This window comes from Brevibacillus sp. AY1 (assembly GCF_029870785.1).
GTDB classification, from domain to species: Bacteria; Bacillota; Bacilli; order Brevibacillales; family Brevibacillaceae; genus Brevibacillus; species Brevibacillus invocatus.
On sequence record NZ_JAFLPN010000015.1, the window covers coordinates 1 to 56,863 of the forward strand.

Genomic DNA, 56,863 nt, shown 5'->3' on the forward strand with positions numbered 1-56,863 from the left:
GGGGAGGTACTCCTTTTTCTATGCTCAAAAAACCTTGAGCCCGTAGGGCTCTAATTTATGAAATTGATTCAATTTTATAAATAATCCACTTTGCCATTTGCTTGTCATGATAATCCACGTCAAAGGTAATAAACTTGGTCTTGAATACACCGCCGAATGTTCCTACAGTAAACTCACCATTTAGATGATTTTCCAAATGCCAATCAGTCAACGGCTTTGTTTTCTTGCCATTCCTGGCATCTCCTGCTTGGCATGTTATGTATTGTTTTGGATATTGAATCAAGTATTTCTTGCGTTGGATTATGTATAAATCGTTTAACTGTTTAATTGTATCCGTCAATGTCTCATCTCCCAATCGTTTTATTGAAACGTGAAAAACGCAGCTAACTGCTACGCTTGTTTTTGCTGCTGTTTAAGTTGTCTATACTCGGTTAATGCCTTGGATAATTCTTCTGTTTGTTCAAATAGCCAAAAACGCGAACCATTTCTCGGCTGAATGGCTTCTGTAATGAAGGAAATCCCTTTGATGTGTTTCAAATAGCTTGCTACTGAACCGTTGTAGCAGAAAAAGTAATCTTTCATTTTTGAATCCTCCTGTAAAATAATGAAGGGACGTACCGTAGCACATCCCCATTGAAAAAACTATTAAATTAACTTCTCAGTAAATGACACATGATCTTGTGATGTCAAAGCAAATGAAAATATCTTATCCATGTCATACGTCTTTTTACCAACGATATCTTCACCTTTGCGCTTATATGCTCTAACATGTTGAAATTCATCCTTAGGCAAAGATATATCGAAGTCAAAAAAACCTTGCAGCTCGGCAAGGTTAATGTTGGTTTGAAGCTTTCCATTTCCATTGATTCTAATTTTCCCATGCAGATTATACGCATAGATGACTTTATACATCTCATCCATAGTATGACGATTAAGTACGTCAATTAATTCTTCAAAACCTAGTTCTCTCAGATAATGATTATGTATGTAATTGAATCGTTTACTATAATGGCCTTTAAAAGCAACATCCACCGCAAGTAATATTGCTTTACCACGGTCTGATTGTGGAAGCGGTATGTCATAGTAAGACCAAATTTGAAGTAATGTTGAACCAGCATATTTATTACCATACTGTCCCCGATGATTCTTTTTAATGTTATTGATGTTTGCTGATTGCGGATTAAAGTAGTCGCTTGCGTGCATCATTGTTAAATGATTATCCCAACATTTGTGTTTGACCAATGCCATATCTACGCCAATTGGCTCTTTGCAATTGGTTAAATTAATGCCGTACATATCGTTAAAATCATAAAACCAGTTGATGTTGTATCCTTTGATAGCTTTAAGCAGGGAACAACCAAGCAAAGTATCAATATCATCACCAAGAACGGTATCAAACTTCCCAAACTCTTGATCAGCGCACCAAATTGGATACTTTTGTTTCAATTCTTGTTTCATCTACATGGTTGTGAAAGAAAACCTTCACTTCCATATGTGTACCTGACTATCAATTATGTACTCTTAAAATTGCTTTTTGACAATTTTCTACAACGGACTATCTATGTAAATCTTTATTTCCTCCCATAATAAAAACCCTAGTGTCCTGATATATCCAGTACACTAGGGAAGCGTCATGTTTTATCTTCCACAACATTCACCTCCGATTTATTTTTGTATGACTCAATGAAATACTTATATTTCTCTAATTTATATGGCGATAGTTCACATGTGTTACATTCCCATCTGGACAATAAACTCTGTGAGCAGCCAATGTAATTAGCAATTTGGATTAAACGAATACGTTTTTGTTTACGTTTAAGCATCCAATACTCTCTCTCTGTCATTATCGTTTTCCTCCCGATAAATATGTTTAAATGAAAAGAGGATAGAGCCAATAAGCCCTATCCCCACGTATGTATGAAATTATGCTTTAAGCGTGTACACGGCAACGGCCTTCTTAGAAGCAACTTTCAAAGTGCTTTCTGCAACAACATGGCCTCTAGTTGAATCGCCTACCTTACTCAATGGCTCGAATTGGGCTTCACGCAAGAAAGCAAGGGACAAGTAATTAGGATCAAATACTGTAAGTTTGTCAGCACTCGCATGACGGGAAAGAATCAGATTCAAATTACCGTAGTTAGTTCGAATAGTATCAACAATTAGACCAAAAACATTTTGTTGTGCTACATAAGAGTAAGAATCTTTATACAAAGCATCAATCTGTTCTTTCATATCAGCATTGACCAATCCAAAATATTCACCCGTTGGCAGACCTTGATCCCAGAGTTTCTTTACTGTTGCTTTTACTTCTGCTTCTGTAATTTTACCAATAGTCGCACCAGTAATCAGGTTAGCAGGATCAGCCCAACCTTCAAGACCTTGCATTTTCCGAACGAATGGAGTAGCGGAACCGTCATTTTTCACACCTTTTGTAACGGCTTTCTCCATGTTGACTTTAAGTTCAATCAGACGGTCAGCAACTTCGGCAGAGAAAATATTACCTTGACCAGTTACGGAAATAGCATTAGCAGTACCAGAAATGCTAACACCTTTTTCAAAAATCTCCAAAACGTTAGATAGTTCTGCCCGACCGGATTGATAAAAGGTTACGTTCTCGTTACCTTCTGGAACGCTAATGTCAGCAGTTTGGTCAAGTGTGCGCTCTCTCCAAGTTTGTACAGTCCCATTGGCTTTTTCTGTACGTCCTTTAGACATAAGCAGAGATACCAAAGGCGTATCCTGTACACCGATTTTAGTAATTTCTTTCGCCAAACTAATAGATTCAGTTGCAGTAAGATTGTTGGATTTAAACATTTAAAACCATCTCCTATGTTATATTTTTGAAATAATAAAAATAGCCACTTAATGAATGACTACTTGAATAAACTTGCTAATTTAGTTTCAATCATACCGACAACATTATTGCTTTTCTCATGTTGGCTGTATTTATCAGTAGATTTATGATCGCTCGGTTTATATGAGTTATCAATATTCATGTCGTTGATGATTGACTTGAATTTATTGACCTTTGCAGTTAGTTCATCGGAATCATTGGCATTAAAAAACTCGGCAAATGCGTCAAGTCCCTCTGATTTAAGTGTCAGTGTGACTTCCTTTTGCCAGAGATCGGCTTGCTTGGCTTCAAGTGCCTTTTCAGCATCGGACTTCTCCGCTGGCTTATACTTTGTCAATTCTGTTTGAATCGGATTTAGTTCATTTTCAATCCATTCATTCTTAGCAGTAGCCAACATCTCATTAACCTGTTCTTGCGTAAAAATCTGATTCTCTTCCATTGAAACATCTCCTTATGTTTTCGTTAATGCGGTTACTTGTTTTTCTAAACCTTCAATTGCCTGAACAATTCTGTCCTGTGCCTGGTTTTGCTTGTCGATTTGTTCGAGCAATCTTGTTTCCCTATGCTTGGACTCTTTACGAGTATCTAGGAAGAGCCAGACGAACAGAACGGCAAAGATGCCCTGAGAAACAATCATTTCAATAGGTAAGCCGTTCCCATCCAAAATTAGATCACCTCCTTTACAGGGTTAAAAAATTTTAATATCAAGGCAAAATAAAAAGAGAAAGATCGGAAATGACCTTTCTCTCGATAAAACTAGAATTTGATTAGGTTTATGATCCGTATACTTAAATGACCATGTATATACCCTTCTACTTATATATACTGATCACTGTCCGGGAAATGCTGCAACATTTTATTATACTCAAATAACTGCTTTTTGCAAATCATACTTCATATATTTATAAACCGATTTTTTGGATCGAGTAATATATTTAACGAGAGATTTATATATGTTATTCGCCAACTTTTCTTTATGTGCGATTGAATTGTGATCAAGTTGATTAGTCATTATTTTATGTATGAGTGCAAATTCTTTTTTCATAAAATCAGATAAAACTGTAAAAATAGATTCCTTTGTTTCCAATTGATTCATATGTAATTGTCGGAAATTATCTTTTTCATCTTTATATGCTTGCTGTAATTCGTCAATAGCAAATTGCCAAATATCAGAGTTTATACCACCATACCTTTGAATTACGTACCACTTTTCCAAGAAATCAATTATCTTTCTCTCAAGAGCAGTAAAACGAATCTCTTGATATTGAAATAAGTTATCCATTTCTCTTTGGATAATTGCTTTGAGTTGATTAAAACGATCCGCATATGTTGATTTCGGTATTCCTAACACTTTTGCAATATCTCTGTATGAGTTCGCATCCATTGGTCGATCTTTTTCATATTCCGCAATCAAACTCAGGTACATATTTAGTAATTTAGGTTTATCCCTTAGAAGATCTTTAATATTTACCACTTCAAGGAATTCACGAATATGGTTCTTTCCAAAACCCTCTGACCAGTCGATAACAGATTTTAGATCGAAATACCAATATTCCTCATCTTCTTTATAATGCTCGTGGTCTTCATGTATGAAACCGTCAAGTAAAACGAATTCTCTTTGGCCCTGATTATCAAATGTTAATTCCTCATCTGGAATGTTTAAATCTATTTTATACTGTCCCTCCAGTTTAAACCAAAGATCATACAGATCATATTGAACACTATTTTTCACGAATTGGAGTAATGCACCATTACTATATTCGCTTCCATCTTCTTTAAGTAATTTTACTTCGTTAAGTGCCTTGATAAAAAACTCAATATAATATTGTTCGCAATCAGTTCTACTCCATTCATCATGACAATAATACTCTCTTTTGAAATTCTTATAGCGATTCATCATTGTTCTAAAATGATGGTTGATGACAGCATCCCTAAACCCTTTGACTGCTCTATATTGATGAATTTGGCGGCTTTTTCGCCATTCATACTTAATTAATTGATCCAAAACATTCGCATCGCCATTTTTGTACGCAACCACATAATCTTTGAAAATTGTCAAACAACATACCTCCGATTAGTTTTATACTTCTCATCTTTGATTTAAACTTCTTCATTCTTCATCACCCTGTTTAAATTATTGTACTAATGACCTGATTAACAATGCTGCTTCTTAACGAGGGTTAACTTTTGAAATAAAAATTGACTTTACTCGAGAAACAAGGTATAATTTATTTATACTCAGTTTGATATAATGGCATCAATATGACCACCTCCGTTTTTGTGATTCAATATGAATATATCATCCCTTCCTCTTCTTTGTAAAGAGTTTTTTTGTTGTTTTTTAAAAATAATACTTATTGTTAGTGATTTCGTACAACGCCTGATTAGGCGTTTTTATTTTGACTATGAAATTGAAGATGGAGCGATAGTTAATGATCAAAACTTTTTTCTTTGAAGTAGAATGGAACGATGCCCTTGAAATAAAAAAAGAACTCAATAAACTGTGGATTCCCTACACTGTTGAGCAAAACGGTAGTAAAGTTATCTTTGCTCTCCCCGACCTTCCAGTTAGGCAATACGGAAAAGTTAGAGAATTTTTTGGTTCAAGCGTATTGGAACATAACCAAAAAGAAGCGGATTGACCGCCCCTTAATAGTAATTATATAAGTTGTGTGCTGTCTACTTCCCATTCGATTTCAAAACTTTGAATCAATGAAGAGTATTCATTTCCACCTAAAGATTCAAGGGTTAAAGTAGTACCCAAGTCCATGTATGCTTCGTTCAGCAGTATATTTGCTGCTTCAAGTGGGCAATATTCGCCAGATTCTATTTTGATTGAAACTTTAATTTCAAATTTAACTGCATCAGGTTTAGAATAATCAAGATCATAGTCATGTACTGTTAATTGATGCATATTGTCAGATGTGTCTTTGATGCTGATTACACTGGGCATGTTTAGGTGCATGGTATCAAGTTCATTTTGCATTTGTTGATTCAATGGATTAAGGATAATTGTCAATCTCCCATAAACGTCCACATTTTGAATGTTATTAAGCATAGTTTTATCCTCCCTAGTTTTTATTCAGCAAGCAGTGATTGTCGTTGGTGTCTTAGTTTCTCGATCTCTCCAATTATTTCCTGTTTACGTTCAATAGAAGCTGTTGAAAATTCTTTGACTAAAGTGATGTGTTTAAACATGATCAACTCCAACTGAGCGTGTAAAGTATCATCTTGCCAAAGGAGTAACAGATTCATGGGCTTGTCCACTCCTTTAAATCTCCAAGGAGTTTAACGGATTGAATTTTTCATTTTGTGAAGCCAAGGCAACGCCCCAAATGGCTAAGTACCGTTGTGTCATGGCGATATTTGAATGTCTAAGCATTTTTTGGAGTGTAAACACGTCACACCCATTCATTAGCATCCTGTGGGCAAATGTGTGCCGAAAAGTATGGGCTGACAGTCGGCAATCAGAAAAGTTCATGATCTCCTTCAATCGTTTAAATACACATTTAACTGCGTTGTCAGTAAGTTTTTTGCCCTCAACGTCAGTAAAAACATACTGTGGAATTTCTCCAAATGTTTGTTCACAGTAAACCCTGTACTCACATAGTTCTTTGATTAATTTTTCAGTAATCGGAATTGAACTTTGTTGACGTTTCTTACCGAAGACGATGATAGTACCGTTCTTTAAATCAACCTCATTCCATGACAGATTGACCATTTCACCTAACCGAACTCCCGTTCCAAGCAGAAATACAATCATGGTGTAGTCCCTATAAGCAAAGAATGATTTTTCACGCTGCTTAAGCCGTCTGTAGTAACCTAGCATTTGTTGGATATGCCGATCCTGAAATACTTCAATCTTTATATCCTCTTTGCCATAACCTATTTTTTTGGCTGGATTTTGCTTTTGTGTAATCACTTCAATTTCTTCAAGATAGTTAAAGAATATCTTTAGGACATGCAACTTACTGTTACGAGTGGTGATATTGTTGTTTCGTTCCTTTTGGCAATACATTAGATAATTCTTAACTGCGTTCGGAGTTACGTGACTTACATCCACGATTTCTTGTTTACCGGAATAATCCTGAAACTCATTAAGGGCTGACATATAGGATTCGATGGTTTTAGGGGATAAATTTTTATACTCCCTATCGTCCTTAAAATCCTTAATCGCAAACTTTAACAACATAAAAAGCACACTCCTTTTCAGATTTTGATTCTGAAAGAAAGTGTGCTTCCTTATAGAAAACGTGTCTAAGTGCGACCACTTAACTTAGAAAGTGTTGTAATCACGCTCAAACCCTTGATATATCAATATATGGTGATCCGGACTGGGTTCGAACCAGCGACCCCCACCCTGTCAAGATGGTGCTCTCCCAACTGAGCTACCGGATCATGTCAATATGTATCTTACTTACCAAACGCCCTCATTACGTTTAATGGTGGGCCCTGTAGGACTCGAACCTACGACCAATCGGTTATGAGCCGACCGCTCTGACCAACTGAGCTAAGGGCCCGAATCGCACCGGACGTCGATCACAAATATTACTATACATGATCGTAAATTCATTTTCAAGAGGAAAAATCGATTTTCTGTAAAATTTTTCACTCCCACCAAAAGCGCAACCCAAAAACCTCCCTCACCCCAACTATCTGCACGCAAGTGCAGCCACCTTCCCTGCCCACCCCCAGCGAAAAAGAGCCATCTTGCAGTTCTCCCATCCAAGCCCCCCGCGAAACTCCCCACGAACGCCTGCATGAAGCCCACTGCAAAATGACTCCCTCACCCTACCATTCAGCACGCAAGTGCTGCCACCATCCTATCTATCCTATCCTACCCTACAACTACCCAACCTGCTCCCCACTATCTTCCTTCTCCTCGACCTTCAACTCCGCCAAAGCCTCTACCCTCGCCGCTTCCGCTTCCTGCTCATCCCGCATCCGATGGGCCATCCGACTGGACGCATTAGCCGCCACGCTAGCCACCAAATCATCCAGGAACGTATGCACCTTCCCATCCTCAGCCAGCTTCGTATCCAGCTTCTTGATAACCCCAATCTTATGCTTATCCAAATGACCGAAGGTCGTCACCGCGATACTCCCGTAAGCAAATACTGACCCAATAGCCAAGGTCTCATCGCAGCCAAACAAGCCTTCGTCCTGCGCGATAATCGTCTGGAGCGGCTCGGACAGCAAGCCTTTCTCCGCCAGTGTATCCAATTCGACGCCAACCAGGATGGCGTGCTGCATTTCCCGCTTTTCCAACACGGCCTTCACGCTGTCAATGCAATGATCCAGCGTAAGCTGTGGATGATAAGGAGCTTGCATCTCGTAGACGATCTCGGCAATATCCTTTAGCGATACGCCCCGCTCCTCTAGGCGCGCGAGCGCAGCGTTGCGAACATCTATACTGTGTACCTGCTTTTTCATGGTTGAGACAACCCCTTCCAAACCATTCTTGTGAAGTCGTTCATTACCATAGTATCATACGGTAGTAAAATTGCGACAAATTTGAACAAAAGGAAAAGAAGCGCATGTGCTGCTAAGCATCCTGACTTCCCCCAAACAACCAGCCCGAAAGGGCAAACGCACATCCAAAAGTATGGAAACGCCCTCTTCTCCTGTATAATATGGACCAGAATACCCCTAAGGAGGGACATCGTTGTGGCTCTTGAGGAAATCGTCGTGCACAGCCGGCATCTGGGAACGCCGGAAACATTGATCGTCTACACACCGGAACGCTACTCTCCGCTCTACTCCTATCCTGTTCTCTATGTGCAGGATGGCGCGGACTATTTGTCCCTAGGCAAATTTGCAACCATATTGGACGAAATGATTCAGCAAAAAGAACTGCCTGATCTCATCGCGGTTTTTCTGCCTGTAGATAAAGAAAAACGTACTTCCCGCTACCATCCGGACGGTGCCGAGCATCTCGCGTACCGCCGCTTCCTGGCAGAAGAGGTCGTCCGCTACATGGACACGCACTACTCGACGCATCCGCTTGGAAATGGACGCACATTGGTAGGCGTATCCCTTGGCGCAGTCGTTTCCTTGTTTACCGCCTTGGCCTACCCGAATACGTTTGGACAGGTAGCCAGCCAGTCCATTGCGATGGATGCTGAGCTGAACAGACGGATTGCCGAGACCCCGATCTCCGTACCGCTCTCCCTCTATATGCAGATTGGTACAGAAGAGACTGCTGTGAAAAGCACGCGTGGCTCGCTTGATCTGGTCACGGCCAACGAAGAGCTGCGTGACATCCTGCAAACAAAAATGGTCACCCTGGCCTTTGAGACCTTTGAGGGTGACCATACTTGGGGCCACTGGCAAACTCATTTACCTCGTATGCTGCGAGCACTTCTGGGGTAAACTTACCGTGGCTGCTGTTCCTCTTGCGGACCTTTTTCCTTTACCGGCGTTACGAGCATCTCTTCGAACTCTACCTTGCGGATGACCGACAAAATCGTGAAGGTAAGCACGGACAGTAGGAGCAAGACTAGAAATATGAATGTGATCATCATGGCTACATGCAACTGCTACGCCACCTCCTTACATTCACAGTCTCCCCTGCTGCCACAGGAATATACGGACCCACGCATAACATTACACAAATGAAGAATTTTCTGTTAAAATTATTTCTTAGTTAGTCTCAATAGAGAGTGAAGGAGGAGTGGTTCTCGATGTTGTACAGTATCGTCGTTTTTCCATCCAGCAAGGTGCAGGAAGTAGCCAATTCATACCGGAAGCGATATGACCCCGCGTATGCGTTGATTCCACCCTATATTCGTTTGAAAGAAGCATTTGATCTCGACGAATCCAGTCTACCCAAGCTGGTTGAGCATCTGGAGCAGGTTGCCTCCTCCACTGATCCTTTTACCGCTAACTTTCACCGGGTATCCAGCTTCCATCCGACCAATAACGTGATTTATTTGGCTCTGCAAAACAAAGAGCCATTTGCCGAGCTGCACCAAAAGATCGTGAAGCAATGTGTCTCCGACAAGGAAACCTACGCATTCGTTCCGCATCTGACCATCGGGCGCGACCTGTCCGACGATGAGCTGCGTGACGTGACCGGACAACTGAGCATGGTGAAGTTCGACCTCACCTCCGAAGTGGATCGCTTCCACCTGATCTATCAGCTGGAGGACGGGATCTGGAGTGTTTACCAGACGTTCCTTCTGAAAAAAAAGTAATCTCCTCATCCATTCACACAAAACGACCCTCCCTGCAAGTGATGCGGGGAGGGATCTTTTGCACGAAAAAAAGGACGTGTCTGCTATGAATCAAACCTACCGCATCCAAACCGTTCAATCCGAACAGGAAATGGCCGATGCCATGTCTGTGCGAAAACTCGTATTTATCGAAGAACAAGAGGTTCCTGCTGATCTCGAAATCGATGAGCATGACCAGGCTGGGAGCGAAACCATCCATTTTGTTGCCTACAAAGATGACGCACCCGTGGGAGCGAGTCGCCTTCGCCCCTATGCGCCAGGTGTTGGCAAAATCGAACGCGTCGCTGTCAACAAGACGGAGCGTGGGACAGGCCTGGGTCGTCAAATCATGCTGGTCATGGAAGAAACAGCCCAGAAGAAAGGCTTCCAAGCCCTGAAGCTAAACGCCCAGACACATGCCCAGCGCTTCTATGAAAAACTGGGATACGAGCCTCATGGCGATGTGTTCGACGAAGCCGGTATTGAGCATATCGCGATGGTAAAAAAACTGGACCCGAGGTAATAGAAAAAGGCACTCTTTTTGCTCTTTCCGAGCGTTAGAGTGCCTTTCATCATTCTCCTATCCCAACCTGCGCTTGTCCGCAAGCTCCCGCATCCGCTCCACTGACTCGACAGCCACTGTATGGGAGCCGAGCATGGCATGAAAGGGCTCCTCGCCACGCCAGCCGTGAAAGTCAGATCCGCCTGTCACGATCAGGTCAAACTCTTCCGCCCACTTGCTGTACGTCTCCCGTTGCGCTGCATCATTATCCGGATGGAACACCTCGATGCCATCCAATCCAAATTCTATCAACTCACGGACAAGCTCATCATCCTCGTAAAGACCGGGGTGTGCGAGTACAGCTACTCCTCCTGCACCCTTGATCATTGTGATGGCTTCCTGCGGAGTGATGCGCGGTGGATTCACATAGGCCGCTCCTCCTTTTCCCAAATACTTCTCGAAGGCTTCCTCGATCGAGCTGACCACTCCCAGCTCCATCATCTCCTCTGCGATGTGCGGCCGTCCGATGTTTTTATCTTTATCTGTGCCTGGCTTTCTGCTGTAAACTTTTTCGAGTGTGATCGGTATACCCAGCTCCTGCAATCGTGCGATTAACAGCTTGTGTCGCTCATGCCGAGTTTCGCGCAGCCCCACTAGCCTTGCCTGAAAAGCCGCGTCTTCATACGGAACAAAATAGCCGAGTACGTGAATATCCTGTCCACGTGCTGACGAACTGACCTCTACCCCGGGAATGACTTCCACCCCCAGCTCGACGGCCGCTTCGAGTGCCGCTGGAATTCCCGCGACCGTATCGTGATCCGTGATCGCCAGCCCAGCAAGTCCTGCTTCCTTGGCCAGACGTACGTTTTCCGCAGGCTCACAAGTGCCGTCTGATGCTTTCGTATGGGTATGTAAATCCATGCGCTTATTCATCGTGATATCCACTCCTTCTTTTCTTTTTCTCAAGTCTGAATACGGATACTGCTACATAGGATGGTAGCAAACCCGATTTACAAAGGTAAAGCCAAGGAGGATGACCATGCGGTTAAAAAACAAAACCCTGACCGGCGTCGTGCAGCCACTCTCCTATGTTGACCAGATGTTGAGGCAGCAGGGCTTTCAACGATCAGGGGGCGACAGTATGCCCACGTATGATGTCGTCATTTATGACTCCGCAAGCAGCAGCAGCTACTTCCTCAGAATCCCCACCAATTTTTCCAGCACCAATACAGGTAAAGGAGAGCTAACTGTCAAATTGGGTCATCCCTATCTCGAAGCAAAGTTCAGCATGAGCATCGACACAGAGGAATTTTTCTTTATCCCGAAGTCCGTCCGCGAAGCAGCCGAACACAAGCTTGCGGAAATTGCCGATTACCTCTCTTCGCCTTCTCCACCATCCTGAAGCATGCCCGTCCTGCTCCACAGCCATTTGTTTGAGACAAATCGATAGGTCACTCTCTGCTCCTTGCTCAGTCCGATCAGGTACCCCATCAAGGCCGTTCGAAACAAAACATAATTGGAAGCGTTTTCGATGTGAATCTCCAACCGATCGCACACCCGTGCCAATGCATCTTCCAGGGTGCATTCCACATCCAGAATTTCTTCAACCAAACGGTAGATGCGCTCATGCCACTCTTTGTTTTTGTTCAGTACATCCTGGACGGAGGTGGTGAAAGCTCCGTGACCCGGCAGGTATCCCCTGTAGCTGGTCTCCATCAGTTTGGCGATGCTGAGTAAAGTCTCATACGCGTCCACCAAAAATGGCAGCTTATGCTTTTCCAATACACCTTCACCCAAATAACTGTCGGCGGCAAAGCAAATCTCGTCACATACCACACCAACCTGCTGCCAGCTATGCCCCGGCAGAGAAAGGATGGAAAGGCTCACACCGTCAATCTCCATTTCACCCTCGACGGGAAGGAGGTGGTCCACCCGAGAAGCTTGGGCAAGGAGAAATTTGTTGCGCAGGGCATCAAGCGGTTCTGCACCCATATTCAGGTAGATTGGCTCCAGAATCGGGTAACGAATGATCGCCTCTTCCAGGGGCGGTGCATACACCTGTGCCGTTGGCCAGCAACCGAGCAAGTAGGCGTTGCCACCAAAATGATCGGCATGGGCGTGTGTTTGAATGACAGCACACAAGGGCTGGGCGATGGCGTCCAGCCCTTTCTTGATTTTTTTCGCGGTTTGCGTATCCAGCCCTGAATCAATCAGGATCGCGCCACTGTGCCCAAGAACAAGTCCGATATTCACATGACCGGGAAAGTATCCGACTCGCTCCGAAATCATAACTGGGGTATTGGTAGACACCTTACGTTCCTCATTTCCTTGTTTTCCTATTTATGTTCTCCATTTTTTCCGTCATCCCTTTCCCATACAAGACTCATCGTGTTTTTTCCTTCGATGCCATGAGGACAACACGCTTCGGCAACCCTGAACCCAATGGTCCAATGACCGTATACGGGGGCAGAGGGCGTCCGAGTCCACTGAACATATGCGTGGTAGCCGCCACCGCTATGATCGTGAACAAGGAAAAAAACGTTCGTTCGAGTCCGATCACCTGTAAAGAAAAGCCGACGATAATCCCGTCAATGGCCAGAATCAGCAGGGCTACAGGCAGCTTGAATCGCCTAGCGAGAAATTGCGCCATCAGATCCGTACCACCGGTATTGGTATTGTAGGCCAGCATTAGTCCGATCCCTGTACCGATCAGACTTCCGCCGATGATCGCCGAACTCGCAGTGGACCAGATATTGTACGGTCTGAGCATCGAAAAAATATCTATAAAAAAGGAAGAGATCAGCATACCGTGGAAGCTGTGAAAAAAAAGACGCCGATCATAGAGGAAGACAATCAAAAAAACCGGGATGCTAACGCCAATCATGACCAGCCCGGCAGGCAGTTGCAGGTAGTACGTCGTTAATAGACCGATACCGATCATGCCCCCGTCCATCAACCGATGAGGGACCAAAAACAGATTGACGCCGATCGCCACTAACAGGCTTCCTGTCAGGATTGCAATCGTCTTTTGCAGCCAGTACATTTCCCCCCACTCCTTGCGACTGACACTCGTACATGTGTATGTAAGGAAAAGTTCGGGTATGTCCAGCTGATTTTTCTGAACTTGAAAACACGTCGGAGTGCTTTGACGCATCGTTTCAGCTGTTGGTATACTGATCTAGGAGTGCTTTGTCAGGAAGAATGTTTTACTCATGTTGCTCGTAGAATGTAAGTACATTCTTGCTTACGGAGGTGAGTTCTCCACGCTTCCCAAGATGGAAGGCTGGAGCTGTGCTTGGAGAGTCCGATAGGGGAAATAACCCTGAATCTGCTGCTTGTCGTGTTCCTTGTTCTGTTGAACGCTTTTTTCGTCGCAGCAGAGTTCTCATTGGTCAAAGTTCGCCAAACACGTCTCACACAACTCGCAAATGAAGGGAACAACATCAGAGCTGAGTATGCGCAAAAAGTGACTCGACAGCTGGATACCTATCTTTCCGCCTGCCAGCTTGGCATTACGATCGCTTCGCTGGGTCTCGGCTGGATTGGTGAACCTGCGATTGCCCACTTCGTGCAGCCCTTGCTCTCATTCCTGCACCTCCCTGCTAATTTAACAGGACCCATCTCTTTGGTCCTCGCTTTTGCCCTGATTACGTTCTTGCACATCGTCTTCGGAGAGCTTGCCCCCAAGTCCATGGCCATTCAAAAGGCTGAAAGCACATCCTTGTGGGTCGCTGCTCCGTTGATGCTTTTCTATACAATCAGTTACCCTGTGATTCGACTACTGAACGGAACAGCCAATCTCCTGTTGCGAAGACTGGGAATCGAACCCGCTGCCGATCACGAACACGGTCATACGGAAGAAGAAATCCGCCTGCTCGTCAACCAGAGCCACAAGAGCGGGCACATCGACCAGACTGAGCTCGCCTTGGTCGACAAGGTCTTTGTCTTTTCCGAGCGCCTTGCCCGGGAAATCATGATTCCGCGCATCGAAATGGTCTGCCTGTACGACGATTTCACCTACGAGGAAAGTCTGCAAGTCATTCGCTCCTATCGCCACTCCCGCTATCCAGTGGCCCATGAAGACAAGGATCGCCTGATTGGCTTCATCCACGCGTCAGACTTTTATCTCGCTGGACTAACTGCAGGTCATGCTAATCTGAAAAGTCTGCTTCGACCATTGCTTGCCATACCAGAATCGATGGAGATCAGCCATGTTCTGCGTCTGATGCAAAGACAACGCACGCAATTGGCCATCGTCATCGACGAATACGGCGGCACCGCAGGCCTCTTGACGATGGAAGACATTCTCGAGGAGCTGGTCGGCGAGATCCGCGATGAATTTGACGAGCATGAACGGCCAGAAATCGAGGTCTGCTCGCCCAATAAACTCTCTGTCTCCGGCAAAACACTTTTGACTCTGTTGAACGAATACATAGACATTGAAGTCATATCCAACGAAGTAGACACCATTGCCGGATGGCTATACAATCAATTGAATGGAGCCGTCGGCGATGGCAGATCGGTCATGTATCATCGCTATTTGTTTACGATAAGTGAATGGCAGCAGCACCGCATCACCCGGGTGCTGATCACGTACGTCGGCGAAGACGAAACAGCGCTCATTCCGGAAAACACGGTGCTGCTGCAAGCCCAGTCCTGACAACAACACATCGTTGGCAAGTGTCTCCTGCCACCAGGAGGCACTTCTTCTTTGATTACTCAACATAAGGAGGTGCACATGGACCTGTCATGATGAAACATGCCCTACTCGACAACCAACCTATCCTGTTGCTGCCCGAGACCTACAACCGCATACCGCACTGGCGCTTTGTCGCCCGACAGGGGAAGGTGACATGTCCTGCCTGTGCCTCACCGCTGACCTTGATCGCAGGGATCAGCTTTGAGCCTTATTTTACACACCGATCGGGGATCGATTGCCCCGCAGAGGACGAGCTGACGGCAGTCGAATGGATGCCTGCCCTGGCTGAGACAGCAGCAACTCTAGCCTTTGATGAACCTGCAGCCGAAGCAGCTGTTCCCTCCCCGTCCAATGATTCTTCGGCAGGAACAGAACAGCCAGAAGATGAAGACACGATGATCGGTTCTTTTCGTATACCCAAAAAACGTACGATAGGAGGAAGCGTCACATCTCCTCCCCCTGCACCCAAGCCCGCGATCTTTCGAAAAAAGCTAACGCCGAAAAAAACGATTCAGCACATCGTGGAGGAGCGTCAAAATACGCCCTTGCATCCCAATCAGGAACGTGCTGTACATACGACGGACGGACCGCTTTTGATTCTAGCCGGAGCTGGCAGTGGAAAGACACGCGTCATGACATCCCGCACCGTCCATTTAATCCAGCAAACAGGGGTAGAACCGCGGCAGATCATGGTCGTTACCTTCACGACGAAAGCGGCAGAGGAGATCCGCCAACGCATCGCCAGAGAACTGCCCGCCAGACAAGCCCGAGAGCTCGTCGCCGGTACTTTTCACAGCATCTTTTACCGAATGCTGCTGCATCATCAGCCTGAGCGCTGGGACCAGCAGCGCCTGTTGAAAAAAGAGTGGCACAAGTGGCGCATGCTCCGGGAAAGCGGCGTTCTGATCGGACATGACGAACTGCTTGCGCTGAAAGAAAATGACATGCTCGAAGCACTCGGAATCATCAGCCGCTGGAAAAACGAGTACATCCTTCCGCAAGAAGCTCTCTATCGGGAAGCGGCCAACGATACGGAGCGGAAAGCGCAGCAGCTTTACCCGCTCTACGAGTCAGCGAAGCAAAAGCTGGGCTGGTTTGACTTTGACGACATGCTGATCGGCTGCTACGAAATGGTCAAGGAAAATCCCGCTCTTTTGCAACGCTACCAGGAACGGATTACGCACATCATGATCGATGAGTTTCAGGATATCAACCGCATCCAGTACGAGATGGTCAAGCTCCTCGCCACACCACATAACAATCTCTGTGTGATCGGCGACGACGATCAGTCCATTTACGGCTTTCGCGGCAGCGACCCGCATTATATTCTCGGCTTCACCAAGGATTATCCACAGGCAAAAACGATTACGCTGGAAGTGAATTACCGCTCCCATACGTCCATCGTCAGCCTCAGCTATTCCCTGATCGGCAACAATCGGTCTCGCTGGGAAAAGGAATGCCGCTCCTTCCATCACGAGGAAGGAGAAACCTATCTTTTTGAAGCAGACGACGAGGAAGAACAGGCTTCGCGCATCGTCGACGAGATTGCCCATCGCCATAAGCAGGGCGTATCGCACGGAGATTGCGCCATCCTGTTTCGTACCAATGAGTCTGCCCGCCCGATCCTGGAGCGGTTGAGTGAGGCTGGCATCGCTTTTCATTACGCCCAGGAGGAGGATTCCTTCTATCAAAGGCAGACTGTCAGGTGGACCATCCATTACCTGCGGCTTGCGATCAACCCGGATGATACGGATGCACTAAAAGAAATCCTGCCCACCCTCTACCTTTCTTCTGAGCTGTGGAATGTAGTGCGCAGTCAGGCAATATTGGAAGACGTACCGATCCTGCATGTCCTCCCACAACTGCCACAGCTGAAGCCTTTCCAACGCAAGCATCTTCAGTTGATTAAGGAAATTCTGGAGGCGTGTCGGCACTCTCCACCTGCACAGGCACTGGAGCTGATCTATGAGGACGGCAAGCTGCGCGATTATTTGAAGAAACGTGCCAAGGAGCGGGAAAATGGCCGGGAACGCTGGAGTGACGAGCTTCAGCAGATCGTCAGCGCTGCCAAACGACATGCGACGATCCCAGACTTTTTACGCTATATCGACCAGATGAGCCAACAGGAAAAAGAGTGGCGTACACAACGGCCACTCCCGGATGAGGCGGTTCACGTTCTCAGTATTCATCGGGCAAAAGGTCTGGAGTACGACCACGTGTTTTTACCCGATCTGGTAGAAGGCGCCCTCCCCCATGAATTTACGTTGGACGAGCTGCGAAAAGGGGGACACGCCGCACTTGAAGAAGAACGCAGACTTCTATACGTGGCGATTACCCGTGCTCGTCTCAGTCTGAGCGTCGGTATCCCCCGCGAGCGCTTCGGGCGCAAGACCCGCCCCTCCCGCTTCATCGCTGAAATGGGACGGTAGGTAATGAAAACCGCTTCCCATGTAGATCATGAACTCTTCCATATTGGAAATAAACGGCAGATACATGAACAAAGGCTCCCTTCCACACACATTTATTTCCTAGTGTGCGTGTGAAGGGAGCCTTTTATACTAGCCGCCGATAATGCTGTAGCCTGCGTCTACATGCAATATCTCACCGGTAATGCCTCTGGACAGATGGCTCATCAGGAACAGGGCTGTATCGCCTACCTCGGATTGATCAATGGTACGGCGCAAAGGTGCTTTTTCTTCGATCTCTTTCAATACCGCATTGAAGTTGCGAATGCCTTTGGCAGCCAGGGTGCGGATCGGACCTGCGGAAATCGCATTGACACGGATATTTTCCTTGCCCAGATCGTTTGCCAGATAGCGTACAGAAGCATCCAGTGCGGCTTTTGCCACACCCATGACATTGTAGTTCTGCACGACACGCTCGCCACCCAGGTAGGTCATGGTCACGATGCTGCCGCCTTCCGTCATCAGTGGACGTGCAGCACGTGCGACCGCTACCAGCGAGAACGCACTGATATCCTGTGCCAGCGCATAGCCGTCACGAGAAGTGTTGACGAATTCGCCTTCCAGCTCTTCCGTTTTGGCGAAAGCAATGCAATGTGCGAGACCGTGGATTACGCCCACCTTTTCCTTGATCACGCCGAATGCTGCTTCCACGTCTTCATCCTTGGTTACATCGCAGTTAACCAGGAGAGATTCTCCGCCCAGCTTCGCTGCCAGCTCAGCTACATTTTCACGTAAACGATCACCTTGATAGGTAAAAATCAGATTAGCTCCTGCATGATGCAAGGACTGAGCGATACCCCAGGCAATGCTGCGGTGGTTGGCTACGCCCATGACGACAATATTTTTTCCCTGTAGCAAATTATTCATTATGTATACGCCCCTTTCCACATACTCCCGCCATTATACCCGATCTCGTCCACAGTTTCGAGAGAGAATGCAGGATCAGGGGCTCACACTCGCTATGATTCGCTATCTCCAGGCTCCAACGAAAGCTCGACGACGTTAAAACCCCAGACGTCGCCAACCGGATTCAGCGATGTCCCAGCAGCGGGAAACTCCTCCGGTATTGGGGCAGCTTCCTGCGTACCCCTCGTCTCTTGATCGTGCTTCATCGCTGCTACAGCTCCTTTTCTATAGAAGACACCTGCTTTTTCCTATAGATTGGCAAGCAAAGAACAAGATTATGCATGCGGATGACTCCCATGCAAATAGAGCGACAGCATCATGTAGGCGATGATCGCGCCAAAAAAATAGAGGCCTAGCTGGTATTTTCGCGCCTGTTGTATATACGGAACCAGATGACTGGCGGAAAGATAGAGGAAGATCCCTGTCGTAATCGCCAGCATGATCGGTGAGAGATTGGCGGGAAAAATATTGACGACCGCCTCCATGCTTAATGCTCCAACCACCGTGGCTACCCCTAGAGAGGTCGCACTCCAAAACGCCTTGCTTCGCGAATGGGTGACAGCCAGCACGAGTGATGCCACGGCAACCCCGTCAGGAATCTTGTGCAAAAGCATGGCAAGCACCACAGAAGCTCCGATATCGGAGTCGAAGCGAAAACTCGTGATTAAGGAAACGCCCTCTACCAAGGCATGAATCAAAAAGCCGGTCATGATTCCTACCATACCGAACGAGCCGCGTTCCTTCCCCGTGTTGGAGAACATCTCCAGTACGTAAACCAATGCGAACCCTACCAGCACAAAGGGCATCAGCTGCCCACCGTTGGCAGCCAGCACATGCGGCATCAAATCCAGAAAAGTGATCGCCAACAACAAGCCCGCCCCTGTACTGATCATCGCAAGCATGGCTTGTTTGGACCAGTTTTTCAGACATAATACCAGTCCGCCGATACTGCTGGCCGCAGCCGCGCTCAGCAAGACCATCCAGATGACAGGTTGCATCGCCAATCCTCTCCTCATCTGCTCCAGACGTTTCAGCATTCCTTCCATTCTACGCGCCTGTCCCGGTCAATATGAGTTTGACCTCCTCTTCTGACAAAAACTGCGCAGCTGTCCAAAAGCCGCGAAAAGACACTACTTTTTAGAACCTTTGTCGATTCTCTCTTTCCCGGAAAAAAATGGTGCTATAATGAGCCCACCGGGAATACGAGAGGAAAAAAAGGAGTGATTCGGGATGGATGTACAAGTTTGGATGGCTTCAAAAGAGGTGGCTGATCGCCTTGATGTTCATGTACGTACGCTGCGTAACTGGCTGGACTTGTTTGTACCGGCAAAGGAACGTTTGAAAAATCCGCAGGGTCACTACCTGATCAGCGAAACAGGCTTTGCCCTGCTAAAAGAAGTAAAGGAACGAAAAGATAAAGGAAACAGCTCTCTGCGCGATATCCAACGCCAGATGTTTGAAGAAGGTCACATTCCAGAAGAGCTGCTTATGGCGGAAGAACCTACTGCAGCAGAAGAAACGGCCGTGGCGATGACTTCCCACCAACTCGACTCGCAGAGCAAGCTAAGAGACGCGGAGTATGCCGTACATGAAGCGTTGGTTGCGTTTCAGCACGAATTGACGCAGCTGCGATCACTGAATCAGTCGCAGACCACGATCCTGGAGAAGATGGCGGACATCGAAGAAAAGCAGGAATTCCTCCGCCTGGAGATGCGCCGCGTCACCTTCGAAATGGATTTGATGCAGCAGCGGCTGACCCGCCGCAAGGAGCGCTTCGCCAAACACCAGCCACGTTGGTCTCTCAATCCATTCCGCTGGTTCTCCCGATCGAATCAGGCAGCGGAACAGTAATTTGTTCGGCGTACGATCTTATTTCCACAACTTTCCCATTTCTATGCTATATTAGTACTATATTTCTACTAAAAACAGTTCATATAGCATGAAAATTCGGAAAAGAACTGAGGCTTTCATCGTGAGAAAAGTGCATATTACCTCGGTCAAGCCTGGAGAAGTTGTAGCCAAAAGCATTTTTCTTGAGAATGGAAACGTGCTTTTGGGACAGGGAGTGGAATTGACCGACCGCTATATTCAACGACTCGTCCATTTGGGAATCGATACGCTATTTATCCAGGACAAGCATACCGAAGACATCATTCCGGAAGACGTGATTCGCGATGAAACCCGGAAGGAAGCTGTCGATACGGTCTTTAAAACGATGACAACACTGGTAGATCAGCCACAGGTAAAACGGCGGACATCCATGACTGACTTTGGTCATACCTTTCAAAATGTATTTCGCGAAATCATGAATGACTTAAGTGGTCGACGCGATGTCTTGGTGAATCTGACCAATCTCCATGTCCTCGATGGCTACCTCTTCCATCACTCTGTGAATGTTGCCGTACTGGCAGGGGTCGTAGGCCTGGCCAAGGGATACAATCAGCAGCAGATGATGGATTTGGGTGTTGGTGCTTTGCTGTTTGATATTGGAATGACACAGGTGCCCAAGGAACTGTGGAGCCGCCAGACGACACTCAGTGATGAAGAACGTCAAAGGGTTCGCTATCACACCGAGGAAGGTTTCAACATCCTGCGCAGCCAGCACAATATCGCGCTGGTGTCCGCGCACTGTGCGCTGCAGCACCACGAGCGCTTTGACGGCTCCGGATATCCACGGGAGTTGGCTGGAGAGCAAATCCATGAGTACGCACGTATCGTTGCCATCGCGGATGTATACGATGCACTCGTCTCCCCCCGCCCCTTCCGCAAAAGCTTTTCACCGAGTGATGCGACGGAATTTTTGTTTGCTGCCGGCAATTCCTATTTCGACCTGGAATTGCTCAAGATCTTTTTGCAGCATGTAGCGATCTATCCAGTCGCTTCAACTGTCCAGCTCAATACGGGACAAATCGGGGTCGTCTCTCAGGTTAATCCGTTGGCCGTCAATCGCCCGACGATCCGTATCCTGCAGGAGATGGATGGCTCTCCCGTCACCACTCCCTATGAAATCGACCTGTACGAAAAGGAATGGATGAGCTTGACGATTGTCCGAACGCTGTAATCCAATAGAGGGGTACCTGTTTAGCTGAGACTGGCATGTCTCGGCTTTTTTCATTCCTTCCTGTCTATTCTTTGCACGCCGGGTGCCTGTATAGGCTTGTTGTCCTATCAGAATTTCAGTATGATGAGTAGGAGGAGGGTTGTCGAATGTCGAAACAATTCGTTATCGAAGCGATTATGCTCGCCATCTATGGAGAACTGATGGCACCGTCGCAACCGGTAGAATATCTGATACCCGCATCGACAATCTATGAATTGGACGAATTTCTGCTAAGCCAGGAACCGATCATGCCGCTCGCTTCTGACGATCAATACGTTCGCCAGGTCATGCAGGAAATGAGCCAGTTTTTTTCCGACCCCTTCAATCGCAAGCGGTTGGAAAAAGGACTGATCGCTCCTTGGTCGCAAGTTCCCTTTACATTTCCTAACGGAGTGACCCTGACGATTGTCAATGGTGAAGACAACGCCATGTGGGGAGAAATATTTGATCCTGTCGAGACACAGCTATTGCTAACGTCAATTCGTTTTGAAGTCCCCTTGATCACAGATCAGCCGGACTATCAGGATCGGATTCTGGAATATGTGGTACCCGTTCAATTTTATGATGTGGAAGATTTTGAGTTCGCTCTGGAGCAAGGCATATCGCTAAAAGAGCTTCAGGAACCATAGAGCCAGCATCGTTACCCAGCTGAATCTGACAACAGACTGACGTACAATCATCGTCAGTCTGTTTTTTATCTTTCGTCGCACAGTGGCTCTTTTTCGTTGGTGAATTGGCTCTTTTATTTTTCAGATAATATCCGTATAGTGAGACAAAGGGAAAAATGGATAAAGGAGCCGTACGATGGGGAGAAATCCGGTCTATACACATGTCTACAATCAGCTTCGGTACAAAATCCTGAGCGGCGAACTGCCGATTGGCTCCCTTTTACCCCCTGAACGAAAGCTGGCCGTCCAGCTGGGAGTCAGTCGCAACACGATCGTCCGGGCATTTTCTGAGCTGGAAGCGGAAGGATTGATCGCGGGAAAGATGGGCAGCGGCAGGTACGTGGAAGCCTTGCCTCCCACTCCCTCCTTGACGAGAGTGGATTGGAAGAGCCAGAGCACACGCAGCCTTCTCCACCCCTCTCCTTCCCATATGGAAGAAATCTTGTCCATCACCGACAAGTATCCGCATACGATCAATTTTGCGCATGGCGATGGAGGAAAATATACGCTCGTCCAATCCCGTTTGACGGAATACGTGGAAGCTGCAGCGAAACGATCTTCATCATACTTCTTTACCTCTGTGCAAGGCTTGCCCGAATTGCGCGAGCGACTGGTCGAGTGGATGGGTATCCCCCAGATCTCTTCTCCTGATCAGATATGCGTCACCAGTGGGTCGCAGGAAGGGCTTTATCTGATCGCGACCCTGCTCGCTCGGCAGGGTGATTGCATAGTCACGGAAATGCCTACGTATTTCGGCTCGCTACAGCTCTTTCAATCCCTTGGCATGCAAATCATCGCGGTGCCGCTCGATCAGGATGGCATGCGCGTCGATTTGCTGGAGGGGATCCTCGCCCGCTCGCGCCCACGCTTTATCTATACGGTGCCTACTTTTCACAATCCGACTGGCCGTACCCTGACTTTGGCACGGCGCAGGCAGCTGCTCGCAATCAGTGAAAAATACGGCATTCCGATCGTCGAGGACGATGCTTACCGGCATTTGCATTTGGAGCATGAACCGCCCCCGAGCCTGAAGCAATTAGATCAATGGGGCAATGTGATTTACCTGAATACTTTTTCAAAGTTGCTTTTTCCCGGTCTGCGTATAGGATGGATTGCCGGAAGCAGCCCGATCATCCAGTACATTACCCGATTGCGCGAGCTGACAATCAGCACGTCAACCCTTAGTCAGTTTGCCTTGGCCAAATATATGCGTGACGGAGCACTTCGCCCGCATCTCGATACGGTCACCCGCCTGTATGCGGAACAGGCCCGTCTCATGGAATCTCAGCTGCGTCCGCTGCGCAGCATGGGGCTCGATTACGAAGTGCCAGCTGGCGGCTTCTACTTCTGGATTTCCTTGCCGGAAGGAATGAAAGCACGGAAATTAATGGAGCGGTGCATGGAGGCAGGCGTTTCCTTTACCTGTGGGGATATGTTTTTGCTCCGTGAGGCTGAACAGCCGTACATCCGCCTGTGCTTTACGCACGAAGGAGCTGAGCGGACCCTGCACGGCATGTCTATACTTACACGTGTTCTTTATCAACAAAAGGAGGATTCCCGATGAATCAGTCCAAACCGTCTCGCTCTCCTTTTCGAATCGGCTTGTGGGATGCGCTCCCGATCACAGCCAGCTATATCATGTTTGGTGCGATCTTTGGCATGATGTCCTTGCAGGCTGGTCTATCCACCTGGGAGAGCATCTCCATGTCCTTATTCGTCTATTCGGGGGCAGCTCAATTCAGCGTCATCTCCATGCTTGCCGATCAAGCCAGCATGTGGGCCATTATTCTCACGACCTTTCTCTTAAACACGCGCCATTTTTTGATGGGCCTTTCCATGTCGCCATACTATCAGCGTTATACGGCTGCTCAGGTGAATGGTCTTGCCTTTTACCTGACCGATGAACAATACGCGGTCACCCTGAACCGATTTCGCCATCATCCAAGCCAGATCTCCTACATTTTAGCCGTGAGTGTCTCCTTGCACCTCGGTTGGGCTCTCGGAACGTGGTTGGGCACCGTGGCTGGCAAGTGGATTCCAGATCCTGCCTCGCTCGGGCTAGGCTTTAGCTTTACCGCGATGTTTTTGGCCCTTGCCTTCTATCAATTGACGTCAGTCATCCGGATTGTGACTTTCCTGCTCTGCGGGGCTTTAGCTACTTACTTTGCCATGCTGCTGCCCAATGGTCTGCATTTGCTGATCGCGGGCATCGTCGCTTTCGGGATCGGCTATTTCATGCCAACGAAAAGCACGGAAGAAGAAAATCAGGCAGAGGAATCCGGTAAGGCGGTGGAAACAGCATGAATTTGGTCTTGCTCTACGTCATCTTGAGCATCATCACCTATTTGTCCCGACGCGTCTTTTTGCGCCTTCCCGGTCATTGGCTTTCACCGCGCATGAAAAACGGCTTGACTTACATTCCTGTAGGCATTTTTTCAGCTCTCATTTTCCCTTCGCTATTCGTGCAGGACTCACAGTTTGTAATACAGCCTGTGCTGCTGGTCGCGAGTCTGGTTTGTCTCGGTGTCATGGCCTTGAGTAAAAACGTCTTCCTCAGCTTTGGGGTCAGTCTGGGACTGGTCGTGCTCGTTTCCCTCGGCATCATTCCCTGGCAGTAGCGACAGCAAAAAATAACCCTCTTTTCGATTGGTTTGTACATGGTACAATGTGGGTATAGATTGTATAGTGCTTTCGGGGAGGGACTTAAGTAATGGAAATGACAAGACAGACGAACGGAATCGATTGGGCTGCGGAGCGGGAGACCGTCCAGAGCATCCTGTTCAAAATGGGAGATGAATTCTACGGCCTTCCCATTTCACTGGTACGCGAAATCATCAAGCCCCTGCCTGTGACTCGTTTTCCGAAATCTCCTGTTCATGTAGAAGGCGTCATTGATTTGCGCGGACGGATTTTGCCGATTATCAACCTGCGAAAAATGTTCGGACTAGCCCCATTGGATATTACCGAGGATACCCGCTTCGTCGATCTGCAATTGGACGGACTGGATTTGGGGATTGTCGTAGATGCGGTATCTGAAGTCATGAACATTCCAAAGCATGTGATCGAGCCGGCTCCACCGATCATCGCGGGTGTCGAAGGTAAGTACCTGCAGGGAATTGCCCGTCTAAACGACAAGCTGATCATGCTTCTCGATGTGGATGAAATCTTCGGACAATGGAAAAAGCAATAAATCAAAAACGGACGGATTGATTCCGCCCGTTTTTTGCTTTCTCCTGCCTTATTCTCTTCCTCCACTCGCCAGATAGGCGAAATTGACCCACACCATTTCTTCAATTCCTAGAATTTCTTTAAACAGGTCCACAGAGTCGTATAAGAGGGAGGCACCCGTCTCTTCGTCCACATCCGTCAGCAGCTGCAAATCGAACAATGACCGCAGCTGCTGGACTTGCTTAGGCCCCACAATCCGGTTGAAGGACTGTGGCTTGATTCGAGTAATTCCTTTGCCCACCTCGCGCCGATACAACTCCGAACGCACCACCCGATCCAATATTTCTTCATACTTTTGCCGCACGTCGTCGCTGTCTGAAATCCCTTCCTGCAAGTCCACATGGGGATAGAGTCGGGCAAATTCCAGCTCCGCCATCTCCACGTCCAAAGAATAGCTGATCGTCCCCGAGGACACCTCATATCCGGCATCGAATAAGCGGAAGCCCCAGCCGTTGTCCTCTGCATCGTGAAACCAGAGCAACGGTATGGGCTGCTTCGAGAGCTTGAGCAAAAACGATACGGTATTCGAGGTTTCCAGCCATTCATCCTGCAGGAAAAACGCATTCCAGTCGCCATTGACGTTTCTGTGGAAGTGAGGCTGATCTGTCTTGGATAAGGCGTTTCGTACTTTCGGTTCGTATTTGCGTGGATAAAGAATGCCGGTTGTAAACTCACCCATCCGTTTTCCACCGCCTTTTGGAACGCTATCCATAATCCCTACTTTTCAGTGTATTCAACAACCGCTTGTTTTTTTCTGAAAAAAGTCCCTTCTTCGCGAGGCAGGTTACTCATTTTTTCATCAGGGCTCCATCTGGTCTATGCTGTAATCCTTGTCGAAGGTACTGGTGTGAAGGATGGTATGGACGGCACCTTCCGGCTTCAGCTCCGATTGGTAGAGATGCACCTGATTGACCTGCCAATGGGGAGGATCTTCAGCGAGTACCTGCTCATTCAAACGATCGAGCGGCAATCCTTCTGCTGTAGTCTTCGGCCCTCTGGCCAACGTGATGTGCGGCTTATAGGCCTTTCGATCATGATCGAGACCGGCATGAAGCTCAAATCGCCTGCCAAGCAGCAGATGGACCTGTTTCAGCGCTTGCGTGTTCCCTCTCAAGCCAAGCCAGAGAACGCGTGGACGGGAGGCATTCGGGAACGCATCCAGTTCTGCCAATCGCAGTCGAAACGGCTTCGTAATCGCGCTTACGATGTCCAAATCCTCGCAGATCGCTGGAATCAGCCTCTCCTCCACATCACCCAGGAAATGAAGAGTCAAGTGGAGATTTTGCAGGGACTGCCATCGATCCGCATGTATTTCCTGACGAAGCTGTTGTTGTACATCAGTGAGGTACGCGGCGGCATCTTCCGGTATGTCCAAAGCTACGAATAAGCGCATGTTATCCTTCTCCCTTCCTTCCCAAAACTGGCTGTACACGAGGAGACGCAAAAGAGCCCCCCATTGATGGAGAGCCCTCCTCATCCTCATCGTCGCCGCTTTAGGCAGCCATCATCTTCCCGGTTAAGATTCCCAGAACGTGACGCACGTATACCCCCATCCTGCCCGATCCCAGCTGTTCTTGGAAGCGAAGGGTCAGCTCGACATGCCCGATGTGTCCGACAGGCGGAATATTCCAGAACAGCTCTGCCTCGCCCCGCAAAATCTCTTCTACACGTAACTTTTTCCCTTCCATGTCCATCGCAGGATCGTGGGAGAGAGAAAATTTCATCATCATCGAGATCTCCTGTGGTTGTGAGAGGGCTTCCTCTCTGAGGTTCAGCTTGCCTCTTATGGCAATCACCCCGGCTTCGCCCCACAGGTTATACTCCAGCTTAGCCTGCACTTGCGGATGAACATGGAGCTCCAGCGCAGGCAAGCCTCCTTCAATAGTCAGGGCATGGGCGACAGCCAGCTGTTCCACTTCTTCCTGAAAACGACGGGCGCATCCAGAAAGGGTCTGAATGAAATAGGGTTGAACCGAGTACATGTACGTCACCTCTCCCCAGTTGTTTGTTCCATATGTACTTACTTCAAAACCCGCCTTGTCGTTTCCTTTGTTGAAACATGACTGATTAACCCTTATTTTCTCGAATGAAAAAATACCTGAGCCAATCACCTATTCATGATCCAAAAAGTATGGATTTTGTCCTGCACGCGCACTCTTCTCAAACAGACGAGCGAGATGCTCTTGCGTATGCGCATCGATCTCCAGATGATACAGCCTGCCGCTTTCATAGCGAAGGATCGGAAAAGCCCCCAGCTGCAATGGATGTACCTCTTCGCTTTGCGCAAACTCCGGCAGCATCATCATAAAGCGCGCAAATGGATTCAGCTCTTCATCAGACTGGTGAACCACCTCAAACAAATCGTCAAGCGTTGGTGTCACCACCAGATAAATCATGTCCATGCGTTCAGCGGCCCATACCGTAAACGCTGCTTCGCGCACTTCACTGCGAGAGTGACGCCTGATCACCCAGACCGCTTGCTGTACCGTACTCATCAAAAGATGGTGGGCGGCCTCTTCTCCCCGTTCCACTCCGAGCTGATGTTGATCAATGACGTAGGCGATCCCGGTTTCTTGCAGCACAGAATCAGGTAAGCAAATCGCAGGAATGGTTTTGGACTCTTCCTCTTCCACCGCCGCATCATCGGGAAGAGAATCTGCCTTACCCTCGTACAACGCGCGAATCATCTGCTGCACCCGTGTCACTTCTCCTGCAGACAGATAGATCTCCTCCGTGTAAATATGGGTGAGCGCCCCCTCCTCGTACGCCAGATAATGCAGCGAGGTGTGCGGCTGCTCCAGCATTTGCAGCGCCATATAGCGATCCTCTGTCTTCTGAATGTCAAAGGACAGTGGGAAGCCCAACGGCTGCAAAGGGTCTGACAAGGTCCAAATGACAGCAAGCAGCTTTTGTTGATACGTTTTGTATTCCAGGGATACCGCATCCTTGGTCTGTTCGCTGAACGCATCTACGCTCTCAAAGACGAGGAACAGCTCGACGTGGCCTTCAGCATCCAGCCTTGCAAAATAGGGTAGCCCCTGCGCTTCCGACAGCTCGTACAAATCGCGAAACCGCTGTCGATCCAGGACCTCCCCTTGTGTGCTCCCATCTGGAGATGCGATCGTCGCATCGGGATTGATTTTTGGGTAAAACTCATCCTGCATGGCTTACCCCCGCTTTCCCCACTCTTTCACCAGCGGCCATTCATCCATCGCCTTTAGCAGTCCCTTGTCCGTCGCATCGATATGGATCGGCGTGACAGCAATGTATCCATGCTTGAGCAAATGATAATCCTGCGGCTCAGCCAACGGAATGCCGTCTGGATAGGTCCTGGTCAAAAAGTATCCTTCTGCTTCCTGATGGTATCGGTCTTCGTAGTGATTGAGGGACAACGAAGCTGGCAGAATGCCCTTTACATCATTTAGCGGCAGGTGCGGAATATTCACGTTCCAGAAAACCTCAGGTGGAAGCTCGTTATTCATCGCCTTTTCACCAAACGATTGGACGAGTGGTCGAATCATCTCCACGACATCGCCATAATTATCCTGGTCTTCCCAGTTGTCATAGGAAAGAGCTACGCCCGGAATGCCCAAAATAACCGCTTCCCGCGCCCCGCTGCACGTTCCCGAATAGTAAATGTCACGTCCCAAATTGGTTCCTACATTGATGCCGGAAAACACGATGTCCGGCTTTTGGTCGTCTTCAAAAAGCAAATGATACGCCGCTTTTACACAATCTGCCGGGTTTCCGTTCACTGCCCAGGCCTTCACAGGCAGGCCATAAAAATCACGTTCTTCCGGCGACAAGGCACTGCGATACGTGACACCGTGCCCCACGCCGCTTTTCTCCTCCACCGGTGCCACTACGTAAAGTTCTGCGCCTTCCAGAGTCAGCAATGCTTCAGTCAGCCTTTTGATTCCCAATGCATCGATGCCATCGTCGTTCGTAATTAAGATCCGCAAATCAGGATTCCTCCTCTGTGTATAGCCAACAGCCAACTTTCCCCTATTGTACCATATCCATCCGCTGCCTCAGACAGTTCAAGCATGGCTACTGTGCACGGATGAAAAAAAGGACCCCAAGGTTGTATGGGGCCCTTGCTACTCTTCCACGATATCCTTCCAGCTTTCGCGCCATTTGATGCCGACCCTGACCCACTCTTCCACCTGATGCTGCTTTTCCTCAGGAATCCCCATCATGCTGGCAATCCGCCGAATCGCTTCCGATTCCTGTAAGGAAAGCCTTTGGTCAATCAAGGCCATATGGTAAAGCTTGCGCATCATGACCAGCTTCTCGGTCGGAGTCAGATCCACCATGTCCTCTAATATGACTTCTGGACGTTTCGGGTAATCCATGTCATCCATCAGTATTTGCCGTTCTTTCAGCGTGAAATGCTCTGAATTCACCAGCTCGTGAATTCTGCTCATTTCTCTATTCCCAATGTATCCGTCAGCATGCCCCACACAAATCATCAAGCGAATGGATGCAAACGATATATGTTTTTCTTTTTCTGTTTTGGTATACAATATACTCTTCCTCCCCGGACACCTGCTCATCAATAGAACTTCTCTTTCATCTTCAGAAAACCTTCTTACTACTATTATACGCACAAACAAGAAAGCGGTTTCATATTATTGTATGACATTTTTTTGCTAATGGCGGAAAATCAGTCTCGAGAAATCAATCCAGCCGTACGCGTCCAGGTGAACATGGGCAAGACGCGGGTGCGCCAGCATATCGACTCGATTGTGATAAAGCGGAACAAACACCTGGTGCTCGATCAATTCCTGGATAATCCCCTTCACTTTCTGCTTGCGCTCTTGCACGGATGTTTCTTGCTGAAGCTGGGCAATCAGATGCGTCACATGCGCTTTGTCTGACGGCTTGATGTGGTGCGTGATACTCAGAGTATTCGCAAAGCAAAGCTCCAGCAAAGAAGCTTCCTCTCGCTCGTCAACATTGGCACTGTCAAGCACCATATCTGCTTGCTGCATGACCTCGGGTCTGGCCAGCTCCTCCGGTACAGCATAGACGATCTCCACCGCAATCCCGTAGCTTGCACAACGCTCCTTGATCCATTCCGCATCCTCGATGTGATCGATATCTGGATACGTGTACAGCTTTAAAACTTCACTCTCGTACGAGCTGTCCCGCCATTGAGCGGCTATTGCCACGTCTTTCGAATCCTCAGGCTGGTGTTCAAACGCGAAGCCAAAGCCCCAGCTCCCCAATCCCTCTCGTGAACCTTGCAAATCCTCGCAAAGCTTCTGTGGATCGATCAGTGACGCGATTTTCCGGCGGAAAGCATCGTTGCGCAATGGACCTTCTTTGGCAGCATTGAAGCTGATGTATTGAAAGCATTTTTCCAATCGCACGACACTCTTCCAGGCCGAATCCCTTTCCATGAGACGGGAATCTTCTTCGGTCACGGGCATGACCATCTGCTTCTCCTCAGCCTGCATAACTGGTACGCACCAAAATTCAATCCGATCGATAAACGGTCTCCCTCTGAAATACGGCTCAAATGCTTCCAGGGCCAGCATCGAGTCGTCGTTTCGCACCAGTCGAAAAGCTCCTGTTCCCACTGGCATCTGGACAAGCGAACCGCTCGCCTGCTCCATAAAGTCGCGCGACACAATCGACATGTACTCTTTACTGAGCAAATCCAGAAACAATTCGTTCGGTCGATTCAGTCTGATTCGGACGACATGCTCCCCGAGTGCTTCCACGGTTTCAACCGTCTGCATCATCCAGCGATGCGATGACGCCTCCTTTTTCAATCGATTCAGCGTGTAACAGACATCCTCCGCACGCAGCTTGCTGCCGTTGTGGAAAAGCACCCCTTTACGCAAATAAAAGGTCCATTCACATCGTGACGAATTTGTTTCCCAGTCATATACAAGATGCGGCTCGATTCTCTTTGTGAGCGGGTCAAAGCGAACCAATGTATCAAACACATGCTTCACGATATGTGTCTGGGATCGCAGCAAGACATGAATCGGGTCCAAGCCATCAAACGGCCTATCGATAAACAGCCGCAAAATATCGACTCTTCCGGTTTCGCTGGCAGCATGGATGCCAAAATGACTGCTCATCCAGCGGGCGTAGTCCTCTGCAAGTTGGGGAATGCCCGCCTCGTACTGGCTGATCAAATCGCGTGACGCGCGAATCTCCCCTTGATGGACTGCTTCCTTCGCGATGGACAGAACCAGATCAGCAGGACGAATCGCGCAGATCAGAACAGATCGGTTCCCCCTGCCTCTTCCAGGCTGCCAGGTGAGCCAGCCCTTCGCTTGCATTTTTTTCAATGTCAGTGTCGCATTTCTAAGTGTGCAGCACAGGATCTCTGCTACCTCAGCCAGTGAGATGTCCACAGGGCTGCCGTATTTATTATGCGGGTAGCCTGTACATAATCGAATGTATTGTTCCAACAATTGCATCGTGCACACCGTCCATTCTCTCACGGCTCCGTCTAAACTTCTGGCGGAGTCTTCTCGCTCTTTCTATTGATGATAAAAGGTGAACATTTTGTAAGCCTAATCGTACGCTTTTTCTCCTGGGTTTGCCAACGTACAATTCTACAAAACACCGTTCGTCCATCACGAACAGAAAGGACCTTACAGATGATCAATCTACCATCACGTCTCAGAACAATGTTTGCAGCGTATCCGCCACTGCTGTGGGTCCGCTTGTTTGGCGAAACCCTTACCACCTTGTCCAGTACGATGATTGCTCCCTTCCTCGTCTTGTACCTCAGCGAAAACATCGGCAGCTCGATCTTCATGACGATGCTGATCATCGGATTGCAGCCATTCAGTGAGATTTTGATTACCCTCTTTGCCGGAGGAGTGACAGACCGTTACCGCCGCAAGACTGTCATGCTCGTCTCTCTGCTTATGCAAGGCTTTGCCATGCTGGGAATGGCTTGGGCTGACTCGATGCTGGTTTTCGCCTTGCTCTATGTCGTCAACGGCGCTGGACGCTCGTTCTTCATTCCTGCCAGCAGAGCCATGCTGGCTGACACGATCCCGGCCAAACAGCTTTCTTCTGCTTTTGCCCTGCTAAACACGTCCAGTAGTATTGGTGCTGCCATTGGCCCCCTGGTAGGGGTCCTCATTTATCAGCAGAATCCTGCGCTTGCCTTTTTATTGACGGCAGCTTCTTTGTTGCTGTATACACTCGCTGTCTGGTGGAAGGTTCCCCATTCCGAGCAGCCGACTGTAGCTATGGAAAGCGATACACCTCGGACTCGCTCTCCCTTGTCTCTTTCGCTGCACGCTTATCGACCTGCGATCGCGATCATGCTGCTCTCTTTGCCTATCAGTCTGTTTTACGCGCAGACCGAAACCAACCTGCAGCTGCATCTTAAGGACACACTCCCACAGTACCTGCAAACACTCGCTACACTGGCTGCTGTGAAAGGCACGCTATTGCTTCTCTTTGAATTTCTGCTGATCCGATGGACGCAGCATCTGCCTCCCCGTCTATTAATCACTGGCTCGTACCTTTGTTTTGTCGGGGTTGCGCTGGGCTATGCATTTCTGGATCATGTCCCTTTCTTGATTGCACTTCAAATTTTATTCGTGCTGGGAGAAAGTATCGGTCTGACTCATCTGTTGACGTATGTATCCCGAATCGCACCGCCTTCGATGCGAGGACGGTATTATGCCATTACCGGTACCCATTGGGACATCTCTCGCATGTGTGGTCCTTTCTTGGGGAGCCTGGTCTTGATCCAATACAACGGTACTGTCCTGTTTTCCATCGTCGCAGTCATCCTGCTCATCGGGGGTGGGGCCATGCATCTGTACCTGAGTAAAAAAGAAACAGCCTTCCCGCTTGAACAGGAAGGCTGAGCGATCTTGCCTTTACTTACGTCAGCAAAAAACGGTCTTCACTAAATGCTTCGCCGCCACGCGCCGCCTCGAAGGCTTTGAGCAGATCCTGCGCTTTCATGGTCCGTTTCTTCTCATCCGGGATATCGAGGATGATCCCACCATCATGGAGCATCAGCAAGCGATTTCCCATATTGAGTGCCTGATCCATGTTATGCGTGACCATAATCGTAGTCAGCTTGTGACGTTCCACGATTTTTTCTGTCAAATCGACGATCAGCTGCGCTCGTTTTGGGTCAAGTGCCGCAGTATGTTCGTCAAGCAAGAGGATCTTGGGCTCGGTAAATGTCGCCATCAGGAGACTGAGCGCTTGACGCTGACCGCCAGAGAGAAAACCTACTTTGGTTTTCAAGCGATTTTCCAGCCCCTGATCCAAAAGCTTCAATTGTTCGCGAAACAGCTCACGCTTCTGGTTGTTCACACCAAAGCCCAGTGTGCGCTTTTTGCCGCGCGCGAGGGCAATAGCCAGATTTTCTTCAATCGTCATATTGGGTGCCGTACCCGCCATCGGATCCTGGAACACACGTCCGATCAAGTTGGCGCGTTGATGCTCACCCAGACGAGTCACATTCTTGCCGTCAATCGTGACCGTGCCGGAATCCGGAAGCATGCCTCCAGAGATGATGTTCATCAGCGTTGACTTCCCGGCACCGTTACTTCCGATCACCGTGATGAATTCACCGCTTTTCACCTGCAGCCGCACATTGTTCAGGGCAATTTTTTCGTTGACAGTACCTGCATTGAAAACCTTGTTTACACCTGAGATGTTAAGCACGGTCACTACCTCCCTTTACCGTACGAACCGCTTGTTTTTTAAAGATGCCCTTGGCTATGGTCGGTACGGTGAGTGCGACAATGACGATCAACGCCGTGATCAGCTTCAAGTCTGACGGGTTCAGCCCCGCTTGCAGGGCCAATGCAATGACTAACCGATAGACAATCGAACCGCCAATCACTGCGAGCGTCACCCGGAAGATAGACGAGCTGCCAAACAAGACTTCTCCGACAATGACAGAGGCAAGACCAATCACAATCATCCCAATTCCCATACCGACATCGGCAAAGCCCTGATATTGGGCCAGCCAAGCACCTGAGACGGCAACGAGTCCATTGGACAACGCCAGACCAATGATTGTCGTGGAATCTGTATTGACCCCAAAGCTGCGAATCATTTTCGGATTGTCACCTGTCGCGCGCAAATCAAGACCGAGGTCCGTATGTAGGAACCAGTCAATAATCAGCTTGAGGATCAAGATTCCTACGATGAACACCATCGCAGCTCCAGTCAACCATGTGATCCCGCCCACTACGAGGTTAGGGATGCCCAAATCCTTGGTGTAGGTGAACAGCGTGTCTTCACGCAGGAGCGGCAGGTTTGCTTTTCCCATGATACGCAGGTTGATGGAATACAAGGCGATCATGGTCAAAATCCCCGCGAGCAATGCGTTCACTTTCCCTTTGGTGTGCAAAACTCCTGTAAAGGCGCCAGCCAGACAACCGACTACAAAGGCCGCAGCCGTCGCTACAAAGGGATTGTAGCCGTCGATGATCATTTTGGCAGCCATCGCGCCACCCAAGGCGAAACTGCCGTCTACAGTCAGGTCAGGTACATTTAGGATGCGGAAGGTCAGGTACACGCCTAGGGCTAGAATCCCAAACAACAAGCCCTGTTCGATTGCACCCATTAATGCCAAATTCATGAAGAAGTCCCCCTGTTGCGATTATTGCTCTACCACTTCTCCAGCGCGGTCGAGCATGCTTTGCGGAAGGGTCACACCCATTTTTTCCGCTGCTTTTTTATTGATCACGAGCTTCATTTCTGCTTGTGTCTCTACAGCCATATCTCCTGGTTTGGCTTCGCCTTTCAGGATTTTAGCAGCCATATCTGCTGTTTGTTCACCCAATTTGGTGTAATCGATACCGTAGGTTGCGATTGCACCGCTCTTCACGGAGTTTTCTTCACCAGCGATGACCGGAATTTTTTGATCTTCCGCTACACTCAGTACAGCCGCGATGGAGGATACGACCAGGTTGTCTGTTGGGATGTAGAACGCGTCTACCTTTCCAATCATCGATTCAGCAGCCTGCTTCACTTCTGTTGCACTGGATACCGCTGCTTCCTGGATCGTCAGTCCCACTTTATCCGCTACAGCCTTGGCTGCGTCTACCTGTACTTTTGAGTTTACTTCACCGGAGCTGTAGATAATCCCTACGGAAGCGGCATTCGGATTGATTTCCTTAATAAGCTTCAACTGCTCTTCTACCGGGTTCATATCGGATGTTCCGGTAACGTTTGCACCCGGTTTATCCATCGCTGCAACCAGGCCCGCTTCTACGGGATCAGTCACGGCTGTGAAAACAATCGGAATATCCTTACTTGTCTGAACAGCAGCTTGTGCAGTTGGTGTCGCAATCGCCAGGATCAGATCCACCTTGTCGGCTTCAAACTTTTGAGCGATAGAGATTGCCGTGTCCATGCTCGCTTGAGCAGACTTGTGGTCAAAGACAACCTGCTTGTCCGCCTCAAAACCATTTTTCGCCATTTGTGAGATAAATCCTTCTCGTGCAGCATCCAAAGCTGGATGTTCTACAAATTGAGAAATCCCAATCGTCAATTTTTTGTCTTCCTGAGCTGGTGCTGGTGTCGTAGCTGCTGGCGCTTGCGGTTCACTGTTCGCTGGTGCGCCGCTTTGCTGTCCACATGCGGTAACGGACAAAAGCAACAAAGGAATAAAAAAGCGCCCTACAGCAGCCATCGATTTCTTTCTCTGTTTTAACATGTTTCTAAAACCCCCACTTCTCAAATTTAATTAATCGTATCATGATAAAAACAATTTTAAAAGATGTAAAAAAAAGAGAGCACGAGGCTCTCTTCTTTACTTGATGATTTCTTTCGCTTGTTGTTTGAGTGCTTCCGTGACAGGGAGACCAAATTTTTCTGCTGCCGTTTCGTTGATGTACAGATCGGCAGTCTTGGAAACTTCTACAGGTGTTTGCCCAATCGTTTGTCCTTTCAAGACACGCGCTGCCATTTCACCGGTTTGTTTTCCCATCTGGTAGTAATCAATCCCGTACGTAGCGACTGCACCGCGTTTTACAGTGTCAGTATCGGATGCAAAGACAGGAATCTTGTTCTGTTCTGCTACACTCAATACCGCTTCGAAAGCGGAAACGACGGAGTTGTCGATTGGAATAAAGATCGCGTCAACATTGCCGACCATTCCTTGGGCAGCCAGCTGAATCTCGGACATTTGGGAGGTGCCTGCCTTGACAAGCTCTACCCCTGCCTTGCTGGTTGCTTCTTCCAGATCTTTTACTTGAACCTCAGCGTTTACTTCAGAGGTCGTATAGATGACGCCCAGCTTTTTCAGCTCTGGCAGGAACGTTTTGATCAGCTCCAGCTGCTGTTCCATGGAAACCTTGTCCGATGTTCCGGTTACATTGCCATCTGGCGTTTCCAGACTGCTGACCAATTGAGCGGACAATGGGTCTGTAACGGCACTGAAAACAACGGGTTTGTCTGTAATCGCTTTGGCCGCAGCTTGTGCGGACGGTGTAGCTATCGCGATCACGATATCTTTTTGATCACCTGCATACTTCTGGGCGATCGTAACTGTATTATTCATATCAGCGTGTGCGTTTTGATAATCGACAGCAAGGTTCTTGCCATCTTCATAGCCTGCATCCTTCAAGCCATCCAAAATTCCCTGACGGATGCTATCCAGTGCCGGATGCTCGACAAATTGGGTCAATCCCAGCTTAACCGTTTGCTCCGCTGCTGCGGGCGCCTCGGTTGTTCCGGTGCTTGGTGCCGCTGCTGACTGGGAACCACCATTGGATCCTGCCCCACATGCTGCTAGTGCCAGCGACAGCAATGCTGCCATTACAAAACTTCCTGCTCTTCTCATCTCTTCTTCCTCCTCTAAGCTCTGCTAGTCTCTACTCTATTTAAAAACTTTGTTTCATTATAGCACACAATCCCTGTTTGAAAAGATTTTTTGCAAACTTTCTTTCGTTCCTAACACCTATGTAGATCAGGAAAAATTGGTCAATTAAGCATATGCTCACGTATAATTAACAGTATTTATTTTATACGTACATAATACCGACTGATATAGGTAGCCTCTTACCTTTCTCCCTGCTCTTCCACTTTTGAATTCCCGATCCTTTTGACCTGCACTCTTGTAATGCGATAATGATCCACTTCCTCTACCACAAAGACGTAATTCCTTTCTCTGATGGTGTCGCCGACCTGTGGAGGATGATCGATCTGCATGTAGATCCAGCCTGCCAACGTATCCACTTCATGCGACTCCAGCTCGATATCCAGGTAATCGCTGACTTCTTCGAGCAGCATTCGGCCATCGAACGACAACACGTCATCTGTCTGTTCGACCTCTGGACGCTCATCGTCAAATTCATCCTGGATATCTCCCACAATTTCTTCCATTATATCTTCCAAAGTGACCAGACCCGCGGTTCCACCGTACTCATCGATGATGATCGCCAGCTGTCCCCGCTGTTTTTGCAGCATGGTCAACAGCCGACTGATGGATATCGTCTGCGGGACGCTGAGCACGGGCCTCATCAACCGTTCGATCGCTTGATGTTCGCCCTGCAAGATACCTGTCAGCAAATCCTTGATATGCAGACTTCCCACAACGTGATCCTTATCTCCCTCCACGACAGGATACCGTGTGTATCGCCCCGTCTGCACCAGTCTTACATTTTCCTCATACGAGTCATGCAGATCGATGACGACCATATCCGTCCGGGGCACCATGATTTCCCTGGCCATCGTCTCCGAAAAGTCGAATATGTTGTCCACCAGCATCAGCTCTGTTTGATCGATCAAGCCGCTTTTGTGGCTTTCGTTGACGAGAATGCGAATCTCTTCCTCCGTATGTGCCTCCTGATGCGGCTCCATTGAGATATGAAAAAGCGCCAGAAAACGAAAAGCCGACCAGTTCAGGAATGTAATGAACGGATACATGACCTTGTGGAAAATCTGGATGGGTCTCGCTACGGCCATCGCGACCCATTCTGTGCGCTGAATCGCAAACGTTTTGGGAGCGAGCTCGCCCAGGACAATATGTAAAAACGTAATGACGGAAAACGCAAGTATAAAGGAAATGCTCCCCACCAGTGTCTCGTTCAGCTCGAAATATCGGAAGACGGGATGCAGCAAATGCGCAACTGCCGGCTCACCCAACCAGCCCAAGCCAAGCGATGCCAGCGTGATCCCCAATTGGCATGCAGACAAATACGCATCCAGATTTTGGATGACCTTCTCGACGCTGCGCGCACGACTCTCTCCTTCTGCTACCAGCTGGGCGATTCGGGATTCTCGCACCTTGACGATCGCGAATTCGGTCGCTACGAAAAAACCGTTGAGCAGTACGAGCAGCAAGACCATGAACAGATTGAACAATGTCCCCGACCATTCCATCTTCTACACCGTCCTTCTGTGAAAAACGTCTCGACGTTTTTCATAAAAGTGAATATGACCGCTTGCGGTCAAACAAAACGGTCATGACCGTTTTGGGACTTTGGGTTATTGTTTCCCACCCTGGGACAAATGTTACCGCTCTGTTTTTCTTTCTTTTCCCGATTGTGTTACCATGATTCTGAGTCAATCTGTCTTTTATTTGTTTCGTATGAGGTGAGTCTCATGTCTTACCGTCCTGACCTGCCCATGATCGTGCAAAGCGATCGTACGATTTTGCTAGAAGCACAGCATCCTGCTTATGAGGAAGCAAAGCATGCGATCTCAAGCTTTGCCGAACTGATCAAAAGTCCGGAGTACATCCATACGTATCGGATCACCCCGCTTTCTCTATGGAATGCCGCAGCAAGCGGTTGTCTCCCGGAGCAGGTAACAGGGGCCCTTAGCACGTATAGTAAGTATGGTGTACCTCCTACCATTATTAAGGAAATCGAGGAAACGATGCGGCGCTTTGGCCTGATTCGATTGGAAAAATCAGGAGATGAGCTGCTGCTTGCCAGTGATGATCCATTGCTGCTGCAAGAATTGACGGGATATAAAGCGATTCGCCAAATGCTGGTAGAGCAACAAGCGGACGATCGGTATGCAGTCAAACCTTTTTATCGTGGTTTAATCAAGCAGGAACTGATCAGACTCGGATTTCCGGTGCAAGACCTGGCTGGCTACAATCCAGGGGAACCGTGTCCAGTCAGCTTGCGTGCCACGACCTCAAGCGGGAAGCCCTTCTCGCTTCGTTCATATCAACAGGAGGCTGTAGACGCTTTTTATGCAGAGGGCCGGGCTACAGGTGGCAGCGGTGTGCTCGTTCTTCCATGCGGTGCTGGAAAAACCATTATTGGACTGGGTGCCATCACACAATTTCAGACAGCAACCCTGATCCTCACGACCAATGCGACCTCCGTACGTCAGTGGATTGCGGAAATAAAGGATAAAACAGGGCTTGATCCTTCGCTCATTGGGGAATACACTGGTGAACGCAAGGAAGTAAAACCGATCACGGTAGCAACCTATCAGATTTTGACATACCGTCCTCACGCAGAGGACGAATTTCCGCACATGGCACTCTTTTCCGAGCGCGACTGGGGACTGATTATCTACGATGAGGTGCACATGCTGCCCGCTCCCATTTTCCGCGTTACCTCTGGCATTCAGGCGACTCGTCGTCTGGGTCTCACAGCTACACTGGTACGCGAAGACGGTCGGGAAGAAGATGTCTTCACCTTGATCGGCCCCAAGAAATACGAGGTACCGTGGAAGGAATTGGAAAATAAAGGTTGGATTGCCGAAGCTCATTGCAGAGAGATTCGCCTTCCATTTGAAACCAAATGGCGTGAAGCCTATGCGCATGCAACAGCTCGCCAGAAATTTCGTCTCGCGGCAGAAAACCCGCGCAAGCTGGAAGTAGTCCGCCGCTTGCTTGATCAACATGCGGATGATCGCGTCTTGATCATCGGACAATACCTTGACCAATTGGTAGAGATGGCGGAAGCACTCGGGCTGCCTCTGATTACCGGCAAGGTTCCCGAAAAAGAGAGAGCCATTCTTTACGAACAGTTTAAAAATGGGCAAATCAAGCGACTCATCGTATCCAAGGTGGCCAACTTCGCTGTCGACCTGCCTGATGCCAATGTAGCCATCCAGATCTCTGGCACGTTTGGTTCCAGACAAGAAGAAGCCCAGCGACTGGGACGCATTCTACGCCCGAAGTCTGAAGCCAATGTCGCTCACTTTTATACATTGGTAACCCGTAATACCAGGGAGCAGGAATTCTCGCTTCATCGTCAGCTTTTTCTCGCAGAGCAAGGATATCCATATGAAATTATAGAAATGGAAACGCTGGTTTGAAACGTTTCGTAGAACACAGCGTCTCATAGAGGGAAGGGAGGCCGGAGATTCAATGCAATCCGACGCCGAAATCATTCAACGGATTCTTCAAGGGGACATCGAGCGGTATCGTGACTTGATTCAGCGATACCAGCACATGATCTACGTGTTTATCTACAAAATGGTGAATAACCGTACTGATGCGGAAGATCTCACACAGGAAGTGTTTGTCAAAGCGTATGAAAAGCTATCAACCTTCCGTGGTGACAGTCAGTTTTCTTCCTGGCTGCATACGCTGGCACGCAACAAAAGCATCGACTTCCTGCGCCGTCGCAAATTCCATGATTCAGACGAACAATTGGCCTATGTCCCTTCACAGACTAGAGATGAATCTCCACAAGAGTCGTTAATGAACAAGGAACAGCGACGAGAGATTGAAGAAGCATTCGCCCTTTTGTCAGACTCCTATCGCGAGGTGATCGTGCTTCGTTGTACGCATGAATATCCGTTTGAAAAAATTGCTTCACTTCTCGGCATTGCCGAGTCTACAGCCCGTGTTCGCTATTTGCGTGCTCGCCAAGAACTAGCCAAATTGTTAACCCGCAAGGAAGGGGGGCTCGTACATGAACTGCCAGGCATTTAGAAGTACTTGGCTAACAAATACCGACAGCGAATTGCTTTCGCATATTGAAACCTGTGAAGCGTGCATCGCATGGATCGAATCACAGACTCAAGACGAGGAGGTGCAGTTCTTGAAAGAGGTTCCGTTACCGCCTGCGAACCTGGAAGAGAGGATCATGCAAGCGATCTACCAGACCTCCGAGCAAGGTGTACCCCCGCACGCCGCGACGATTCCGCTTCAAAATGCCGCACCTGCCGTGACGAAGAAAGGCAAACAACGCTTCAAAGGCTTTTCTTCACTCGGCTGGGCAAGTGCCGCTGCCGTACTGATCGCCGTCGGTGTTGTTGGATATCAGCAGATGCAAAATCCGATGGTGGAAACTGCCTTTGAAGCGGCCAGCAACCAGCAAGATGCTCCAAATCATGCAGAGATGGCAACAGCACAGCAGCCAGCGGCAAGTCCAGCTGCACGTACGGCATCTCCTGAAATGGCGAGCGAACAGCCTGCTTCCACTTCCGGTGTAGCAGAGCCGCAGACGGCCACAGTAAATGAACAACAGGCCATACCTTATGGGATTGCGGCTACGGAGCCGGAAGTGAAAAATACAGAAAATCCGGAACCAGCGGCTAATACGAATCACTTGTTGGCTGCAGATACAGCCCGAACGGTGACCAAAGAGAGCCGTCCGCCGATCGTCGCTAGAAATTCTTCATCCAAACCGGTAGTTGACCAGGCAGCCAAAAAAGATCAGCCTCCTGTTACGGAGGAAGTAAATACAGCTGCATCGGTTGCCGAGGAGCCATTTCCTGAGATGAGTGTAGCAGCAGCCGTGATGAAAGCTCCTGTGTACGCGCTCACTGTGGCGCCTGAGGAAGAAATGGGTGCGATGATGATGGACGCAGCCGACAACAAGAGTACCGTGGTAGGTCCGCCAGCACCTGAAGCAGAATCTACACCGATCACACTCTCTACCTTTACGGATGTTGAGACAGCGGTACAAGCATCTGATATGCCTGTCCCTGTATTCTCCGAGCTGCCGGATGGCATTGCGCTCAGCGGAATTTCCATTCGCTATGAGTCCGAAACTAGTCAAAAGGTAGCGCAAGTCATGGCTGAATATCAGAACACTACAAGCTGGATCAAAGTAGAGGTCACACGGAATGGCAGCGCCAAGCGCAGCTTATCCATCCCCGGCACCTTTACTGCAACGCAGTTGTTCTCGGTAAACAACGAACAGGCGATTGGTGTATCCTTCGAAAAACAGTCCGAACAAACCACTCAGCACGCTGTTCATTTCAACGCAGTGTCTGGAGATCAATCTCTCTACGTCGTGATGACTGCACATGGCATCTCCTTGGAAGGATTGATGGACGTAGCTAAGAAGATTACGTGGAAACCATAGTGCTCTTGAAATAGTGAAAGGACACGATCTGCTCTCGGATTGCAGCAGATGGTGTCCTTTTTTCTGTAAAAAACGATGACCGTTTTTTTGTTGCTTATGACGGCACCCCGTTCATGAAACTCAATAGACCAAAGGCAACGGCAGCAGTCAAAATCACACTCCAGATGACGATGCCGACTGCCATCCAAATCATGAGTTTCCCTGTCGGTGCCCCCAGGGAAATCCCGATCGCTGCTCCCAGTGGAGCACCTGTCAGCAAAGGCGACAGGAAGCCCAAGCCGATCACACCGTACTTCTCCCAGATTCGAGCCATTCGGCCTTTTCTACTCTCTTTTTTCTCGATTCGCTTGAGCAGCCATTCCCGAAGCGACCCGCCCAGATAGATGACGATGGCCCCACTGACAATAGCGCCAGCTGCACTCAGAATCGCAGTTTCTACCGGCGATAATTGCAGGACAAAACCAATCGGAATAGCTGCCCAAAGCTCCAGCATGCTCGTGCCGAATACCGTAGCCCACTTCCAAAGCAGATCCATAAAAACGGCTTGCTCCCCTCTCGTTGTCAATTTTTGTGCTCTCTTTGTTTACGAGTGAGGAAGGAAAAAGTCACGCATCTTTTACTTTTACTTAAGAAGTCACGTCTCGGCGGACGAAAGCTGTGTAAGCCACGATCAAGGATGCCACTGCCCAGACCGTAAGCACCGTCAAGGAGAATGAAAGGGTCATTCCGGTGATGGGCGGCAGGTTGCCATTCAAATAGTCCGTCAGCTCCAGATTGACAATGAACAGGTACTTCGAGGCCTCCCAGGAGGATGCCATCTGTGTCAGAATCATACCACTGATGAGAGCAGCCATCATGATCCCCATCCCCGCAGCTGCACTGCGCACAAGCACGGAAACCATAAAGGTCACAGTCCCTACGACGACACAGACAAACCATCCAAGTCCGTATTGCATCAACAAAAATTGCCACTGCGGAAGCATAAACACGCCTGCTGTATTCAGCTCGCTACCCTCGACTTGGAAGCCGGTCAGGATTGGCAGGTTCCAGCCAGAGTAGCCAAAGACAATTCCCGAGATCAGGTATGCCAAGAACAGAGTCATGAGCACCGTCAAAGAGGTGAACAGGACCATCGTAATGTATTTGCTGGTCAATACCTTCCAGCGTCGCACCGGGCGCGTCAGGAGCAGCTTGATCGTGCCCTCGCTGAATTCAGCGGAGACGATGTCTACTGCCAGTACGACGATGATCATGGGCAAAAACATCGTAATCGCCTGATCCATGAAGCCTCGTGCAAACGTAGGGCCACCCGGCGCCATCGGATTGATGTCATGATCCAGATAGTATTGCTGCTGTTGAATGCGCACTTTGATCAGGTCACGCCACTCGTCCGGCAGACGGCTTGATGCCAAACGATTTTGCATGTCTACGATCTGCTGAGTCAGCAATGGCCGCCAATCGGTAGTGCCCATGCGCTCCTGTGCTGTCATCACCGAACGATACTGTGCATAGGTAAAGATTGGAATCAGGATCGCTAGAATCAGAACCACAACCAGGAATCTGCGGCGGCGAAGCAGTTTGACCGTCTCATTTTGCACGAGTCCCAGCATGCTTTGGTTCATCTGCCCCACCTCCTTCCGTCAGAGTCAGGAACAGATCCTCCAAGGAAACCGTTTTGGTCGCAATCCCGCTGACCAGTATCCCCGCTTTGACCAGCGCTTGATTCACTTCACTCACGCGCTCCACGTTCATTTTGCACTTCAGACGTTCTTCATTGATTTGCCATACCTCCGAGACAACAGGCAAGCCCCGCAGAATCTCCATTCCTTTGCTGATGAAGTTCGGGTCGATCGTCCAGTCTACCTGATCCGCGAATTGAGCCATCAGCTCCTCGACCAGTCCGACTGATATGACGCGTCCCTGGCTGATAATAGCCACACGGTCACACATCATTTCGATTTCACTTAACAGATGGCTGGAGATGAATACAGCGAGTCCCTCTTCTTCCGCCAGTCGACGGATGAACTGACGCAGCTCCCGAATACCAGCCGGATCCAGTCCATTCGTCGGTTCGTCCAGTATCAAAATCTTGGGGTTGTGCAGCAAAGCCTGCGCGATACCCAGTCTTTGACGCATTCCGAGTGAATAGGTTTTGACTTTATCGTCTATCGCTCTCTCCAGATCGACGAAGCGTACGATTTCCTCGATGCGTTCCGGCGAGATCCCGCCACTCATTCGGGCAAACTGCTCCAGATTTTCTCGCCCCGTCAAAAATTTGTACAGCTCAGGGTTTTCCACGATACAGCCTACTTGAGCGATAGCCTTAGGAAACTGATCACGGATGGAGATGCCCCCGATGCGTATCTCTCCTCCGTCCGCTGCGGCCAAGCCTACGAGCATGCGGATCGTCGTGGTCTTCCCAGCTCCATTGGGACCTAGGAATCCGAACACCTCTCCCGCAAAAACGTCAAAGGTAATATCGTGAATAATGGGCTTGTTCCCCATTTTCTTATGTAAGTGTTTAACGGATAGAACTGTATCGGTCAACGCGTGTCCTCCTATCCTTGTGCATGCTCTCCGTCCTCTGACAGAGGCAGCCTGATTGTGGTACACTACCTATAAGATGTCCATCCACATTATACCACGCAATTTTACGAAATACGTAAACAGGAGGTTACCCGATGCGCTCTTCTGGCCAACTTCTTTGGCGTACGGCTGGTTTTTTTTCGTTGATTTCATTCTTGCTGTTGGCGACGGGCTTCGTCCTTGCGATCAATCCACAGCAATTGGCCCCATCCCAAGCCACGCCACCTTCACAGTCTGCAAAACCAACCGCGCCTATTTCAACTGAAGGGGTACAAAAGGTCGTTGCATTGGGCGATTCTCTTACACGGGGTGCAGGAGATGCCAACGGACAAGGCTATGTCGGCCTGGTACGGCAAGCACTGGAAAAAAAGAACAATCAGCCGATCACCTTTACCAATCTGGCCATCAACGGACAAGAATCTCCTGAATTGATCAAGCAGCTGTCTCAGGAACAAGTAAAAACCCTGATCAAAGAGGCTGATCTGATCCTGTTTACCATCGGCGGCAATGATCTGTTCAAGCAAACAGGCGGTCTTTATATGATGGAACAAGAAAAATTGACCGCAGCTACCGAAGGGCTGACGGCCAATTACAAGGAAATATTGAGGCAAATTCGCACGTTAAATGATAAAGCGCCGATCGTCTATACTTCTTTATACAACCCGTTTGGAAATACGGAAGCAGCTGGCGAAACCATCCGACCCGTACTAGATTGGAATCATGCAGCCGCCGAAATCGCAGCAGATTATGCCCAGGTCTTGGTCGTGCCTACCTACGATCTGTTTCAGAACAAGGAAGACCAGTATTTGTACACGGACCACTTCCACCCCAATGCTGCCGGGTACGCTCGTATTGCAGAGCGAATCCTGCAAGCCTTACAGTGATTCGCTTCTCGAGTAATTGATGGATTTGCCGGTACTGATCAGATAAGCCCGCTGACCTGCCCAGTTGAAAGCACTGCTTATCAGAGAGAAAGCCGCCACGACGAGGAAAAGCGCCGTTCCTCCATAGGATGCGAGCAGCAAGCCCCCCAACCAAGGACCGATGAACTGACCCAGATTGCTGAAGCTCTTGGCACCGTAGTAGCTGCCTCTCATGGCTTCCGGAGCCATCCGGTCGATCAGTACATCCCCTGATGTGAAGGTGAGGATCTCTCCGAAGGTAAACAAGACCATCGCGATGACAAAGATCAACCAGGTACCTGCGAAGGCAAATCCGATATCACCCAAGGCGTACATGACGTTCCCCACTACAATAGCGGTGAGGGGCGTCTTTTTTTCTGCCCAGGTTGTCAGCGGCATCTGGAGCAGCACCACCACGATGGCATTGACACTCATCAGGATAGCGAATAACTCAACACCATTGGGAACGCTCATCTCAACAAACTTGGCGAGTGTCGTAGACATCTGGGAGTAGCCGATGGCACCCAGCACCCCAGCGATCATGTAAAAGCGAAAAGCCTTGTCCTGTACGACTACACGGAATGCATGACCAAACGTAATCTGTTCTTTCTTCTGCCCTTCGATTTTCTTGATCCCGAATCGATTCAGCAAGCTTTGCAGACTAATCACGTAAATCAGGTAAATAACCGCCGTGATCAGGAACGGCAAAGCGACAGAGGTCTTGGCTAAAACAGCCCCCGCGATCGGCCCGACTGCCACACCGACATTGATCGCCGTGTAACGCAGTCCAAAGACGCGATACCGTTTTTCGGGTGGTGTGACATCTGCCATCAGCGCTTGTGAGACAGGCTCATAGAACGAACGACAGAGCCCTCCTGCCATGTTGAACAACAGCAGCAGCAAAGGATTTTTCGTCAAGGCAAATCCGACGAAGACGAACGTCCAGACGTAGAGCGCCCCAATCATCACCCTTCTGCGCCCGATCCGGTCAGACAGCGTTCCCGCGATAAATCCCCCTACCGTGCCAGCCAAGGCCCCTGCTCCGATCAAAAGGCCGATCGTCGCCAAATCCATGTCGGTTTGATTGGAAAGGTATAAAAACAAAAACGGCATGCTCATAGAGCTCGCTGCCCTGACAAAAACGGTGCCGACCACAAGCGACCACACGATCGGATGAAACTCCTGAAGCTTCTCTTTTATCTTACTCATGGAATCTCTCCTCACAACTGTTCTGCTGGAAAAGCTGTGCAGAACAGATGCTCTACATTTTACTCATTGTAGTGAGGAGAATGGGTTTCGTCAATCAGCATTCAAATTTTTTGGAATGTTAAATATTTATCTGGTCAATCAATTCGCCTTGCTCATTCCATTTTACTGCACGATAGACGTTGTCGTGGTAAAAGGTAAACCAAGCTCCTTGCTGGATTCCCTCTTTGATCCATTTTTCCTTGGCGAAGATGGAAGTCATCGGGTAATCATCGTAAGCCATGACCCAAAGCGAATTCTGGTGTGCATGGGTCGGCATGATATCCGCAAGATGCAGAATCAGCTGCCCTTCGCTCTCCATCCGGACGATGGCATGTCCCTGGCTGTGACCACCGGTATGATGCAGCGAAATCCCTGGGAGCAGCTCGTGGCTTTCCCCATAGGTTTGTACCTGCCCTTCGATAGGGCGCCAGTTTTCTTCCCAATATGTATTGCGGGATCGGATGTTAGGCTCTCTCATTTCGGCCCATTCCTGCTCCTGCACGTATATGACGGCGTTCGGGAACGTCGAAACCAATGTCTCGTCCTTCCAGGTGACCAAACCATTACTATGATCGTAGTGCATGTGCGTCATGATGACGATATCGATATCATCGGGAGTCAGCCCCTTGGAAGCCAAGGACGCGACGACATGAGACTCCTCGATCAGACCAAAATTTCGTTTTTGCTTCTCGGTCAAGCGTCCATTGCCCATACCTGACTCAATCAACATTCTTTTCCCCGCTGCTTCGATCAATATCGGGTCAGCGCGCAATGGAATCTGGTTCAATTCGTTAGCAGGATAGCGCTTGCTCCAAAGAGCCTTCGGCACTACCCCAAACATCGCCCCACCATCTAATTGCGTCAGACCACCAAGCAACCATGTCAGTTGTAAATGGCCTACCTTCCACTCCGTCAATTTCATTCGCTTCGCCCTCACTTTTGCTTTTTTTCTCATTATGGCTGTCATCCGGTAAACGATCAATAGAGCCTGTCCATATTGTACCGATGAAAAAAAGCACCCCTGTCAGGGTGCCTTACAGCTTTTCCTCTACACAAACCCTACGCGTTGCTGGTGCAATCTCAAGCAGCAAATCGCTGGAAACAGCATGCACCGTCACATCCGAATCGCACCGTCTATGGTTTAGGTACAATTGTGCTACCTTTTCACTTTCACGATAAATGCTGATTAATGTTTGCAAAGGATTTGCGCTACCGCCTGCAATGATTTTAAATCCCGGGGCAATCGTAAACGTCCAGCCTTCCACCTCTACCACTGGAGCAGACGAGTACAGGAAGTGGCGCTTCCCTAAAAGTATGCCATTATGATTCATCAAGGCGAGTGCCCCCAATCAAATATTTTTGAACCGTATACCTCTTATTTTGCAAGAATCAAAGGAAGATGAAAAGTCTTTCGACAAAAGATATCAAAAAATGACACCCTCCCATTTAGCCCTCTCGTCCCCGGTCAAATGGCACGCCCGATTGCCGAACCTTCCAGAATCGCTCGTTTGGCGTCCAATTCTCCCGCTTCTTTCGCCCCACCGATCACATGAACCGGGATTCGTCCGTTCAGCTCATGGAACAGCTGGTCATTGGAGGTAGCTCCTGCGGCAATCACCACCGTGTCCGCTGCAATCAACTGCTCCGCATCGCCTTGCGTGATCACTACTCCTTGTGGGGTGATTTCTCGATAGTCAATCTGCGTCATCATTTCCACGCCGTGACGCTTCAGGTTGGCCAGAACAGCCCAGCGCGTTGTCTTTCCGAGGCCGGTTCCGACATGCTTTCCGCGACGCAGCATGAAGACCTTACGTCCGCTCTGCTGCATCCGATGCATAGATTTGGCATCCAGAATCCGATATTCCATCAAATATTGTGCTGCCTGCGGTGAAATGGGTTCGTCCTGCACCAGCAGATGGGACAAATCACAAGCGATTCCTCCTGCACCTACGATGGCGACACGCTTGCCTACCTTGGCTTGTTTTTCAAATACTTGTGCATAGCTCACGACATGAGGTAGGTCAATACCAGGGATTTCTGGACGGCGAGGGATCACACCAGTGGCGACTACCACCTCATCAAAGCCTTCCTCCTCCAGCATAGCGGTCGTAGCCTGTATACCCAGCCTTATTTCCACTCTCAGCCTGGACAGCTGCGTGCGATAATAGCGCAGCGTTTCATTGAATTCTTGCTTGCCCGGCACCTGGCGTGCGTAATTCAGCTGTCCACCGATCTGATGCTGTTTCTCCAGCACCACGACCTGATGTCCTCGCTCAGCCAGCACACGTGCCGCTTCCAATCCCGCGGGACCTGCTCCCACAACAGCTACTTTCTTAAGCTTGGTGGCAGGAGCAAGTGCCCATTCCTTTTCCCGTCCTACTTCAGGATTGACGAGACAGGATGCGATTTTCCCGTCAAAAATGTGATCGAGGCAGGCTTGATTACAAGCAATACAGGTATTGACCTCATCAAATCTTCCCTCGCTGCTCTTGCGCACAATCAACGGATCTGCGAGCAGTGGACGCGCCATCGAGACGAGATCACAGCGATCGTCCTCCAGAATAGCTTCTGCTTGACGCAAATCATTGATGCGGTTGCTGGCGATCACAGGAATGCTTACCCCCTGCTTTATCTGTTGGGCTACCCAGACATAAGCTCCTCGAGGAACCATCATCGCGATCGTCGGGACCTGGGATTCATGCCAGCCGATTCCCACATTGAGCGCATCCATGCCAGCCTCTTGGAGCATCGCAGCGAACTGTACGGTCTCCTCCATCGTCGTGCTTTCCGGGATCAAATCCAGACCAGACATCCGAAAAATAACTGGGAAATCTGACCCAACTGCCTGTCGTACTCGCTTTGCCACTTCTATTCCAAAGCGTGCTCTGCGCTGGAAATCGCCTCCCCATTCGTCCTCGCGTTTATTGGTCACGGGGGATAAAAACTGGTTGATCAGATAGCCTTCGGAGCCCATGATCTCTACGGCATCGAATCCCGCCTTTTTAGCACGAACAGCTCCATCTGCAAATGCTTGAATCGTCATCTCGATTTCATCTGCCTGCAATTCACGCGGTTTCCAGCGGTTGATCGGGGCCTGTAGCGGTGAAGGGGCCACTGGATCCAACCCTGTTGCTTCCTTGTGGGCATAACGCCCGGAATGAAACAGCTGCAGTGCGATCTTTCCGCCTGCCTGATGGACCGCATCCGTAATCAGCATCAGTGGTGTAATATGCTGATCCAAATACACATTGCAGTACTTGTCTCCCATACCGCCTTCCGGACGAACAGCCGCGCCCCCTGTCACGATCAGACCAACTTCTCCTCTCGCCCGTTCAGCGTAGAAGGCAGCCAATCTTTCTACACCATCTTCCTGCTTTTCAAAACCCACATGCATCGATCCCATCATGATGCGATTTCGCAGTGTCATCGACCCGATCTGGATAGGCTCCAACACTCTAGAAAGTCTCATCCCCATGACCTCCCTACCTCCCGAATGAATACTCATTCATTAATGGTTATTCTTTTTCTCTGTTCGTGATGAAATTCCTTCTGGCACGCGAAAAAGACCCAGAACGATTCTCTGGGCCTTTTCCGTATTCTCACTTCGCCAGCCTGACCAGCTTTCCAAGATCTGCGGAAAAGCGTAGGAGCCTATCGGACAATTCCGCCTCTTCCTCCTCGGTTTGGGGCATCTCCACAATAAAATGGTAATCCAGTATGATCGCTGCCTCTGCCTGCTGGCCGGCCTCCAAATACCTTCTTTTTTCGGTTAGCGCAATTTCCGCCACCACTTCCCTGGCCTGGTTCCATACACGATGGAGTTCTGCGTCCGTAGGTACGAGCGAACTCTCGATCTCGACTTCCACTTCACAGCTGTTTTCGTCTGGTAGCAAGAACAGATGAATCGTAGCAATCGGGTAGCCTTCTGCTTCTCGCTCCATAAAAGTAAGGGCAATTTCTCTTGTTTCCTCATCCTCGATCAAGGATCGCTCAGAGCGCAAGACCACATCTGTAATCAAGCCATGCCCGGAGAGAAATTCATTGATTTGTTCTGTGATATATTGCAGCATGTACGAGATTCGCCTCTCTTCTATCGTCCTGTCAAAAGTATACATGACATTCAAGACAGAGAAAAACCCCTTTAGGAAGGGGTTGGTGTATTTTTGATATTTTTTTCATTCATGAATTCTGACAACCACGCACGACGTACTTCCTTGTTTGGACAGTATCCCAGGATGTAGCTTTCTCCCCGCATATATTTTTCCTTGATCCACTCTTTGTGCTTGCGGAAAAAGGCGTGTTGGAAATCGATCGGCATTTGCTGATACTCTTCGAGGGCTGAGGGATTCTGGAGAAAGAAATCTTCATCGTACACGAATTCTTCATTATGCTGGCGACTGATGAGGTAAACAAAGGCTATCACCAGGAACAGATTTACTAAAAAAATCATCATCCTAATCCCTCCAGTCAAATGAATCATTATCAGACTTATCTGTCTTATCGATATATTATTATTGTATCACGTCTTTGGTGTTTTCTAAACCTCTGCTTTGCATATTTTCTTGTATGCAAAAAAACACCCGCTGATTAGAAACGGGTGTCTGTCTGTGTGTTCGGTTGATTCGGTGCAGGTATTTGTGTTACATCTTGGCCCACTGGCGAAATAATGTCTGGTGGAGGCAACACGTTCCCTGGAGTTGGGGATGGCTCTGTTTGAGCAGGGGGCGTCTGTCCTTCAGGCACATACTCTTCCTGCTGTTCAGGAACATCTACATCTGGTGGTGCCACCTGATTCTCATCACTGTCCTCAGGAGCTGCTGGTGGTGTCGGTGGTGCTTCTTCTTTTGGCTCCTCAGTCGTATTTTTCGGCTTGGAGGCCGCTTGCGTTTTCGTAGTCGACTTCTTTGATGAATTGCTCGAGGAAGCCGCGACAGCCTCTTCGCTCTTCCCTAGGATAGGCGAATTGTTCATTTGGGCCACTATGCTTCCTGAGACGCCCATTTCGGCTTGCAGCGAACTGCGGACCGACTCGAGCTTATCTTTTTCGAGGTAGGTATAGCCGCCGCTCCAGTAGGCACCGTTTTCCAGGGTAGTGACCGTAGAGGAATTAAATCCTTTGAAATCATAGGCCAAGCCCTTGATCTGGTCTTTAGAGAAATCTGTATGTATGTGTTTGGCACCTACGTCCATGACGGTGAATACCTTGGTCAACCCTTCCAAAGATCCCGCCTTGTCCACAATCGCCTTGATTACTTCCTGCTGGCGACGGTTGCGGTCAAAGTCACTGGAGTAGTACTTGGTTCCCCGGTTATCGTGGCGATGACGCACATAGCCCAATGCTTGTTCACCGTTTAGAACCTGAAGTCCTGGGCTCAAATTAATGTGCGTGTCATCTGTCGGATCATCGTAAACCAGTTTGCGATCAACGTTTACCTCCACACCGCCCAGTTCATCAATAACTGCCTTAAAGCCGTCAAAATCAATCGCTACGTAATGATCGATGGGAATTCCCAGAATCTCATTGAGCGTCTTCTTGGTCAGGGAAATTCCGTCCTCCGTAGGAATCTGGTTGTTTCGCTCTGCCTTGCGACGCTCTGCCTCCCCATTCGCAAAAACGGAGTTGATTTTGTGATAATCGCGGTACCCTGGAATTTTTACGCGAGTGTCACGTGGAATCGACACCATCGTAACTTTTTTGGTCTCCGGGTTTGCTACAGCGACAATCATGACGTCTGTATTCATAGAGCCTGTCTCTACGCGATTATCTGAGCCTAAAATGACGAACGACATTGGTTTGGAGGGCTCATACGAAGTATTTGTAACTTGGGAAACAGGTGAGGAAAAATTATCATTTGGTTTGGTTACCGTATTGAGAGCATCATCAATTTTCCAATAAACAGCGCCGGCCACGCCTCCGACCAGCAGCAATGTAAACAAGCTTAAAGCAAATATCCATCTACGAATTTTTCGACTTCGACCCGTTTTTTTCGTTCGGGCAGCGGAAGCGCGTGTTTTTGTAGTCGCTTGACGCATCTGTATCAGTCTCCTTGTTCACGCACGCTTTATCAACTAATCATAGGAACGCACAGACAATAGGTAATCGTGCCACTCGACAGGAAGCACTAATTTTTTCTTCTGTTGGTAAAACTCTGACTCCGGTATTGTACCACATCATTGTCTTCATTTGTAGAAAAATGTTCCTCTAACACGAACTCCCCCACCGAAATGTCGATGGAGGAGCGGGGGTACGATCGAAGCGATTTTTATTCCTTGTAGCCGATCTTGAGCAGCTTTTTGGCACATTCATCTCGCTGTTCTCGATATTTTTCCAGGTCGTAAGTGGAGGAGTTGCCGAGGCTCGGCTCTGCTAGGGCCACTCCATAGGTAGCTTGATCGGTCAGCGATATTGTCTTGTTCTGTGCATAGATAATCCCAGCAATAAACGCGTCCTTTGTTTTTTCCCTGAGCGGAAGTGCTGGAGCGGATAGCCAAAAAGGGGGCTGTGTATGCCCGGACATGCAAAGTCCTGCCTCGCCACAATTTACGATGATTTGACGAACCCCTTGCTCAATCAATTGTTGGACAGATAGCTCGACATCGTTAAAGGAGTGCAGAGTTTGCCCGCACAGCATTTCAAGCTCATCTATGCTGGTGATAAGGATGTGGACACCTTCTATGATTCTTGCTGAACCTTCCCTTCTTTTTCGACAACACTCTCGGTTTCACCTACCTGGTCATACAATTACAGCTCTCCCCTTTATGTATAGCTAACATATGGCACAAATACATGGATGACGATTGACTTGACTAATGCTAGAGTAAGGAAAAAATACAAACGGAGATGAACTGGATGAGTGCCCCTACTGCACATGCTGCTCCGACTGCGACTGTCAACACGGCACCTACCGTGTACAAGATGTTGTTCGCAATCAGCCTTGCACACTTATTGAATGATGCCCTGCAAGCCGTCGTTCCTGCCCTGTTGCCTATTCTTGAAAAAAATCTTACTCTTACTTTTACGCAAATTGGCATGATTCTATTGGTCATGAATTTTACGGCATCCGTCCTGCAGCCGATCGTCGGTTATGTGACCGATCGAAAGTCTCGCCCCTTTTTAACTCCGATTGCACTTCTTGTCTCTGGAGTTGGAATGCTGGCGCTCGCTTTTGCCAGCAATTATGCTGTAGTATTAATTGCCGTTGCCTGCGTAGGGATCGGTTCGGCCGTGTTCCATCCGGAAGCCTCACGCTTTGCCCATAAGGCGTCTGGCACTCGCAGAGGCTTAGGCCAATCCATCTTCCAGGTCGGCGGTAATGCGGGCCAAGCACTTGCCCCTTTGATGACCATTCTCGTCTTTGCCAATATTGGTCAAGCCGGAGCCATGTGGTTCCTCCTGCCTGCCAGTATCGCCAGTCTTGTCTTGTTCTACGTGGCTGTCTGGTACCGCAGTCAAGAGCGATTGATCAAGACTCCAGCTGCTCCCGTCGCCTATTCCCATCGTGACAAACGAATGATTGCTCTCGGTTTGCTCGTCCTGATCGTCAGCGTACGCTCTTGGATGCACTCTGGATACCAAAGCTTTTATCAATTTTATTTGATGGATTTGAAAAATATGGAATACGCACAAGCCCAGCTGGTCATTTTTGGATTTTTGCTTGCTGGCGCAATCGGTACATTCATCGGGGGGCCCCTTGCAGACCGCTTCGGAAAGCGCAATATGCTGGTGCTCTCTCTGCTGGGCTCCCTGCCATTAACCATATTGACGCCTTATGTCAGCGGCTTTTGGACCTACCCGCTACTGTTTCTGAGCGGCTTGATCATGCTTTCGAGCTTTTCCGTAACCGTCGTCTATGCTCAGGAGCTCCTCCCAGGACGGATCGGAATGGTCTCGGGCCTGATCATCGGCCTTGCCTTCGGTATGGGAGGAATGGGCGCTCTCGCATTGGGCTACCTCGCAGACCTGTTCAGTTTGACCACGGTGATTACCCTATGCTCGCTTTTGCCACTGGTCGGGGTGTTGGGACTTTTACTCCCAGCAGACAGGACGGTTCGAAGCTGGAATCAATAACGAACAAAAAAAGAAGAACCACAGGAACAAAAATTCCTCGGGTTCTTCTTTTTTTGCTTGTATTGGCTTAAACCAGTACGCTGGTCGGTGCACCCATCAATTGCGACACGACCGGCGGATATAGCTCCGGCGATCCGTACAGACGCCAGTTTCCATCCCCAGTTTTCGCAAACAGACCGGATATCACCCAGTCAGTGGCCAGCACTTGTTCCACTTCGGATTCGATCAATAGCTTGATCTTCTCGCCGTTGTTCCTTCTAGCCAGCCAGCCGTCACGCTCTTTTCCGAGCAGCAACAGACCTTCTTCCGAGACGTCCTCGAGTGTCTGCTGACTGGAAGCGTATAGATTTAGGTAAGCTTCCTTCTCCAGCACACTCCGCAGTCGGTAGGTCTCAGGCAGCGTTTCCTTCAACTCCACAAACAACGGCTGCATCAGAGCAGAAAGCGATGTTCCATTCTGCTTGTCCAGCCACTTGAAAAAGGAGGACAATACGGACAACATGTTGGTGGCCAGAGTCTTGGTAACGGCATCTGTGCGCACGTAAATATCGTGGATGAGGAAGTAGGAAAGATCTTCCCTGCGCAGATGATCCCAATTGAAAGAAGGACCAAATGCTCCTCTGACAAACGAGCGGAAGTTATTCATGACCTCATCGTATTTTTTCACCGTTGCTTCTGATTTGCCGTCCGTCATGTCGTGGACAAATCGGTTCATGTCGGCCAAGCGCTCAGGGTGAATCGTATAGACACTCTCCGGCAAGCCTTCGATCAGTGGGCGACGCAGCAGATTGAACGCATGCAGGCTGTCGTTTTCCATTGTGAGACGAGGACGCAATACATCCATACGAATATAGCGAGCAATGCCTTGCCCCAATTGGTGATCCTGCTCCATCTGGGTCAGCAGGCTTTGGAGCTTGCTGTTCAGCTCCTGATTGTCGGATGCTGCCACCAGAACCGGCGCCAGGTCATCCAATGCTTCATGGGATGTGACCAACCACTTCTCGGCAAAGTAGGTTTGGACAGCCCATTGCAATACTTTCGGAGGCAAGGTCGGTTGACTTGTAATAAACAAGGTTCCTTGGGAAAGCTTGGAGCCAGTCGAAGTCAGGACGCGAATCTCTTCCTCAGACTCAGGCATGTGCAGCTGCAACAACTCCGTTACCTCGTCCAGTTC

The 56,863-nt window shown here is 48.8% G+C and carries 62 protein-coding genes and 2 tRNA genes (1 of these 64 cut by a window edge); 20 read left to right on the forward strand and 44 right to left on the reverse strand.

Annotation, left to right across the window (positions count from 1 at the left end):
* Positions 1-55: 55 nt before the first annotated feature.
* The 7 genes from JZI27_RS13485 to JZI27_RS13515 all read right to left on the reverse strand — a co-directional run bounded on the left by JZI27_RS13485 (position 56) and on the right by JZI27_RS13515 (position 4,913).
* A complete protein-coding gene (locus JZI27_RS13485; RefSeq protein WP_280207793.1) occupies positions 56-340 on the reverse strand; it encodes a hypothetical protein in 285 nt (94 codons plus the stop codon).
* Positions 341-390: 50 nt separating this feature from the next.
* Positions 391-582 carry a hypothetical protein gene (locus JZI27_RS13490; RefSeq protein WP_280207794.1) on the reverse strand — a complete coding sequence of 64 codons (192 nt, stop codon included), beginning with the start codon at positions 580-582 and terminating at the stop codon, positions 391-393.
* Positions 583-645: 63 nt separating this feature from the next.
* On the reverse strand, positions 646-1,446 hold the full coding sequence (locus JZI27_RS13495) for a hypothetical protein (RefSeq protein ID WP_280207795.1): 801 nt from the start codon (positions 1,444-1,446) through the stop codon (positions 646-648).
* A 477-nt stretch (positions 1,447-1,923) separates the two neighbouring features.
* A complete protein-coding gene (locus JZI27_RS13500; RefSeq protein ID WP_280207796.1) occupies positions 1,924-2,814 on the reverse strand; it encodes an SU10 major capsid protein in 891 nt (296 codons plus the stop codon).
* Positions 2,815-2,873: 59 nt separating this feature from the next.
* Positions 2,874-3,293 (reverse strand): hypothetical protein, encoded by a 420-nt coding sequence (locus JZI27_RS13505; RefSeq protein ID WP_280207797.1) that lies wholly within the window; start codon positions 3,291-3,293, stop codon positions 2,874-2,876.
* Positions 3,294-3,305: 12 nt separating this feature from the next.
* Entirely contained in the window at positions 3,306-3,518 is a 213-nt protein-coding gene (locus tag JZI27_RS13510) for a BhlA/UviB family holin-like peptide (RefSeq protein ID WP_280207798.1), read from the reverse strand.
* A 201-nt stretch (positions 3,519-3,719) separates the two neighbouring features.
* Positions 3,720-4,913 carry a hypothetical protein gene (locus JZI27_RS13515; protein ID WP_280207799.1) on the reverse strand — a complete coding sequence of 398 codons (1,194 nt, stop codon included), beginning with the start codon at positions 4,911-4,913 and terminating at the stop codon, positions 3,720-3,722.
* 373 nt (positions 4,914-5,286) lie between these two features.
* On the opposite strand from JZI27_RS13515, the gene JZI27_RS13520 reads away from it, so the two are divergent.
* Positions 5,287-5,496 carry a hypothetical protein gene (locus JZI27_RS13520; RefSeq protein ID WP_280207800.1) on the forward strand — a complete coding sequence of 70 codons (210 nt, stop codon included), beginning with the start codon at positions 5,287-5,289 and terminating at the stop codon, positions 5,494-5,496.
* 17 nt (positions 5,497-5,513) lie between these two features.
* Here the strand turns inward: JZI27_RS13520 and JZI27_RS13525 are convergent, their stop codons facing one another.
* The 6 genes from JZI27_RS13525 to JZI27_RS13550 form a co-directional block, all read right to left on the reverse strand.
* Positions 5,514-5,912, reverse strand: a complete 399-nt coding sequence (locus JZI27_RS13525; RefSeq protein WP_280207801.1) for a hypothetical protein — start codon at positions 5,910-5,912, stop codon at positions 5,514-5,516.
* Positions 5,913-5,932: 20 nt separating this feature from the next.
* Positions 5,933-6,121, reverse strand: a complete 189-nt coding sequence (locus JZI27_RS13530) for a hypothetical protein (RefSeq protein ID WP_280207802.1) — start codon at positions 6,119-6,121, stop codon at positions 5,933-5,935.
* Positions 6,122-6,125: 4 nt separating this feature from the next.
* Positions 6,126-7,046, reverse strand: coding sequence for a tyrosine-type recombinase/integrase (locus tag JZI27_RS13535; protein WP_280207803.1), 921 nt, complete (start codon positions 7,044-7,046; stop codon positions 6,126-6,128).
* A gap of 130 nt (positions 7,047-7,176) precedes the next feature.
* Positions 7,177-7,252, reverse strand: a tRNA-Val gene (locus tag JZI27_RS13540).
* A gap of 45 nt (positions 7,253-7,297) precedes the next feature.
* Positions 7,298-7,374, reverse strand: a tRNA-Ile gene (locus tag JZI27_RS13545).
* A 328-nt stretch (positions 7,375-7,702) separates the two neighbouring features.
* Positions 7,703-8,287 (reverse strand): phosphatidylglycerophosphatase A family protein, encoded by a 585-nt coding sequence (locus JZI27_RS13550; RefSeq protein WP_280207804.1) that lies wholly within the window; start codon positions 8,285-8,287, stop codon positions 7,703-7,705.
* Between the two features lie 234 nt (positions 8,288-8,521).
* Between JZI27_RS13550 and JZI27_RS13555 the strand changes: the two genes are divergently transcribed.
* A complete protein-coding gene (locus tag JZI27_RS13555) occupies positions 8,522-9,226 on the forward strand; it encodes an alpha/beta hydrolase (protein ID WP_280207805.1) in 705 nt (234 codons plus the stop codon).
* Between the two features lie 2 nt (positions 9,227-9,228).
* Here the strand turns inward: JZI27_RS13555 and JZI27_RS13560 are convergent, their stop codons facing one another.
* Positions 9,229-9,390: a hypothetical protein gene (locus tag JZI27_RS13560; RefSeq protein ID WP_183185245.1), complete on the reverse strand. Its 162-nt coding sequence runs from the start codon at positions 9,388-9,390 to the stop codon at positions 9,229-9,231.
* 147 nt (positions 9,391-9,537) lie between these two features.
* On the opposite strand from JZI27_RS13560, the gene JZI27_RS13565 reads away from it, so the two are divergent.
* Both JZI27_RS13565 and JZI27_RS13570 read left to right on the forward strand, forming a co-directional pair.
* Positions 9,538-10,050 carry a YjcG family protein gene (locus JZI27_RS13565; protein WP_122910852.1) on the forward strand — a complete coding sequence of 171 codons (513 nt, stop codon included), beginning with the start codon at positions 9,538-9,540 and terminating at the stop codon, positions 10,048-10,050.
* 85 nt (positions 10,051-10,135) lie between these two features.
* Entirely contained in the window at positions 10,136-10,591 is a 456-nt protein-coding gene (locus JZI27_RS13570) for a GNAT family N-acetyltransferase (RefSeq protein ID WP_251243862.1), read from the forward strand.
* Between the two features lie 57 nt (positions 10,592-10,648).
* Here the strand turns inward: JZI27_RS13570 and JZI27_RS13575 are convergent, their stop codons facing one another.
* Entirely contained in the window at positions 10,649-11,503 is an 855-nt protein-coding gene (locus JZI27_RS13575) for a PHP domain-containing protein (RefSeq protein ID WP_251243808.1), read from the reverse strand.
* Between the two features lie 106 nt (positions 11,504-11,609).
* Here JZI27_RS13575 and JZI27_RS13580 point away from each other — a divergent pair, with 106 nt between their 5' ends.
* Positions 11,610-11,972 carry a hypothetical protein gene (locus JZI27_RS13580; RefSeq protein ID WP_280207806.1) on the forward strand — a complete coding sequence of 121 codons (363 nt, stop codon included), beginning with the start codon at positions 11,610-11,612 and terminating at the stop codon, positions 11,970-11,972.
* On the opposite strand, the gene JZI27_RS13585 is transcribed toward JZI27_RS13580, so the two are convergent.
* Entirely contained in the window at positions 11,942-12,859 is a 918-nt protein-coding gene (locus JZI27_RS13585) for an MBL fold metallo-hydrolase (RefSeq protein WP_280207855.1), read from the reverse strand. The two genes, JZI27_RS13580 and JZI27_RS13585, sit on opposite strands and share 31 nt — an antisense overlap.
* 94 nt (positions 12,860-12,953) lie before the next feature.
* Positions 12,954-13,613 carry a YitT family protein gene (locus tag JZI27_RS13590; RefSeq protein WP_280207807.1) on the reverse strand — a complete coding sequence of 220 codons (660 nt, stop codon included), beginning with the start codon at positions 13,611-13,613 and terminating at the stop codon, positions 12,954-12,956.
* A 246-nt stretch (positions 13,614-13,859) separates the two neighbouring features.
* Between JZI27_RS13590 and JZI27_RS13595 the strand changes: the two genes are divergently transcribed.
* Both JZI27_RS13595 and JZI27_RS13600 read left to right on the forward strand, forming a co-directional pair.
* Complete coding sequence (locus JZI27_RS13595; RefSeq protein ID WP_280207856.1) at positions 13,860-15,230, forward strand: hemolysin family protein; 1,371 nt, start codon at positions 13,860-13,862, stop codon at positions 15,228-15,230.
* A 92-nt stretch (positions 15,231-15,322) separates the two neighbouring features.
* Complete coding sequence (locus tag JZI27_RS13600) at positions 15,323-17,698, forward strand: UvrD-helicase domain-containing protein (protein ID WP_280207857.1); 2,376 nt, start codon at positions 15,323-15,325, stop codon at positions 17,696-17,698.
* A gap of 129 nt (positions 17,699-17,827) precedes the next feature.
* Here the strand turns inward: JZI27_RS13600 and fabI are convergent, their stop codons facing one another.
* The 3 genes from fabI to JZI27_RS13615 all read right to left on the reverse strand — a co-directional run bounded on the left by fabI (position 17,828) and on the right by JZI27_RS13615 (position 19,638).
* Complete coding sequence (gene fabI, locus JZI27_RS13605) at positions 17,828-18,601, reverse strand: enoyl-ACP reductase FabI (RefSeq protein WP_122910857.1); 774 nt, start codon at positions 18,599-18,601, stop codon at positions 17,828-17,830.
* 92 nt (positions 18,602-18,693) lie between these two features.
* Positions 18,694-18,846, reverse strand: a complete 153-nt coding sequence (locus JZI27_RS13610; protein WP_183185247.1) for a hypothetical protein — start codon at positions 18,844-18,846, stop codon at positions 18,694-18,696.
* A gap of 69 nt (positions 18,847-18,915) precedes the next feature.
* Complete coding sequence (locus tag JZI27_RS13615; RefSeq protein WP_122910931.1) at positions 18,916-19,638, reverse strand: ZIP family metal transporter; 723 nt, start codon at positions 19,636-19,638, stop codon at positions 18,916-18,918.
* A gap of 232 nt (positions 19,639-19,870) precedes the next feature.
* Here JZI27_RS13615 and JZI27_RS13620 point away from each other — a divergent pair, with 232 nt between their 5' ends.
* The 7 genes from JZI27_RS13620 (at position 19,871) to JZI27_RS13650 (ending at position 25,598) form a co-directional block, all read left to right on the forward strand.
* Entirely contained in the window at positions 19,871-20,491 is a 621-nt protein-coding gene (locus JZI27_RS13620; protein ID WP_280207808.1) for a MerR family transcriptional regulator, read from the forward strand.
* 121 nt (positions 20,492-20,612) lie between these two features.
* Positions 20,613-21,701: an HD-GYP domain-containing protein gene (locus tag JZI27_RS13625; RefSeq protein ID WP_280207809.1), complete on the forward strand. Its 1,089-nt coding sequence runs from the start codon at positions 20,613-20,615 to the stop codon at positions 21,699-21,701.
* 146 nt (positions 21,702-21,847) lie between these two features.
* Positions 21,848-22,369, forward strand: coding sequence for an ADP-heptose synthase (locus JZI27_RS13630; protein WP_251243803.1), 522 nt, complete (start codon positions 21,848-21,850; stop codon positions 22,367-22,369).
* A gap of 175 nt (positions 22,370-22,544) precedes the next feature.
* The gene (locus JZI27_RS13635) at positions 22,545-23,972 is read left to right on the forward strand and encodes an aminotransferase-like domain-containing protein (RefSeq protein WP_280207810.1); all 1,428 of its coding nucleotides are present in this window, start codon (positions 22,545-22,547) and stop codon (positions 23,970-23,972) included.
* Positions 23,969-24,712 (forward strand): AzlC family ABC transporter permease, encoded by a 744-nt coding sequence (locus tag JZI27_RS13640; protein WP_251243801.1) that lies wholly within the window; start codon positions 23,969-23,971, stop codon positions 24,710-24,712. Before JZI27_RS13635 ends, JZI27_RS13640 begins: the two co-directional genes overlap by 4 nt.
* Positions 24,709-25,026: an AzlD domain-containing protein gene (locus JZI27_RS13645; RefSeq protein ID WP_122910863.1), complete on the forward strand. Its 318-nt coding sequence runs from the start codon at positions 24,709-24,711 to the stop codon at positions 25,024-25,026. Before JZI27_RS13640 ends, JZI27_RS13645 begins: the two co-directional genes overlap by 4 nt.
* Before the next feature lie 92 nt (positions 25,027-25,118).
* A complete protein-coding gene (locus JZI27_RS13650; protein WP_280207811.1) occupies positions 25,119-25,598 on the forward strand; it encodes a chemotaxis protein CheW in 480 nt (159 codons plus the stop codon).
* Between the two features lie 48 nt (positions 25,599-25,646).
* Here the strand turns inward: JZI27_RS13650 and JZI27_RS13655 are convergent, their stop codons facing one another.
* The 7 genes from JZI27_RS13655 to JZI27_RS13685 form a co-directional block, all read right to left on the reverse strand.
* Positions 25,647-26,315 (reverse strand): hypothetical protein, encoded by a 669-nt coding sequence (locus JZI27_RS13655; protein WP_122910865.1) that lies wholly within the window; start codon positions 26,313-26,315, stop codon positions 25,647-25,649.
* Positions 26,316-26,435: 120 nt separating this feature from the next.
* The gene (gene thpR, locus JZI27_RS13660) at positions 26,436-27,029 is read right to left on the reverse strand and encodes an RNA 2',3'-cyclic phosphodiesterase (RefSeq protein ID WP_280207812.1); all 594 of its coding nucleotides are present in this window, start codon (positions 27,027-27,029) and stop codon (positions 26,436-26,438) included.
* Positions 27,030-27,129: 100 nt separating this feature from the next.
* Entirely contained in the window at positions 27,130-27,618 is a 489-nt protein-coding gene (locus JZI27_RS13665; protein WP_122910867.1) for a hypothetical protein, read from the reverse strand.
* A 129-nt stretch (positions 27,619-27,747) separates the two neighbouring features.
* On the reverse strand, positions 27,748-28,800 hold the full coding sequence (locus tag JZI27_RS13670; protein ID WP_280207813.1) for a hypothetical protein: 1,053 nt from the start codon (positions 28,798-28,800) through the stop codon (positions 27,748-27,750).
* A gap of 3 nt (positions 28,801-28,803) precedes the next feature.
* A complete protein-coding gene (surE, locus tag JZI27_RS13675; protein WP_122910869.1) occupies positions 28,804-29,598 on the reverse strand; it encodes a 5'/3'-nucleotidase SurE in 795 nt (264 codons plus the stop codon).
* A gap of 138 nt (positions 29,599-29,736) precedes the next feature.
* The gene (locus JZI27_RS13680) at positions 29,737-30,192 is read right to left on the reverse strand and encodes a tellurite resistance TerB family protein (RefSeq protein ID WP_348521366.1); all 456 of its coding nucleotides are present in this window, start codon (positions 30,190-30,192) and stop codon (positions 29,737-29,739) included.
* Positions 30,193-30,288: 96 nt separating this feature from the next.
* Positions 30,289-32,076, reverse strand: coding sequence for an SgrR family transcriptional regulator (locus JZI27_RS13685; RefSeq protein ID WP_280207815.1), 1,788 nt, complete (start codon positions 32,074-32,076; stop codon positions 30,289-30,291).
* Between the two features lie 183 nt (positions 32,077-32,259).
* On the opposite strand from JZI27_RS13685, the gene JZI27_RS13690 reads away from it, so the two are divergent.
* Positions 32,260-33,492 (forward strand): MDR family MFS transporter, encoded by a 1,233-nt coding sequence (locus JZI27_RS13690; protein ID WP_280207816.1) that lies wholly within the window; start codon positions 32,260-32,262, stop codon positions 33,490-33,492.
* A gap of 16 nt (positions 33,493-33,508) precedes the next feature.
* On the opposite strand, the gene JZI27_RS13695 is transcribed toward JZI27_RS13690, so the two are convergent.
* From JZI27_RS13695 to JZI27_RS13715, 5 genes are all read right to left on the reverse strand, one after another.
* The gene (locus JZI27_RS13695; protein ID WP_122910873.1) at positions 33,509-34,306 is read right to left on the reverse strand and encodes an ABC transporter ATP-binding protein; all 798 of its coding nucleotides are present in this window, start codon (positions 34,304-34,306) and stop codon (positions 33,509-33,511) included.
* The gene (locus JZI27_RS13700) at positions 34,299-35,231 is read right to left on the reverse strand and encodes an ABC transporter permease (protein ID WP_122910874.1); all 933 of its coding nucleotides are present in this window, start codon (positions 35,229-35,231) and stop codon (positions 34,299-34,301) included. The genes JZI27_RS13695 and JZI27_RS13700 overlap by 8 nt, the downstream gene beginning before the upstream one ends.
* A 21-nt stretch (positions 35,232-35,252) precedes the next feature.
* Positions 35,253-36,311: an ABC transporter substrate-binding protein gene (locus tag JZI27_RS13705; protein ID WP_122910875.1), complete on the reverse strand. Its 1,059-nt coding sequence runs from the start codon at positions 36,309-36,311 to the stop codon at positions 35,253-35,255.
* A 96-nt stretch (positions 36,312-36,407) separates the two neighbouring features.
* The gene (locus JZI27_RS13710) at positions 36,408-37,439 is read right to left on the reverse strand and encodes an ABC transporter substrate-binding protein (RefSeq protein ID WP_280207820.1); all 1,032 of its coding nucleotides are present in this window, start codon (positions 37,437-37,439) and stop codon (positions 36,408-36,410) included.
* A gap of 218 nt (positions 37,440-37,657) precedes the next feature.
* Entirely contained in the window at positions 37,658-38,980 is a 1,323-nt protein-coding gene (locus JZI27_RS13715) for a hemolysin family protein (RefSeq protein ID WP_122910877.1), read from the reverse strand.
* A gap of 222 nt (positions 38,981-39,202) precedes the next feature.
* Between JZI27_RS13715 and JZI27_RS13720 the strand changes: the two genes are divergently transcribed.
* The 3 genes from JZI27_RS13720 to JZI27_RS13730 all read left to right on the forward strand — a co-directional run bounded on the left by JZI27_RS13720 (position 39,203) and on the right by JZI27_RS13730 (position 42,885).
* Complete coding sequence (locus JZI27_RS13720; RefSeq protein WP_122910878.1) at positions 39,203-40,882, forward strand: DNA repair helicase XPB; 1,680 nt, start codon at positions 39,203-39,205, stop codon at positions 40,880-40,882.
* A gap of 52 nt (positions 40,883-40,934) precedes the next feature.
* Positions 40,935-41,504, forward strand: coding sequence for an RNA polymerase sigma factor (locus JZI27_RS13725; protein ID WP_122910879.1), 570 nt, complete (start codon positions 40,935-40,937; stop codon positions 41,502-41,504).
* A gap of 100 nt (positions 41,505-41,604) precedes the next feature.
* Positions 41,605-42,885, forward strand: coding sequence for a hypothetical protein (locus tag JZI27_RS13730; RefSeq protein WP_280207858.1), 1,281 nt, complete (start codon positions 41,605-41,607; stop codon positions 42,883-42,885).
* A 94-nt stretch (positions 42,886-42,979) separates the two neighbouring features.
* On the opposite strand, the gene JZI27_RS13735 is transcribed toward JZI27_RS13730, so the two are convergent.
* From JZI27_RS13735 to JZI27_RS13745, 3 genes are all read right to left on the reverse strand, one after another.
* Positions 42,980-43,450 (reverse strand): small multi-drug export protein, encoded by a 471-nt coding sequence (locus JZI27_RS13735; protein ID WP_245997209.1) that lies wholly within the window; start codon positions 43,448-43,450, stop codon positions 42,980-42,982.
* A 61-nt stretch (positions 43,451-43,511) separates the two neighbouring features.
* On the reverse strand, positions 43,512-44,507 hold the full coding sequence (locus JZI27_RS13740; RefSeq protein ID WP_122910882.1) for an ABC transporter permease: 996 nt from the start codon (positions 44,505-44,507) through the stop codon (positions 43,512-43,514).
* Entirely contained in the window at positions 44,473-45,390 is a 918-nt protein-coding gene (locus JZI27_RS13745; RefSeq protein ID WP_280207859.1) for an ABC transporter ATP-binding protein, read from the reverse strand. The genes JZI27_RS13740 and JZI27_RS13745 overlap by 35 nt, the downstream gene beginning before the upstream one ends.
* Positions 45,391-45,566: 176 nt before the next feature.
* Here JZI27_RS13745 and JZI27_RS13750 point away from each other — a divergent pair, with 176 nt between their 5' ends.
* Entirely contained in the window at positions 45,567-46,355 is a 789-nt protein-coding gene (locus tag JZI27_RS13750; protein WP_122910884.1) for a GDSL-type esterase/lipase family protein, read from the forward strand.
* Here the strand turns inward: JZI27_RS13750 and JZI27_RS13755 are convergent.
* The 8 genes from JZI27_RS13755 to JZI27_RS13790 all read right to left on the reverse strand — a co-directional run bounded on the left by JZI27_RS13755 (position 46,347) and on the right by JZI27_RS13790 (position 54,301).
* Entirely contained in the window at positions 46,347-47,582 is a 1,236-nt protein-coding gene (locus JZI27_RS13755) for an MDR family MFS transporter (protein WP_280207824.1), read from the reverse strand. The two genes, JZI27_RS13750 and JZI27_RS13755, sit on opposite strands and share 9 nt — an antisense overlap.
* A gap of 118 nt (positions 47,583-47,700) precedes the next feature.
* Entirely contained in the window at positions 47,701-48,543 is an 843-nt protein-coding gene (locus JZI27_RS13760) for a YtnP family quorum-quenching lactonase (protein WP_280207860.1), read from the reverse strand.
* A gap of 112 nt (positions 48,544-48,655) precedes the next feature.
* Positions 48,656-48,952, reverse strand: coding sequence for a hypothetical protein (locus JZI27_RS13765; protein WP_122910887.1), 297 nt, complete (start codon positions 48,950-48,952; stop codon positions 48,656-48,658).
* A gap of 134 nt (positions 48,953-49,086) precedes the next feature.
* Positions 49,087-51,090 carry an FAD-dependent oxidoreductase gene (locus tag JZI27_RS13770; RefSeq protein WP_251243792.1) on the reverse strand — a complete coding sequence of 668 codons (2,004 nt, stop codon included), beginning with the start codon at positions 51,088-51,090 and terminating at the stop codon, positions 49,087-49,089.
* Positions 51,091-51,220: 130 nt separating this feature from the next.
* Positions 51,221-51,736 (reverse strand): hypothetical protein, encoded by a 516-nt coding sequence (locus JZI27_RS13775; protein ID WP_245997211.1) that lies wholly within the window; start codon positions 51,734-51,736, stop codon positions 51,221-51,223.
* Positions 51,737-51,762: 26 nt separating this feature from the next.
* Positions 51,763-52,074: a hypothetical protein gene (locus JZI27_RS13780; protein WP_122910890.1), complete on the reverse strand. Its 312-nt coding sequence runs from the start codon at positions 52,072-52,074 to the stop codon at positions 51,763-51,765.
* A 134-nt stretch (positions 52,075-52,208) separates the two neighbouring features.
* Complete coding sequence (locus JZI27_RS13785) at positions 52,209-53,654, reverse strand: LCP family protein (RefSeq protein WP_280207825.1); 1,446 nt, start codon at positions 53,652-53,654, stop codon at positions 52,209-52,211.
* A gap of 230 nt (positions 53,655-53,884) precedes the next feature.
* Positions 53,885-54,301, reverse strand: a complete 417-nt coding sequence (locus tag JZI27_RS13790; RefSeq protein WP_280207863.1) for a PfkB family carbohydrate kinase — start codon at positions 54,299-54,301, stop codon at positions 53,885-53,887.
* A gap of 170 nt (positions 54,302-54,471) precedes the next feature.
* Between JZI27_RS13790 and JZI27_RS13795 the strand changes: the two genes are divergently transcribed.
* Positions 54,472-55,689 (forward strand): MFS transporter, encoded by a 1,218-nt coding sequence (locus tag JZI27_RS13795; protein ID WP_251243791.1) that lies wholly within the window; start codon positions 54,472-54,474, stop codon positions 55,687-55,689.
* 67 nt (positions 55,690-55,756) lie between these two features.
* Here JZI27_RS13795 and JZI27_RS13800 read toward each other — a convergent pair whose 3' ends face one another.
* Positions 55,757-56,863: the 3' portion of a YecA family protein gene (locus JZI27_RS13800; protein ID WP_251243790.1), read on the reverse strand. The gene runs 963 nt beyond the window's last position; the window shows 1,107 of its 2,070 coding nt (coding positions 964-2,070); its start codon lies beyond the right edge, outside the window; it ends in the stop codon at positions 55,757-55,759.

Excerpts from the sequence above, each read along its gene's own strand:
- JZI27_RS13490 (WP_280207794.1), bottom strand. The coding sequence starts at position 582 with ATGAAAGATTACTTTTTCTGCTACAACGGTTCAGTAGCAAGCTATTTG.
- JZI27_RS13500 (WP_280207796.1), bottom strand. The coding sequence starts at position 2,814 with ATGTTTAAATCCAACAATCTTACTGCAACTGAATCTATTAGTTTGGCG.
- JZI27_RS13505 (WP_280207797.1), bottom strand. The coding sequence starts at position 3,293 with ATGGAAGAGAATCAGATTTTTACGCAAGAACAGGTTAATGAGATGTTG.
- JZI27_RS13520 (WP_280207800.1), top strand. The coding sequence starts at position 5,287 with ATGATCAAAACTTTTTTCTTTGAAGTAGAATGGAACGATGCCCTTGAA.
- JZI27_RS13525 (WP_280207801.1), bottom strand. The coding sequence starts at position 5,912 with ATGCTTAATAACATTCAAAATGTGGACGTTTATGGGAGATTGACAATT.
- JZI27_RS13535 (WP_280207803.1), bottom strand. The coding sequence starts at position 7,046 with ATGTTGTTAAAGTTTGCGATTAAGGATTTTAAGGACGATAGGGAGTAT.
- JZI27_RS13550 (WP_280207804.1), bottom strand. The coding sequence starts at position 8,287 with ATGAAAAAGCAGGTACACAGTATAGATGTTCGCAACGCTGCGCTCGCG.
- JZI27_RS13565 (WP_122910852.1), top strand. The coding sequence starts at position 9,538 with ATGTTGTACAGTATCGTCGTTTTTCCATCCAGCAAGGTGCAGGAAGTA.
- JZI27_RS13570 (WP_251243862.1), top strand. The coding sequence starts at position 10,136 with ATGAATCAAACCTACCGCATCCAAACCGTTCAATCCGAACAGGAAATG.
- JZI27_RS13575 (WP_251243808.1), bottom strand. The coding sequence starts at position 11,503 with ATGAATAAGCGCATGGATTTACATACCCATACGAAAGCATCAGACGGC.
- JZI27_RS13580 (WP_280207806.1), top strand. The coding sequence starts at position 11,610 with ATGCGGTTAAAAAACAAAACCCTGACCGGCGTCGTGCAGCCACTCTCC.
- JZI27_RS13585 (WP_280207855.1), bottom strand. The coding sequence starts at position 12,859 with ATGATTTCGGAGCGAGTCGGATACTTTCCCGGTCATGTGAATATCGGA.
- JZI27_RS13590 (WP_280207807.1), bottom strand. The coding sequence starts at position 13,613 with ATGTACTGGCTGCAAAAGACGATTGCAATCCTGACAGGAAGCCTGTTA.
- JZI27_RS13600 (WP_280207857.1), top strand. The coding sequence starts at position 15,323 with ATGAAACATGCCCTACTCGACAACCAACCTATCCTGTTGCTGCCCGAG.
- fabI (WP_122910857.1), bottom strand. The coding sequence starts at position 18,601 with ATGAATAATTTGCTACAGGGAAAAAATATTGTCGTCATGGGCGTAGCC.
- JZI27_RS13610 (WP_183185247.1), bottom strand. The coding sequence starts at position 18,846 with ATGAAGCACGATCAAGAGACGAGGGGTACGCAGGAAGCTGCCCCAATA.
- JZI27_RS13615 (WP_122910931.1), bottom strand. The coding sequence starts at position 19,638 with ATGCAACCTGTCATCTGGATGGTCTTGCTGAGCGCGGCTGCGGCCAGC.
- JZI27_RS13620 (WP_280207808.1), top strand. The coding sequence starts at position 19,871 with ATGGATGTACAAGTTTGGATGGCTTCAAAAGAGGTGGCTGATCGCCTT.
- JZI27_RS13630 (WP_251243803.1), top strand. The coding sequence starts at position 21,848 with ATGTCGAAACAATTCGTTATCGAAGCGATTATGCTCGCCATCTATGGA.
- JZI27_RS13635 (WP_280207810.1), top strand. The coding sequence starts at position 22,545 with ATGGGGAGAAATCCGGTCTATACACATGTCTACAATCAGCTTCGGTAC.
- JZI27_RS13640 (WP_251243801.1), top strand. The coding sequence starts at position 23,969 with ATGAATCAGTCCAAACCGTCTCGCTCTCCTTTTCGAATCGGCTTGTGG.
- JZI27_RS13645 (WP_122910863.1), top strand. The coding sequence starts at position 24,709 with ATGAATTTGGTCTTGCTCTACGTCATCTTGAGCATCATCACCTATTTG.
- JZI27_RS13650 (WP_280207811.1), top strand. The coding sequence starts at position 25,119 with ATGGAAATGACAAGACAGACGAACGGAATCGATTGGGCTGCGGAGCGG.
- JZI27_RS13655 (WP_122910865.1), bottom strand. The coding sequence starts at position 26,315 with ATGGGTGAGTTTACAACCGGCATTCTTTATCCACGCAAATACGAACCG.
- thpR (WP_280207812.1), bottom strand. The coding sequence starts at position 27,029 with ATGCGCTTATTCGTAGCTTTGGACATACCGGAAGATGCCGCCGCGTAC.
- JZI27_RS13665 (WP_122910867.1), bottom strand. The coding sequence starts at position 27,618 with ATGTACTCGGTTCAACCCTATTTCATTCAGACCCTTTCTGGATGCGCC.
- JZI27_RS13670 (WP_280207813.1), bottom strand. The coding sequence starts at position 28,800 with ATGCAGGATGAGTTTTACCCAAAAATCAATCCCGATGCGACGATCGCA.
- JZI27_RS13680 (WP_348521366.1), bottom strand. The coding sequence starts at position 30,192 with ATGAGCAGGTGTCCGGGGAGGAAGAGTATATTGTATACCAAAACAGAA.
- JZI27_RS13685 (WP_280207815.1), bottom strand. The coding sequence starts at position 32,076 with ATGCAATTGTTGGAACAATACATTCGATTATGTACAGGCTACCCGCAT.
- JZI27_RS13690 (WP_280207816.1), top strand. The coding sequence starts at position 32,260 with ATGATCAATCTACCATCACGTCTCAGAACAATGTTTGCAGCGTATCCG.
- JZI27_RS13700 (WP_122910874.1), bottom strand. The coding sequence starts at position 35,231 with ATGAATTTGGCATTAATGGGTGCAATCGAACAGGGCTTGTTGTTTGGG.
- JZI27_RS13705 (WP_122910875.1), bottom strand. The coding sequence starts at position 36,311 with ATGTTAAAACAGAGAAAGAAATCGATGGCTGCTGTAGGGCGCTTTTTT.
- JZI27_RS13710 (WP_280207820.1), bottom strand. The coding sequence starts at position 37,439 with ATGAGAAGAGCAGGAAGTTTTGTAATGGCAGCATTGCTGTCGCTGGCA.
- JZI27_RS13715 (WP_122910877.1), bottom strand. The coding sequence starts at position 38,980 with ATGGAATGGTCGGGGACATTGTTCAATCTGTTCATGGTCTTGCTGCTC.
- JZI27_RS13720 (WP_122910878.1), top strand. The coding sequence starts at position 39,203 with ATGTCTTACCGTCCTGACCTGCCCATGATCGTGCAAAGCGATCGTACG.
- JZI27_RS13725 (WP_122910879.1), top strand. The coding sequence starts at position 40,935 with ATGCAATCCGACGCCGAAATCATTCAACGGATTCTTCAAGGGGACATC.
- JZI27_RS13740 (WP_122910882.1), bottom strand. The coding sequence starts at position 44,507 with ATGAACCAAAGCATGCTGGGACTCGTGCAAAATGAGACGGTCAAACTG.
- JZI27_RS13745 (WP_280207859.1), bottom strand. The coding sequence starts at position 45,390 with ATGGGGAACAAGCCCATTATTCACGATATTACCTTTGACGTTTTTGCG.
- JZI27_RS13750 (WP_122910884.1), top strand. The coding sequence starts at position 45,567 with ATGCGCTCTTCTGGCCAACTTCTTTGGCGTACGGCTGGTTTTTTTTCG.
- JZI27_RS13755 (WP_280207824.1), bottom strand. The coding sequence starts at position 47,582 with ATGAGTAAGATAAAAGAGAAGCTTCAGGAGTTTCATCCGATCGTGTGG.
- JZI27_RS13760 (WP_280207860.1), bottom strand. The coding sequence starts at position 48,543 with ATGAAATTGACGGAGTGGAAGGTAGGCCATTTACAACTGACATGGTTG.
- JZI27_RS13765 (WP_122910887.1), bottom strand. The coding sequence starts at position 48,952 with ATGAATCATAATGGCATACTTTTAGGGAAGCGCCACTTCCTGTACTCG.
- JZI27_RS13770 (WP_251243792.1), bottom strand. The coding sequence starts at position 51,090 with ATGAGACTTTCTAGAGTGTTGGAGCCTATCCAGATCGGGTCGATGACA.
- JZI27_RS13775 (WP_245997211.1), bottom strand. The coding sequence starts at position 51,736 with ATGTATACTTTTGACAGGACGATAGAAGAGAGGCGAATCTCGTACATG.
- JZI27_RS13780 (WP_122910890.1), bottom strand. The coding sequence starts at position 52,074 with ATGATGATTTTTTTAGTAAATCTGTTCCTGGTGATAGCCTTTGTTTAC.
- JZI27_RS13785 (WP_280207825.1), bottom strand. The coding sequence starts at position 53,654 with ATGCGTCAAGCGACTACAAAAACACGCGCTTCCGCTGCCCGAACGAAA.
- JZI27_RS13795 (WP_251243791.1), top strand. The coding sequence starts at position 54,472 with ATGAGTGCCCCTACTGCACATGCTGCTCCGACTGCGACTGTCAACACG.